The 40,973-nt window shown below is 30.5% G+C and carries 35 protein-coding genes and 1 tRNA gene; 17 read left to right on the plus strand and 19 right to left on the minus strand.

Going from position 1 to position 40,973, the window contains the following annotated elements:
- Nucleotides 1–47: 47 nt before the first annotated feature.
- A tRNA-Ser gene (locus B2217_RS11250) sits at nucleotides 48–132 on the minus strand.
- Between the two features lie 177 nt (nucleotides 133–309).
- Between B2217_RS11250 and B2217_RS11255 the strand changes: the two genes are divergently transcribed.
- The 4 genes from B2217_RS11255 to B2217_RS11270 all read left to right on the plus strand — a co-directional run bounded on the left by B2217_RS11255 (nucleotide 310) and on the right by B2217_RS11270 (nucleotide 4,480).
- Nucleotides 310–732: a GNAT family N-acetyltransferase gene (locus B2217_RS11255; protein WP_180906030.1), complete on the plus strand. Its 423-nt coding sequence runs from the start codon at nucleotides 310–312 to the stop codon at nucleotides 730–732.
- A 41-nt stretch (nucleotides 733–773) separates the two neighbouring features.
- A complete protein-coding gene (locus B2217_RS11260; RefSeq protein WP_180906031.1) occupies nucleotides 774–1,949 on the plus strand; it encodes an MFS transporter in 1,176 nt (391 codons plus the stop codon).
- 353 nt (nucleotides 1,950–2,302) lie between these two features.
- A complete protein-coding gene (locus B2217_RS11265; protein WP_244958011.1) occupies nucleotides 2,303–3,775 on the plus strand; it encodes a TrkH family potassium uptake protein in 1,473 nt (490 codons plus the stop codon).
- Between the two features lie 9 nt (nucleotides 3,776–3,784).
- Nucleotides 3,785–4,480 (plus strand): potassium channel family protein, encoded by a 696-nt coding sequence (locus B2217_RS11270; protein ID WP_135836030.1) that lies wholly within the window; start codon nucleotides 3,785–3,787, stop codon nucleotides 4,478–4,480.
- Here B2217_RS11270 and B2217_RS11275 read toward each other — a convergent pair.
- A complete protein-coding gene (locus B2217_RS11275; protein ID WP_180906033.1) occupies nucleotides 4,467–4,847 on the minus strand; it encodes a hypothetical protein in 381 nt (126 codons plus the stop codon). The two genes, B2217_RS11270 and B2217_RS11275, sit on opposite strands and share 14 nt — an antisense overlap.
- A gap of 253 nt (nucleotides 4,848–5,100) precedes the next feature.
- Here B2217_RS11275 and B2217_RS11280 point away from each other — a divergent pair, with 253 nt between their 5' ends.
- Entirely contained in the window at nucleotides 5,101–5,439 is a 339-nt protein-coding gene (locus B2217_RS11280; RefSeq protein ID WP_180906034.1) for a hypothetical protein, read from the plus strand.
- A gap of 61 nt (nucleotides 5,440–5,500) precedes the next feature.
- On the opposite strand, the gene lysA is transcribed toward B2217_RS11280, so the two are convergent.
- Entirely contained in the window at nucleotides 5,501–6,712 is a 1,212-nt protein-coding gene (gene lysA, locus B2217_RS11285; protein WP_180906035.1) for a diaminopimelate decarboxylase, read from the minus strand.
- A gap of 162 nt (nucleotides 6,713–6,874) precedes the next feature.
- Nucleotides 6,875–8,008, minus strand: coding sequence for an MBL fold metallo-hydrolase (locus B2217_RS11290; RefSeq protein ID WP_180906036.1), 1,134 nt, complete (start codon nucleotides 8,006–8,008; stop codon nucleotides 6,875–6,877).
- 128 nt (nucleotides 8,009–8,136) lie between these two features.
- Between B2217_RS11290 and B2217_RS11295 the strand changes: the two genes are divergently transcribed.
- The 7 genes from B2217_RS11295 (at nucleotide 8,137) to B2217_RS11325 (ending at nucleotide 12,958) form a co-directional block, all read left to right on the plus strand.
- On the plus strand, nucleotides 8,137–8,685 hold the full coding sequence (locus tag B2217_RS11295; RefSeq protein WP_038334022.1) for a YeeE/YedE family protein: 549 nt from the start codon (nucleotides 8,137–8,139) through the stop codon (nucleotides 8,683–8,685).
- A gap of 4 nt (nucleotides 8,686–8,689) precedes the next feature.
- The gene (locus B2217_RS11300; protein WP_135836085.1) at nucleotides 8,690–9,103 is read left to right on the plus strand and encodes a YeeE/YedE family protein; all 414 of its coding nucleotides are present in this window, start codon (nucleotides 8,690–8,692) and stop codon (nucleotides 9,101–9,103) included.
- A 2-nt stretch (nucleotides 9,104–9,105) separates the two neighbouring features.
- Nucleotides 9,106–9,735 (plus strand): Crp/Fnr family transcriptional regulator, encoded by a 630-nt coding sequence (locus tag B2217_RS11305; protein ID WP_038334031.1) that lies wholly within the window; start codon nucleotides 9,106–9,108, stop codon nucleotides 9,733–9,735.
- A 168-nt stretch (nucleotides 9,736–9,903) separates the two neighbouring features.
- Entirely contained in the window at nucleotides 9,904–10,821 is a 918-nt protein-coding gene (locus B2217_RS11310; RefSeq protein ID WP_038334035.1) for a YeiH family protein, read from the plus strand.
- Between the two features lie 114 nt (nucleotides 10,822–10,935).
- Nucleotides 10,936–12,330, plus strand: a complete 1,395-nt coding sequence (locus B2217_RS11315) for an MBL fold metallo-hydrolase (RefSeq protein WP_180906037.1) — start codon at nucleotides 10,936–10,938, stop codon at nucleotides 12,328–12,330.
- A gap of 25 nt (nucleotides 12,331–12,355) precedes the next feature.
- Nucleotides 12,356–12,625: a rhodanese-like domain-containing protein gene (locus B2217_RS11320; protein ID WP_244958012.1), complete on the plus strand. Its 270-nt coding sequence runs from the start codon at nucleotides 12,356–12,358 to the stop codon at nucleotides 12,623–12,625.
- 24 nt (nucleotides 12,626–12,649) lie between these two features.
- Nucleotides 12,650–12,958, plus strand: a complete 309-nt coding sequence (locus B2217_RS11325; protein WP_180906039.1) for a thioredoxin family protein — start codon at nucleotides 12,650–12,652, stop codon at nucleotides 12,956–12,958.
- A gap of 70 nt (nucleotides 12,959–13,028) precedes the next feature.
- Here the strand turns inward: B2217_RS11325 and B2217_RS11330 are convergent, their stop codons facing one another.
- The 6 genes from B2217_RS11330 to B2217_RS11355 all read right to left on the minus strand — a co-directional run bounded on the left by B2217_RS11330 (nucleotide 13,029) and on the right by B2217_RS11355 (nucleotide 17,000).
- The gene (locus B2217_RS11330) at nucleotides 13,029–13,256 is read right to left on the minus strand and encodes a YHS domain-containing protein (RefSeq protein WP_038334051.1); all 228 of its coding nucleotides are present in this window, start codon (nucleotides 13,254–13,256) and stop codon (nucleotides 13,029–13,031) included.
- 2 nt (nucleotides 13,257–13,258) lie between these two features.
- Nucleotides 13,259–14,224, minus strand: a complete 966-nt coding sequence (locus B2217_RS11335; RefSeq protein WP_291122603.1) for a hypothetical protein — start codon at nucleotides 14,222–14,224, stop codon at nucleotides 13,259–13,261.
- Nucleotides 14,225–14,234: 10 nt separating this feature from the next.
- On the minus strand, nucleotides 14,235–15,275 hold the full coding sequence (locus tag B2217_RS11340) for a cytochrome-c peroxidase (protein ID WP_291122605.1): 1,041 nt from the start codon (nucleotides 15,273–15,275) through the stop codon (nucleotides 14,235–14,237).
- 44 nt (nucleotides 15,276–15,319) lie between these two features.
- Complete coding sequence (locus B2217_RS11345; protein ID WP_291122607.1) at nucleotides 15,320–16,162, minus strand: MbnP family protein; 843 nt, start codon at nucleotides 16,160–16,162, stop codon at nucleotides 15,320–15,322.
- An 84-nt stretch (nucleotides 16,163–16,246) separates the two neighbouring features.
- Nucleotides 16,247–16,594, minus strand: coding sequence for a hypothetical protein (locus B2217_RS11350; protein WP_280046165.1), 348 nt, complete (start codon nucleotides 16,592–16,594; stop codon nucleotides 16,247–16,249).
- A gap of 91 nt (nucleotides 16,595–16,685) precedes the next feature.
- Nucleotides 16,686–17,000, minus strand: coding sequence for a hypothetical protein (locus tag B2217_RS11355; RefSeq protein ID WP_280046166.1), 315 nt, complete (start codon nucleotides 16,998–17,000; stop codon nucleotides 16,686–16,688).
- A 531-nt stretch (nucleotides 17,001–17,531) separates the two neighbouring features.
- Here B2217_RS11355 and B2217_RS11360 point away from each other — a divergent pair.
- The 3 genes from B2217_RS11360 to B2217_RS11370 all read left to right on the plus strand — a co-directional run bounded on the left by B2217_RS11360 (nucleotide 17,532) and on the right by B2217_RS11370 (nucleotide 23,456).
- On the plus strand, nucleotides 17,532–17,909 hold the full coding sequence (locus B2217_RS11360) for a GreA/GreB family elongation factor (RefSeq protein ID WP_038334079.1): 378 nt from the start codon (nucleotides 17,532–17,534) through the stop codon (nucleotides 17,907–17,909).
- A 406-nt stretch (nucleotides 17,910–18,315) separates the two neighbouring features.
- Complete coding sequence (locus tag B2217_RS11365; RefSeq protein WP_280046167.1) at nucleotides 18,316–21,027, plus strand: M36 family metallopeptidase; 2,712 nt, start codon at nucleotides 18,316–18,318, stop codon at nucleotides 21,025–21,027.
- Between the two features lie 17 nt (nucleotides 21,028–21,044).
- Complete coding sequence (locus tag B2217_RS11370; RefSeq protein WP_280046168.1) at nucleotides 21,045–23,456, plus strand: T9SS type A sorting domain-containing protein; 2,412 nt, start codon at nucleotides 21,045–21,047, stop codon at nucleotides 23,454–23,456.
- Between the two features lie 90 nt (nucleotides 23,457–23,546).
- On the opposite strand, the gene murI is transcribed toward B2217_RS11370, so the two are convergent.
- From murI to B2217_RS11385, 3 genes are all read right to left on the minus strand, one after another.
- A complete protein-coding gene (gene murI, locus B2217_RS11375) occupies nucleotides 23,547–24,356 on the minus strand; it encodes a glutamate racemase (RefSeq protein WP_280046169.1) in 810 nt (269 codons plus the stop codon).
- Between the two features lie 119 nt (nucleotides 24,357–24,475).
- On the minus strand, nucleotides 24,476–25,348 hold the full coding sequence (locus tag B2217_RS11380; protein ID WP_180906045.1) for a pirin family protein: 873 nt from the start codon (nucleotides 25,346–25,348) through the stop codon (nucleotides 24,476–24,478).
- 9 nt (nucleotides 25,349–25,357) lie between these two features.
- Nucleotides 25,358–26,221, minus strand: coding sequence for an NAD-dependent epimerase/dehydratase family protein (locus B2217_RS11385; RefSeq protein ID WP_180906046.1), 864 nt, complete (start codon nucleotides 26,219–26,221; stop codon nucleotides 25,358–25,360).
- Between the two features lie 157 nt (nucleotides 26,222–26,378).
- Here B2217_RS11385 and B2217_RS11390 point away from each other — a divergent pair, with 157 nt between their 5' ends.
- The gene (locus B2217_RS11390; protein WP_180906047.1) at nucleotides 26,379–26,741 is read left to right on the plus strand and encodes a winged helix-turn-helix transcriptional regulator; all 363 of its coding nucleotides are present in this window, start codon (nucleotides 26,379–26,381) and stop codon (nucleotides 26,739–26,741) included.
- A 5-nt stretch (nucleotides 26,742–26,746) separates the two neighbouring features.
- Here B2217_RS11390 and B2217_RS11395 read toward each other — a convergent pair whose 3' ends face one another.
- Nucleotides 26,747–27,850 carry a PepSY-associated TM helix domain-containing protein gene (locus B2217_RS11395; RefSeq protein ID WP_291122609.1) on the minus strand — a complete coding sequence of 368 codons (1,104 nt, stop codon included), beginning with the start codon at nucleotides 27,848–27,850 and terminating at the stop codon, nucleotides 26,747–26,749.
- Between the two features lie 68 nt (nucleotides 27,851–27,918).
- Here B2217_RS11395 and B2217_RS11400 point away from each other — a divergent pair, with 68 nt between their 5' ends.
- Nucleotides 27,919–30,141, plus strand: coding sequence for a TonB-dependent receptor (locus tag B2217_RS11400; protein WP_291122611.1), 2,223 nt, complete (start codon nucleotides 27,919–27,921; stop codon nucleotides 30,139–30,141).
- A gap of 226 nt (nucleotides 30,142–30,367) precedes the next feature.
- Here B2217_RS11400 and B2217_RS11405 read toward each other — a convergent pair whose 3' ends face one another.
- The 5 genes from B2217_RS11405 to B2217_RS11425 form a co-directional block, all read right to left on the minus strand.
- Nucleotides 30,368–30,946: a hypothetical protein gene (locus B2217_RS11405; protein ID WP_280046171.1), complete on the minus strand. Its 579-nt coding sequence runs from the start codon at nucleotides 30,944–30,946 to the stop codon at nucleotides 30,368–30,370.
- A 167-nt stretch (nucleotides 30,947–31,113) separates the two neighbouring features.
- Entirely contained in the window at nucleotides 31,114–31,428 is a 315-nt protein-coding gene (locus B2217_RS11410) for a hypothetical protein (protein WP_180906051.1), read from the minus strand.
- Between the two features lie 62 nt (nucleotides 31,429–31,490).
- Nucleotides 31,491–34,622 (minus strand): hypothetical protein, encoded by a 3,132-nt coding sequence (locus tag B2217_RS11415; RefSeq protein ID WP_291093909.1) that lies wholly within the window; start codon nucleotides 34,620–34,622, stop codon nucleotides 31,491–31,493.
- 29 nt (nucleotides 34,623–34,651) lie between these two features.
- Complete coding sequence (locus tag B2217_RS11420; protein WP_291093907.1) at nucleotides 34,652–38,299, minus strand: hypothetical protein; 3,648 nt, start codon at nucleotides 38,297–38,299, stop codon at nucleotides 34,652–34,654.
- 210 nt (nucleotides 38,300–38,509) lie between these two features.
- Nucleotides 38,510–40,825: a hypothetical protein gene (locus B2217_RS11425; protein ID WP_291093905.1), complete on the minus strand. Its 2,316-nt coding sequence runs from the start codon at nucleotides 40,823–40,825 to the stop codon at nucleotides 38,510–38,512.
- Nucleotides 40,826–40,973 lie beyond the last annotated feature (148 nt).

Genomic DNA, 40,973 nt, shown 5'->3' on the forward strand with positions numbered 1-40,973 from the left:
AATAAAAAATGGTACTCTTTGTCTTCCAAAGGTACCATTTGTCTTTGCGGAGAGTGAGGGATTCGAACCCCCGGAGGTGTGACCCTCAACAGTTTTCAAGACTGCCGCATTCGACCACTCTGCCAACTCTCCAATAACGCAGTTTATTGCGGTATTGCGAGTGCAAATATAGAACGCTTTTTCGTTTTTCCAAACTCTGAAAACAAATATTTTTAAAATATTTTTTAACAAAATGATTCTCAATAGAATATTTTTTATTCTTTTTTTTGAAAATAGTCATTTATATCTTTGTTGTAATTAATTTTAGTCATGATTAGAAGAATTGAAGAAGTAGATTTTGCGAGATTGAGAGACATTTGGGAAAGTTCGGTTAGTAACACACACCATTTTTTAGCAGAAGAAGATTTTGAATATTATAGAGAAAATTTACCTAATTATTTTCCGCATGTAGCCTTATTTGGTTACGAAATCGGAAATCAATTGGTAGGATTTGTAGGTGTTGCAGCACAAAATCTTGAAATGTTATTTATTCACAATGATTTTCGAAGAAAAGGAGTAGGGAAGGCTTTGTTGGATTTTTCTATTCAGGAATTGAATGTGAAATCGGTTGATGTGAATGAACAAAATCAGCAAGCGATTGATTTTTATTTAAGCCAAGGTTTTAAGGTTACTTCTCGTTCTGAAAAAGATAACGAGGGAAAAGCTTATCCTATTTTGCATTTGAGTTTATAATTTCGGGAGAGAAGCTTAACTTTGTCGCATATTTTTTAGCCATGCATTCATTAACAGAATTATCATCAACTCAAAAGAATCGCATTCGATTCGCTGTTTCACTCTTCTTTTTTTCGCAAGGTTTAGCTTTTTCGTCTTGGGCAAGTCGCATTCCGACGATTAAATCAGATTTAGGAATTTCAGAAGGTCAATTGGGAACATTACTTTTATTGATGCCAATTGGGCAATTGTGTACAATGGCACTTTCAGGAAAATTAGTCGCGAAATTTGGAAGTAAAAATGTCTTACGAATTGTCGTTTTAATTTATCCTTTAATACTTTGTTGTATAGGTTTGGATCAAAATTTTTATCAATTAGGTGCTGTCTTATTTTTCTTTGGAGTAATAGGAAACATGTGCAATATTTCGGTGAATACGCAAGGAGTTGAAGTCGAAAAAATATATGGAAAATCGATTATGTCCTCTTTTCATGGTGCGTGGAGTATAGCTGGTTTTACAGGTGCTTTGATTGGTTTATTGATGATGAATTTGCATGTGAATACATTTTATCATTTTGTATTTATTTATGGCTTAATTATTTTGAGCTGGTTCATTAATAAAAAATATTTAGTCGATTCTACACCAGCTCCAGCGAAGGAAAAGAAATCTATTTTTTCAAAACCAGATACTGTTTTGGTTCAACTAGGAATTATAGGTTTTTTGAGCATGGCAACAGAAGGTGCGATGTTCGATTGGAGTGGTGTTTATTTCCAAGATATCGTAAAAGCACCTCAAAATTTGGTTGTCGTTGGTTATGCTTCTTTTATGGTAATGATGGCAACAGGACGTTTCGTTGGTGATTATTTTATCAGTAAATATGGAAAACAACGCGTGATGCAAATTAGTGGAATTTTGATGTTTTCTGGTTTGATGCTTTCAGTATTTTTTCCTCAATTTATTGTGTGTACAATTGCATTTATGATGGTTGGATTGGGTGTTGCGTGTAATGTTCCGACAGTTTATAGTGTAGCGGGAAAAAACAAAAATGTAAATCCAGGCGTTGCATTGGCAATGGTTTCGAGTATCTCTTTTTTAGGATTTTTAATGGGACCACCACTGATTGGTTATATTGCTGAAGCTTTTGATTTGAGATATTCTTATGCGTTATTTGCTTGCTTTGGATTGATTATGGTTTTTATGGTTGGTAGAATGAAAATCTTTAAAAACATTAATAACTAATTTATAGCTTTTCAAAAAAAAAGTAATGATTAACTTGTAAGAAGTATACATAATTATAAATTTGCCTTTTTAATTATTATGAAACAAATATGTTTCGAATTTTAGTAAACAATAAGTTTTTTAACGTAATCCTTTCAATATCGTACACATTAGCTATTATAGCATTATTGGTAATGTTTGGATTTGGATTTCCTGTTGAGTATAAACTTTATATAAACATTTTTTTTATCATTCTACTATCTGTCGGAATTTTAAGAACAATACTTAAATATGTTTATTTTAAAGAAAAAATTATTCCGCGAGTCATCATTTTTGATATAGTAAGTATACTATTTATTCTTTATTGCATTAAAATGCAAATAACCGATTATAGTTGGTTTTTTGTCAGCAAATATTTGCAATTTGCTATTGTTTTAAAATTAGTAAGAGAAATTGCTACACCTAACCTTAATTTCAAACGTTCTGTAATTACTCCTCCCCAATTATTTATTTTCAGTTTTTTTATTTTAGTTTTTGGAGGAGCTTGTTTACTTATGTTGCCAAAAGCAACATATCATCCAATTTCTTTTCTAGACGCACTATTTACAGCGACGAGCGCAGTTTGTGTAACAGGATTAACTTCTGTTGATACTTATATAACTTATACGCCTGTTGGTCATTTTATTTTAATGTTATTAATACAAGCAGGAGGTTTAGGTATTTTGACATTTGCTGGATATATTGCTTATTTTTTCAAAGGAAATAGTTCTTATGAGAATCAAATAGCATTAGGAAGTATTGCAAACAACGATTCTTTGAGTGAAGTTTTTTCTTTTGTAAAAAGGATTATCTATTTAACTTTTGGTATCGAATTCGTAGGAGCTGTATTAATTTATATTTCAATTGCACCTTATAATATTAGTATTGTTGACAAATTATTTTTTAGTATTTTTCATTCAGTTTCGGCTTTTTGTAATGCAGGTTTTTCTACATTGCCAAATGGATTAATGAACAAAGGTTTTGTTCACAATTATGGATTTCAATCTGTTCTAATCACATTGATATTCTTAGGAGGAATAGGTTTTCCTATCTTGATTAATATTCTACGTTATACAGATTATTTAATCAGAAAATTAATTTCAAAAATTCTCCATAATAAAAATAATCGTAAGAATTGGGTTTTTACATTAAGTTCTAAAGTTAATTTAATCACCTCATTAACAATACTAATTATTTCTACAATCATATTATTCTTCGAAGAATATTATTCTACATTAGGACAACATCAAGGTTTCGGAAAGTTTATTTCAGCTTTATTTATCGCCATAACGCCTCGTACAGCAGGTTTTAATAATATAGATTTTTCTCACTTACAATTCTCTTCCATACTTTTGGTTATTTTGTTAATGTGGATTGGTGCTTCACCAGCATCAACAGGAGGAGGAATTAAAACGAGTACTTTTGCAATTGCAATTCTTAATTTTATTAATATTGCACGCGGAAAAAATAAAATCGAAATTTACAAAAGAGAATTAAGCCCTATCAATGTACAAAAAGCTTTTGCTACAATGACCTTATCTTTTTTAGTCATTGGAATAGGAATATTTTTAATAACAAAATTTGATAATCATTTACATCTTATTGATGTTGCATTCGAAGCTTTTTCAGCTTATTCTACTGTTGGTTTATCATTAAATTTAACACCTACATTATCAGATCCAAGTAAAATTGTTGTCATTACAATGATGTTTATTGGTCGTGTTTCAATGATTACAATTTTGATGGCTTTTTTTAAGAAAACTGTTTCATCTAATTATCGTTATCCATCAGATGATATTTTAATTTAAAAGAAAATTATGAAAATAATAATTATAGGTTTAGGAAATTTCGGCGCGGCGCTTGGTAAGAAAATGGTAAAGCTTGGTCACGAAATTATCGGTGTTGACAATAATATTCAACGTGTTGAAGCTTTGAAAGATAAGTTATCCTATACCATTTGTTTAGATGCAACAGATGAATTATCAATTAATAAATTACCACTAAATAATACAGATATTGTAATTGTAAGTATTGGGGAAAATGAAGGTGCCAATATTATGGCTACTGCTATTTTTAAAAATAAAAATGTAAAACGTTTGATTAGTCGTTCTATCAATTCTTTACACGAAAATGTTTTGCAAGCAATTGGAGTTACAGAAATTATTCGACCCGAAGCTGAATCTGCAGAACGTTGGACAAAAAAACTAAATGTGAAAGGAGTTGTAGATTCTTTTGAATTAAACAAAGAGTTTAGCATTATAGAGGTTGTAACACCAAATGAATTGGTTGGAAAAACATTTGATGAAATCCAATTCAAAAAGCAACATAATATTTTGGTAATGACAATTATTAAAAACAAAGAAGAAGCTAGTTTTTTAGGTCAATATAAAATTGTTCCAGAAGTACAAGGTTTTCCTACATCAAATACAGTAATTACAAAAGATGATGTATTGGTAATCTATGGAGCAAATCAAGAAATTTATAAATTCTTAAAGAAATTTAATATTCAATAATCTTATTCTTAAACTCTAATACATGTGGTTTATGGAATTTTAAGTAAAAAATAATTCCCATAAAATAACAGACAACATCTAATATATCTGCTGTATAATTCGAAGAAAATTTTGGCATAATAAATTCTAATAAAAGACTCAAAACAAAAGCAGTAATTACCAAATAACTTGTTGGATAAACATAAACTTGATTGTTGTATTTAATTTTCGAAATGATATAACTTCCTAAGTGCGTCATAGCAGGTACCGCAAAAATATCAGTTAAATAATGGTTGAGATACTCAATTTCTATGGAATAAATTCGGGTAAGTTTGATAAAAATCCAACTCAGAATATAAAAACTAAAATAAGTATCAAACAATTTCATTTTTTAGACAACAACAAGTATTATTAACACACAAAAAGCCCCAAGAATCATCAAAAATAGGAAGAAAGCATCGTCTATTAATTTTTGAGAGGCACTTCGTTTATCTTTTTTTTCTTTCATATGCTAACTTTGTGACAAAAGTATTTAATTCATCTCGAATTGCATAAGATGAATGTCATTGTAAAGTTTTTAAAATTGGATAGATTGAATCTTTAAAATATTTTCATAACTTTAAAACAGTAAATGATTGATAATGAAAATACTTTTATTCTTTCTTTTTCCAATTGCTCTTTTTGCGCAAGAAGTTGCTCAGAATGATAATCTTAAAAATAAATTGTTGATGAATTTTGCTCAACAATCTGGTTATTTTGATTTTAAGTATTCGCAAGATTTATCGCTTGAAAAGAATAATGAATTAATCTTGGATAATGTGAAGAATTATATTAATCAGCCAACAAGTATTTCTCCTTTAAAACCTGTTGTAGAAAGAATTTCTTACGAATATGATGATTCAAAAACATACGGACAAAACTTATTTAGAAGTACTGTACACGAATTGTTTTTTAGTAAACCACTGAAATTAGGTAAATAAAAAAAGCCCAATCCTTGAATTGAGCTTTAAAATACTATAAAAATATATAAAAATTCTGAGCTTAGAATTTTATATCCTCTGTTGTTGCGATTAAATCTTGAATTGTTTCGCGACGACGAATTAAATAATCTTTGTCGTCAATTAACAAGACTTCCGCAGGTTTGAAACGCGAATTGTAATTCGAAGCCATCGAGAAACAATATGCTCCTGCATTGTGGAAACACAACACATCTCCTTCGCTAATTTCATTTATTTTACGATTCGATCCAAACGTATCTGTTTCACAAATATATCCCACAACTGTGTAATAACGGCTACGACCTTCTGGATTTGAAATATTTTCAATTTCGTGATGAGCACTATAAAACATTGGACGAATTAAATGGTTGAAACCTGTATCAATTCCTGCAAAAACAGTAGAAGTTGTTTGTTTCACAACATTTACAGTTGCTAAGAAAGATCCTGCTTCAGAAACCATATATTTTCCTGGCTCGAACATTAATGTCAAAGGTTTTCCGTACGCTTTTTCGAACTCATTGAAACGAGCTGATAAACGCTCTCCTAAATATTCAATATCTGTTTCGTCTGCGCCTGGATAGTAAGGAACTTTAAATCCTGATCCAAAATCGATGTAAGATAAATTCTTGAATTCTGCTGCAACTTCAAATAAAATTTCAGCTCCTTGTAAGAAAACATCAATATCTAAAATATCAGAACCTGTATGCATGTGAACACCATCCAAATGTAAACCTGTATTTTCTACAACACGTTTGATATGTGGTAATTGGTGAATAGAAATTCCGAATTTTGAATCAATATGTCCAACCGAAATATTTGCATTTCCACCTGCCATAATATGTGGATTAATACGCACACAAACTGGATATTTAGGAAAATCTTGACCAAATGTTTCTAAAACAGAAAGGTTATCGATATTGATGCGAACACCTAAATCAATTGCTTTTTTAATTTCAGCATACGAAACACCATTTGGCGTATAAATGATTTCTTTAGGCTTGAAACCCGCCATTAATCCCAATTCTACTTCTTGAATAGAAACCGTATCCAATCCTGAACCAAGTGATTTGAAATACTTTAAAAGATTAAGATTTGTGTTCGCCTTACATGCATAATTTAACTTTAAACGTTTGACTGTAGAAAATGCATTTGTCATCTTTTCATATTGCGATCTAATTTTGTTCGCATCATATACATACAAGGGCGCACCATATTTTTGCACCAATTCCAATAGACGTTCTCTATTCAGTTCCATTTTGTTTATTTTTTTGTTTAAAGTTAAATTTCAGTTGCCAAAATTACGGAATACAAATGGTTTTCTGAAGATAATTCAGAATAAACTTATTATAAATCAATAATTTCGAATATTGTTTAAAGATTTAAAAAATATTTCGAATATTATTCGGTAATAAATGTTTTAATCCCTCCACCATTCTTTGAAGTGAAAGACAGAATCGTTCAAATTTAGTGGTTCACCAATCATAGGCGTCAAAATATCGAGCTTATTTTGCTTACCATTCTCTATAATTTTTTCCAAAGGTTCGTCCCAAGCATGTTTTGCCAAAGCAAATTTTGCAGCATGTACAGGAATAATATGTTTAGCTTTTAAATCGGTAATGATCGCAGGTAAATCTGTTGGTAAAGCATGAATGTATTTCCAAGCATCGTTGTATTGTCCATTTTCTAGAATCGCAAAATCAAACGGACCATATTTTTCTCCAATTTCTTTGAAATGCGTATCATAACCGCTATCACCACCTAAAAATATTTTTTGCGTAGGTGTTTCCAATACATAAGAAGTCCAAAGTGTTGTATTTCGTTTAAATTTTCTACCAGAAAAATGACGAGCTGGTGTAAAAGTAATTTTTAAGTTATTTTTTAATGAAACGCTTGTGTTCCATTCTTCTTCGATTAATTGTTCTGGTAGATAATTCCACTTCTCGAAATGTGCGCCAACTCCAAGCGGAAGAATCACTTTCTCCACTTTTGGACGTAATTCTTTCACTGTTTCATAATCCAAGTGATCGTAATGATCGTGTGAAATAACCAAATAATCAATCTTTGGGAAATCTTTTGCGTGATACGTATTTGCTCCTTTAAATGCTTTATTGAAAATTGGTAAAGGCGAACCGTAATCACTAAAAACAGGATCGATTAGGAAATTAACACCATCCAATTGAATATAATAAGACGAATGTCCCAACCAAATAAATACATTTTCAGATTTATCAATAGATTTGATATCCGTCTGAATATGCGGAATAGAATCTTTCGGATTGAGTTTTGGATTTTTCGCACCAAAGAAAAAATCCCACATCACTTTTTTGGTATCAAAACCTTCTGCAAATGCAGGTGTGTGATGAATATTTTGAAATTGTCCATTTTTATACAACTTCGATTGTTTCATTCGTTCCAATCGTTTTCCAGTTGCATCAGCACCAAAAGTATCCATTTGTAGAATAGCGAAGGTTGCAATTACAAGAATTACAATCAAACTTAATAGGAAGTAAAGCATTCGTTTAAAAACTTTTCGTTTATTGATTTTTTTCATTAATGATCAAATGTATAAAATTCTTGGATTGCTTTTGAAATAATATATCTTAAGTAAACTGTAACATTTGTAACTTTCATTTTAATTTTGATTTACCAACTTTGTACACGTTTTAGAAAAAATAGAAAATGGAATTTATCTTACAACCTTGGCCATGGTATATTGGCGGACCAATAATCGCAATTGTAATGCTTTTATTGATTTATTTCGGAAAAAGTTTTGGGTTTTCATCAAATTTCAGAACGATTTGTTCTGCTTTGGGAGGAGGAAAATCATGTGATTTTTTCTCGTTTGATTGGAAAGCTCAAAAATGGAATTTATTATTCTTAGTTGGCGCAGTAATCGGAGGTTTTGTTTCGGTACATTTCTTATCAGATAATCAAATTCCTGAAATTTCAGATGCTACAATTGCAAAATTGAATACAATGGGATTCGAAAGTGCAGGAAAAGCATATTCTCCGACCGAAATTTTCGAAACGATGTCTGTTAAAAATATTGCTTTATTATTTGTTGGCGGATTATTAATTGGTTTCGGAACGCGCTACGCAGGAGGTTGTACATCTGGGCATGCGATTTCGGGTTTAAGTGATTTGCAGTTGCCTTCATTAATCGCTGTTATCGGCTTTTTTATCGGTGGACTTTTGATGGTTCACGTTTTGTTTCCTTTAATTTTTTAATCTCATGAGAAGTTTAGTTTATATCATATTAGGTGTTATCTTTGGTGTGACCATGTACAAGGCAGAAACAGCCTCTTGGTTTCGTATTTTCGAAATGTTCAATTTTCAATCTTTCCACATGTACGGATTTATCGGTTCGGCTTTGGTTGTTGGTTTGATTGGAATACAATGGATGAAAAAGAAAGAAGCAAAAGATATCGATGGTGAAAAAATTGTGATTCAACCCAAAACAAAATCAATAGCTCGTTATTTGATCGGAGGAATTTTCTTCGGATTAGGTTGGGCGTTGGTTGGCGCTTGTCCTGGACCAATATTTGTGTTATTAGGCGCAGGAGTTTATCCAATTTTAATTACAATTGTAGGTGCATTAATCGGTACTTTTCTTTACGGAAAAATTAGAAACAAAATCCCACATTAAACATGATAAAAGAGAAAATAGAAGCAACTTATCCATATCAATTTGAAGATGAATTATTGAATGAAATTGATGAATTAGGATCTTTGATAGAATTTAAAGCGAATGATGTGATGATAGATTTGAACCAATTTATCAAAGGAATGCCAATTCTTTTGAGTGGTGCAATCAAGATTATGCGCGAAGATTTTGATGAAGGAGAATTGTTGTTGTATTTTCTCGAAAAAGGAGATACATGTGCCATGACGATGGCGTGTTGTTTGGGTGATAAACAAAGTAAAATACGTGCTGTAGCTGAAACTGATGGAGAATTGGTAATGATTCCGATTGTAAAAATGGACGAATGGTTGGCAAAATATCCATCGTGGAGACGTTTCATTTTTGATAGTTATAATAATAGAATGGAGGAAATGTTGGTAGCGATTGACAATTTAGCTTTCAACGATATGAACGAACGTTTGAAAAAATATCTGTTGGATGTCGCAAGTATCAATAAAGGCAAAGTAGTGGTAAAAACGCATCAAGAAATTGCTTATGAACTGAATACTTCTCGTGTTGTTATTTCTCGTTTGTTGAAAGCTTTAGAAAAAGAAGGTTTCCTTCAATTAAACCGAAACGAAATCACGATTAAGTAAGAAATTATTTAAAAAATATATACAAAGGAAGCTCAAGTAGAGAGCTTCCTTTTTTTATTTGAAACAACTTATAGTAGAAAATTTTTCTAAAAATAATATCATTTGTAACAAATGTTACAATCTATTTTGATACGGTCAATTACTTTTGTTTTGTATTTCATAAAACAAATGATTGCCCGTATAGTTTATTTTGGATTATTGCTATTTACTTTTTTTCCTTTTGTAGAGTCGTCTGTGGCGTTACTTTTAGGGATTGGTTATGGTTTAATTTTTCAGAATGAATTTGGGGAAATCTCAAAACGATATTCAAAGAAATTATTGAATATTGCAATCATTGGTTTAGGGTTAGGTTTGAATCTTCACGAGGCAGTTTCGGTAAGTAAAGATGGATTTTTTCTCACTTTTATTTCTGTGTTAAGTGTTTTTACATTAGGATTTGTATTCTACCGATTATTAAAAATCAATAAGAATACATCGCTGCTGATTACTTCGGGAACTGCTATTTGTGGAGGAAGTGCTATTGCTACAATTTCTTCGGTTTTACAACCAAAAGCGAATCAAATTACCATTGCTATGGCAGTTGTGTTTGTATTGAATGCGATTGCGTTAATGGTTTTTCCATTTATCGGACATTATTTTCAGTTATCGCAATATCAATTTGGTTTGTGGTCGGCAATTGCAATTCACGATACAAGTTCTGTTGTCGGTGCTGCTAAACAATACGGTGAGCAAGCTTTGGAAGTTGCAACAACTGTAAAATTGAGCCGAACATTATGGATTTTTCCGTTGGCTTTATTAATTGGTTATTTCAACAAAAAAGAGAACTCTTCTTACAAATTTCCTTATTTTATAATTGGTTTTATAGCAACAATGCTTATCGCTACTTATTTTCCTCAAGGCGAAAAAGTCTATCATATTTTACAAGGAATTTCGAAACAATTAATGGTCGTTGCTTTATTTATGATTGGCTCGTTGATTAACTTACAATCCATCAAACAAGCAGGTTTTAAAACCTTATCATACGGAATTTTACTTTGGATTTTTATCTCCATTTTATCTTTGGTTTTGGTTTTAAATTATTTTTAAAATCTTTATTCTCTCTATTTTAAGTCTGTAACATTGGTTACTGTCGATTGTTTTTTAGCAACTTAACTTTGCTTCAACAAATTAGAAAAGGTTAAACTATAAAAATATTATCATATGTTTTTTCAACACATTTTTGAAAAGTCATTGGCACATTCAAGTTACCTTGTAGGTTGTCAAGCAAAAGGAGAAGCAATTGTAATCGATCCAAAAAGAGATATTGATACATACTTAAAAATAGCAGAAGAAAATAAGCTGAAAATTACGCATATTGCCGAAACACATATTCATGCTGATTATCTTTCTGGTAGTCAAGAGTTGGCTTACGTAACAGGTGCGAAGATGTATTTGTCTGATGAAGGCGGAGAAGATTGGCAATACGATTTTGAACATGTCGGATTAAAAAATGGCGATAAAATAGAAGTTGGAAATCTAATTTTTGAGGTGATGCATACACCAGGTCACACGCCAGAAAGTATTAGTTTTTTGTTGACAGATACGCCTGCGACGAAAGAACCTGTTATGATTTTTACTGGAGATTTTGTTTTTGTAGGAGATATTGGTCGTCCAGATTTATTAGAAGAAGCAGCTGGATTAATTGGTACTAAAGAAGTAGGAGCGAAGCAGATGTTTGAATCCTTGAAAAAATTTCAAGCATTACCAGATTATCTACAAGTTTGGCCAGCACATGGAGCAGGTTCTGCTTGCGGAAAAGCTTTGGGTGCTGTAGCAAGTACGACGGTTGGTTATGAGAAAATCAGAAATTGGGCGTTGCAATTTGATTCGAATGAAAAAGGATTTGTTGATTATTTGTTGGCAGATCAACCCGAAGCGCCAGCTTATTTTGCAATGATGAAAAAGCTGAATAAAACAAAACGTCCTTTATTGATCGAAGTTCCGAAATGGGCTAAATTAACATACATCGAATTTGAAAAAGCGAAAGATTTTGGAATGAAAGTGATTGATGCGCGTATCAAAACAGATTTTTCTCAATTCCATTTACCAGGAACATTAAATATTCAAAACAATAAAACGTTCAATACATGGATGGGTTGGATGGTAAATTATCAAGAACCAATTGTGTTGATTGTAGAAGAGGATGAAGTAGAAGAAATGACGCGAAAATTGATGCGAATTGGTTTGGATAATGTCTATGGTTATATTACTCCAACAGATATGTTGAGTAATTTTAATTCTTTACAATCTTCTATTTTGATCGATGCAGATACAATGGAAAATTACATTGGAAATGATGAGGTTCAGATTTTAGATGTTAGAGGAGAAGCAGAATTTAAAGAAGGTCATATTGAAGGAGCGAAGCATATATTTGTTGGTTATTTACCAAAAAGATACAATGAACTAGATCCAACTAAAAAAATTGCCTTGCATTGTCAAGCTGGAGATCGAGCAACGATTGCACAAAGTTTTTTGGAATCGAAAGGTTTTGAAGTTGAAAATTATAGTGGAGGAATTGCTGACTGGAAATTGAATCAAAAACCATTAGTTAAATAATATGTTTTTTAAAAAGATTTTAAAAATGTTGACATCAAATTCGAATGTAGAAAATTATCTACAAGAAGGTGCTTTATTGTTGGATGTTCGTACAAAAGCAGAGTTTTTGGCGGGACATCATGCAGATGCGGTGAATATTCCGTTGCAAGAATTAGAAGTAAGATTAAAGGAATTACCAAGCAAAAAAATTGTAACAGTTTGTAGAAGTGGAGCTCGTAGTGCGCAAGCAGTAACAATTTTAAATAAAAATGGATTTGATGCAATAAACGGCGGTCCTTGGCAAACAATAAAATAAGTGTAATAATATCTAAATTTTAAAATGGATTTATTGGATAAAATACAAGGAAATAATTATTATTTGATTGATTTTTATGCAAATTGGTGTGCTCCATGTCAATTACAATTTCAGTTTTTAGAAAATTTGAAAGAAAAATTTCCTGATAATGTAGAAATTATAAAAATAGATGTAGATAAAGACAAAGTAAGTACTATTCAATTTGATGCAATGTATCAAGTAAATGGTGTACCAACTTTGATGCTTTTTCATCAAGGAAAGCTACTTTGGAAACATTATGGAGTAAAGTTTGAAGATGATTTACAGGAAATTGTAAAACAATTTTTGATATAAAAAAGACAGTAGTTACTTAATAATTCTTCTTAGATTCAAGTGCAACTACTGTCAAATTATTTCCTTATTCTTACTTTTTCTTCACGTATTTTTTTGGATTTTTTTTGAATTCAACTTTACAGCTTTTACTACAAAAACCATAAATTTTCTTTTGATAAATTGCGGTATCTGTTAAGAATTGTGCGGTATTCATTCCACAAATAGGATCTTTCTCGTTTACAACTTTTACTTTTAGTTTTTGTTGAGCAAAAATTGAAAAAGAGATGATGAAGAATGTTAATGTTAATATTTTTTTCATTGTTATTGATTTTTAGATTGAAATAAATTGTAATTAAAAAAGAAACCTATTCTGTTTTTTACTTCGATTTCTCCTGAATTTAAATCAGAAAGTATAGGTTGAAAATATTCTATACCAAAATTAAACTTTCGAGCAGCTGTTTCTAATCCTAATTTCGCAAATTGAGCTTTTCCCTTAGATTTTGGAATCGTCTCCCCAAATTGTTCATTTTTATAATAAAGTTCGTTTTGAAAACCGACTTTTCCAAGTAATTTTAATTCATTGTTAATGAAAAGATGTTGTAATTGAATTAATTGATTCCATTGATCTCCAAATTTGTATTTCTTTTTATTCTCTCCTTTCAAGTTATAGTCTGTTACTAATTGTAAAGTCGAATTCTTATAAGCTAATTGGTAATTTATTGCAAACTGAGTATCCCAACTTCCTGTACCTAATTGAAAACTTGGATTGGTTGTTTCAGCATTTGCTTGATTAAATTTTGCGATTGGAATTTTTAAACCTATTGCAGCACTTAATCCATGTTTTAGCTCGTTAGAATTTGTATTTGATTTAATAACTTTAACTATTCCCATCATATTTAAATCTCCAATACCAGAAATAGAAGAAGAGTTTTTACCTTCTTTATTATGAAAATGGTAAGGAATGCTAGCATTGATGTCAATTCTATTATTTATTGGAATTCTTGCCCATAATTGAATGGTATTGAATTGTTGCTTTTGTGTTCTTTTATTAGAAAAAGCATCTTCTTTAGCTTTATAAGATTGATGTAGATAACGAATACCAACGAAATTTGAATTTATAAGATTTTCAATTCCATTTGAGGTTGAAGTTGCAGAACAACCGCAAGCATCACAATCTAATTCTAAATCATATAAATGAGAGATTACAATAGAATCATTATCTGTATGTGCAAATAATGAAATGGGTGTAAATAATATAACGAAAAATAAATTGATATATAATTTCATTTGGATAGATTTAAAATTCTGCATAAGCAGGGTTATTAATAAATGAGTAATCAGTTAATGTATTTAGAAAAGAGATAATTGCCTTTTTTTCTTCTTCTGTCATAGGAATTCCAATTCGATTATTTTGTTTGAGTTGAGAATCCAAATTTTTATCATTTTGTACACCTTCTGAATAAAAATTCAAAACAGCTTCTAAACTATAGAATCGACCATCGTGCATATAAGGTTTGGTCATTTCAATATTTCTTAAACTTGGAACTCTAAACTTCATAAAGTCAGTCGAATCTAATGTGACACGATATAAACCTCCATCTTTGTATTGTTTATTATAATACATTCCTGTATTTCGAAAAGACTCATCTGTAAAAAGTGTTCCTTTATGACAACTTGAACATTTCTGTTGAAAAAGTTGTAAACCTTTTTTTTCGGTTTCGGTTAAATTTGTCTCTTTCCTTAAATATTGATCATATTTAGAATCTTTTGATACAACTGAAACCATAAACTGTCCTAATGCACTGAGAATACGATTTGCATCGATTTTATCATCTCCAAAAGCATTTTTAAACATTTTTCGATAAGAAGAATTTGATGATAATTTCTTAATGATTTCGGGAAAAGTTGTATCCATTTCTTCTTCAGCTGTAATAGGAGAAATTGGTTGTTGAGCTAAATCATGAATAACGCCATCCCACATAAATCGATTTAGAAAAGCCAAATTTTGAATAGGAGGAGCATTTCGAATTCCTAATCGATCATCAATTCCATGACTAACAGGATGTCCGTGGTGAGTAAAGGCATTTTCTTGAATATGGCAAAAAGCACATGAAATAGTATTATTTCTAGATAATCGACCTTCATAAAATAGTTTTTTTCCTAGCTCAACACCATTCTTAGTTAACGGATATTTATCTGTATCAAATGTTATTTTAGGAAAATAAGAAGGAATTTCTAATTGATAAGGTTCATCAACGATTTGTCCATAATCAATATCATCATCGTTACAACTTAACAAGATGTATAAACTGAATATAATTGTTATTATTTTATTCATTGTTTGTAGAATTATGCGGTGTTTTATAAACACCGCTATAAACTTTATTGATTTTTTTCGTCGTTATGTACATGATCAACTCGAAACATATTTTGTATGTTTTCTGTTACCAATTGAGCAAAATTGGAAGATCCCATAATATTATTGTTCGACTCATCTAATATCAATTTATGATCACCACTTAAATAAGTATTCAAATTTGCCATAATATGAATAGATGGCTTAATCTTAGAAGTTACTCGTGCAGATGTAGGTAAATCTAATGTTACTTCTCTATATAAATCTTGAACATTATTTTTGTTAATATCTCCCATATTTCCAGTATGAGTTAAGAAGAAAGTGTCTGTAGTAGTTTTGCCATAAAAACCTTCTATTTTAAAGAGAACATAACCAGCAGCCCAAGACCAAGTCATTCCATTTTTCTTTGCTTTTTCCCAAAAAGTAGCTTGTCCAGTCTGGCCTAATAAATAAGCTTTCTGAGAAACACCAAGTCCGAAACGTACTTTTGTATATTTATTTTGAGGAATATTATCCAAATTTAAATAAACGACATTAGCTATTGCAGAATCTTGATTAATAACAAAAGCGCCTTTGTCTGGATCGTTTTTATGATAATCAAATTCATTTCCTTTTTCATCAATTAATGTGATGTTAGAAATGATATATTTTAATGTTGTTAATTTATGTTTTTGTCCGTTTGATGAGGTTTGCGTTGTTTGATCTAAAACAATTCCTCCCAAATTATCAAATCCATTTTCAAACTTTAATTGAATTTTACCTGTTTCAGTTGATTTAATTTCAGAGAAATCATCATCGTTGTTGCAGGAAGTAAATAAAGTAAGTAATGCGATAAATGATAAGTTTAAAAAATATTTGATTGTTTTCATTGTAATAATTGTTTAATTTTTTTGAATAAAAATGCTGTTGGAAAACAATTATTGTTCTCCAATACTGGATATTTGTTCTATTAATTAAACAATTGGAGGTTTTAGATATTTAAAAACCCAATCGATAGAATAGGATGATTGCCAAAAGAATCGATGTTTTATTTTTACAATAAAATCTTGAATAAATGGAATATCTAAGTATTCGAAATGTATATAAATTTCTGCAAATCGAATATTCTTTACTAAAACCGAATCAGATTCTTGTTCTGTTTCTTTTAGTTGCTTCGATAAATAACACTTTCCATTACATTGCATTTCTGGTCGCTCTTTATTGATACAATATTTATCAATAATCTTCTCCTGAGTACTAATGAATACAGTAAAAGGAATTAATGATCGAAAACCAATTAAAAGCACGAACAATGCAATCAATAAACAATTGAAACTTTTGACAAATCTTATATGAAATGTCAACTTGATTAAATGTTAATGAGATAATAATTTGATAAATATGGGCTATTTATCAAATAGGAGGCTGAAGTTGTTGATCTAATTGATATTGAGTCTCGAAAGCTAATTCGAAAGTCGATATTTTTTCAATAGATTTTGTAAAGTTAGATGTATTAATTTCGAAGGTAGGTTGATAGATAAAATAATCAATTGTGCGTAAAGAAACTTGAATTTTATTATCATCATTTTGTTCATCACTAACAGTCTTGGAAATCTGTTCTTTCAGATAACAAACGCCATTACACAATAATTCTGGACGTTCTATATTAACACAATATTCTTTAGAAATCTTATCATAATTCACTAAATAGTCAATAACTGGTAGCAATGGTCTACAAGTTATTAGAACAACAGTTAGTATGAAAAGGTAAGATTTCAATTCCTTAAAATTTTTATAAAATTAGACAGTTTTTATTTATTTTGAAAATGAAGATTATCAGTTTTTTCAGAAATTAAATTTAAGTTACTTTTTATTGAAATGACATTAATGAAATAATCTTAAAAGGTTTATATTTTTTAGATTGAGAAAGATATCGTAACTTTGAATTAATCATTTTAGGATCAATTTATGGCAAATTTTATCGACATCTATAGAAGAAACAACCAATCGTGGTTGTTTTTGTCGTTGGCATATTTGCATGATGATACTTTCTTAAGAAGCTCGAAAGAGTTTATCAACTAATCCCTGTTACGACTCGAGACAGGGAACCTTCTATTTTTTTTCAATTATCAATTATTTTCAATTTTCTGTAAGGAGATTTGTATCAAATTTTAGCGAATTTTATTTTCGGTCATTTGATATTTGAGTCTTAGGAAATCCTCTTAGAATGATTGAAAGTTTAACTAAGAATTTATCAAAATGACAACAAATATTATTTTAACAACAGGATTATACGATTTAATTAAAGACCATTTAAGAAGAAAAAAAGTAACAGCAGAACAAGAAAATATCTTGACAAAAGAATTGCGTCATGCAGAACAAATTTTGAGAAGAGATTTGGCAGATAATATTGTAACTGTAGGAAAAAAAGTAACAATAAAAGAATTAAATTCTAATCAAGAATATCAATTAAATTTTGTTAGCCCAGAAAAGGCAAAACCGAAAAAGAATCGTCATTCTATTTTAATGGACGAAGGTTTAGCAACAATTGGTTATAAAATTGGAGATGTAATTGAATGGCCAGCAAATGATGGTACAAAAAAATATGAAATTCTGAATGTAGAAGCAGTATCATAATTTGTACAAAAAGCATAATAAAAAAACCGAGCATTAGCTCGGTTTTTTTATTTTGAATATTTTATGAATAGATTCTACATTGGTAGACAATCGTTACAATTTTATTTTCTATGATATTTATTATGTTTTTTAAAGAAATATTGATTTATCACTATCATATTTGTTTCATTTTTTCCGAAAATATAACTGATTGAATGTCTACAATAAGTCTATGTAATTATTGATGAGTATTTTAATATTTTTACGCAACTGATTGTTATTTAAGTTTTTAATTATTTAATTCTTGTCTACAATTTGTCACTTTTTGTAGACAAGAATTAAAAGGAGTTAAATTGATGTAAGTATAATGTTAATTTTAGATAAATCAAATGTTATCAATTTGATGAAGTCTAAAAATATTATAAACATGAGAAAAAATTACTTTTTACTCCTTCTTCTTAGTTTATCATCAGCTTCCGTTTTTGCTCAATCGCCGGTGCAAGTTGTTGATGATTTTTTGAATCAAACACAAAGAAAAGGTACAATTAACTCACAGTTTGATTATACTGTAGTTACTGAAAATGTTGTTGGAAATAATGTAGGAGACTATGTGAAGATTCAACAAACAATTAATGGAATTCCCGTTTATGGGACTAGCGGTACTTTTCACGTTCAACAAGGAAAAGTTATTAATCATAATGAAAATTTTGTTAATGCTATAGTTGATAATACTTTAACAGTAACTCCGAAATTAACAATTGATCAAGCAGTATTAGGTTTAGCAAAATCTTTAGGGAAGCAGTACATTGAAATTGATCCTAAAAATATAACTGCTGAATTTAAAAAATCAGCTAAAACTTATGAAGATAAAGAATATGTAGCTTTTCTTAAAGATTCTCCAAGTTTTTTAAATTATTACAATGATAATGGAACAATAAAATTAGCTTGGGTTACATTAGCTGAAATCAAAAATAATGATCATATAGATAAACTTGAACGTGTTTACGAAACCATTATTGATGCAAACACTGGTCAACTTTTAGCTAAAAAATCTATTATTAATAGTTGTAATTTTGACGCTACGGCTTCAAAACAAAATGTTTATCACAACAATCCAGAGGATTTTAAATGGATAGAAAAAGCATATGCAACTTATTCACCATCAGAAGAGTCTAGTTTATTGGCAGATGCACCCTTAAATGCTACTTACCGCGTAATCCCTGCTACACAGCAAAGTCCTTTGAAATCAGATTTTAAGTTACTAACAAATACTTATGATCCAGTAGCTTCTAAAGAAGGTTGGCACAAATTAATTCCAGAGGCAGCAGCAAGAAATTCAAGCCTAACAAAATATCATACTGTAGGAAATAATATGCAGGTTGGCTATGATAAAGATGGAGAATTCAGTGATATTGTTTTTGGAATTTTTCAACTTTTAATAGCAGCAGGAGATCAATTTGTAAAAAATGAAGCATATGGAGGGGAAAAACTTTTGTTTGATTTTCCTATACCTGGTAATTCAATGAGTTATGATCCGTTAAATTATACAGAAGCAGCTTCAACACAAATGTTTTATTCAATGAATTCTATTCACGATATTTTACATTATCACGGGTTTAATCCGAAAGCAGGGAGTTTTCAAATGAATGATGGCGACAAGAGTAGAGTTATCGGTTTTTCTACTTCTGGATTAGGAAAAACAAATACCATAACAAATAATGCTGTAATGGCTTATTCATCACTCTTAGGAAAAAATCCTGTTACCATGTTTTTTACATTTGATACATTGGCTGAAGGTGCAGGTATTTTAGAAATAAAAGATGGTGATTTGAAAGGTATTTATAAAGGTGCTACTGGTAATAACGCAGGTTTTGTTTTTGGAAAATCTACTCCTGTTAGTGCTGAGATGGTTTTAATTAATGATAATACAGGTACTGATTCTCAAGACGGCTGTGAATCTGTTGTTAATGGAGATCAACTGAACGGAAAATTTGCTTTAGTAAATAGAGGTTCATGTTCTTTTGGTGTAAAAGTAGACAATATTAAAACATATAATCCTGCAGGAATAATAGTGATTAATAATACCGTAGGAGATTTTGCAGGATCTATGGATATAACAAATCCTGATTTGACAATTCCAGTAGGCGGAATTTCAAAAGATTTGGGAGATAAGATAAAAACTGCAATCTCTAAAAATGAAAAAATTGTAGGTACTATGCCTTCATCAAATTTCAAATACCGAGTAAGGGATAGTGATTTTGATAGTCAAGTTTTGTTACACGAATATACACACGCTGTTAGTAATCGTTTAAGTGCTGGATTGATTAGTGGTGAAGAAGGTATGGGTGAAGGATGGAGTGATTATGTCGCTTTAAATTTAACGCAACAAGCCTATCATACAGCTAAAGATTTAATCAATATGGGCGAATATGCCTTTGATGGAGCAGGACTTCGAGAATTGCCTTATACAACAGACATGAAAGCAAATCCACATACTTACGATAAACTAAAAGAAATTGGTGCAGGAGAGAATAAACAACATCCAACAGGATATGTATGGGCGTTAATGCTTTGGGAAATGCACTGGAAATTGATTGCTAAATATGGATTTAATCCAGATTTCAAATCAAATACAGGTGGTAATAATATGGCTCTTGACTTGGTTTTAGAAGGAATTAAAATGCAAAAAGCAAATCCAGGATTTGTAGATGGACGTGATGGTATTTTAATGGCAGATGTTGTATTGAATAAAGGAGAAAATCAATGTTTAATATGGGAAGCTTTTGCTAAAAGAGGATTGGGTTATAGCGCAGATCAAGGAGATCCATTATTAAGAAGTGACGGGAAAGAAGCCTTTGATTTACCACCAACATGTGCAAGATTAGGAACGGATGATTTAGAAGCGAATACGGTGAGTATATATCCTAATCCCGTAAAAGATTTAGTATATATCAATTCGAAAGATAATGTAGAGAAATATGAAATTATAGATGTTACTGGACGTGTAATAAATTCTGGATCTGTAAAAAAAGATGGTCAAGTAAGTAGTGTATCTACTGATAGTTTATCTGCTGGTTTATATATCTTAAAATTATATACTGATAAAGAAGTCGTAACGAAAAAAATCATCAAGAAATAATGACTAAATCTAATAATATGAAAAAACATCTAAATATTCTTTTTTTATCTCTTTTAGGAGGAAGTATGTTTGGTCAACAATTATCATCTAAAGCATTAGAAAGTTGGTTAGATCAAGCAACTAAACCTATCAAGATAGAGAGTCCTATTGTTCAAAAAGCATTATCTCAATCCTTTCAAAATAAATTAAACTTAACATATTGTACACCAGCTGAGATTTCATCTCCAGAAGAGATTACAAGGGTTAGTATTAAGACTTCAATCAATACATTATTAGATCATGTAAGTGCAAACAATACAGCTATTGGTTATGAAGATTTTACAACTGTTAAACCAGCTGAGCTGGGACTAACATCAAAATATACATTAAGTTTTCAAGGTGATACAAAAGGAGCTTACTACAGTTCTTTTACTATCATGATTGATTATAATAAGGATGGAATTTTTGGAAGGATTTCAAATGATGATCAAATTAATAGTAGAGAAATTATTAATGTGGATGAGTTATTATTTAATTCGAATGGTGTAGATGGTAAATCTGTTTCGCAAACGATAACTATTCCTCAAGATGCTACTTTAGGAGAAACAAGAATGCGTATTTTGAAAAGACAAACTGATTATAAGTCGGCGCTTCATCCTAAAACAGCATGTGATTTAGGATCTGTATACGGTCAAGTAGAAGATTATACGATTAGTTTAGTTCCGCCTAAAGTTTGTACAAATACTCCAAATGGGGCTGCATATCAAGGTACATTTATTCCTACTAATAATGTTCAAGATACTTTTCTGAAAAATGTTAGCTTAGGAAGTTATGTTGATATTTTTGTTTACGAAGGAAACGATTATACTTTTGAACCATCTGTTAAGAATGCTTATCTTTCTTTGAAAGATTTAAAAACGAACACAAATCTTACATCTATAGAAGGGGCATTTAATTGGAAAAGTACGTTAACTGGTACTGTTAGATTATACTTGCATGGAAATGAAAATTGCGATGCGTCAACTGATAAAACAGATGTCACAATTTTTGTAATGAATATGAACAAGAACCCAATTAACGAACCTTGTAATTTGGGCATACCTTCGGTAGACTTTAATTTGACGAAAGAATTAAACGGAACGAAAAATCAAGAAATAGCATTTGATATTAATGCTTACGGAGGAAGATCTTCTAAAATTACTGGATTGAAAATTAATTTACAAGGAGATGCAAGTAAGGTTGATTTCGAGTTGTTAGAAGATACGAACGGTTTGCCTTCTACATTAGTTTCAAAAATTGTCGGAAAAATTATTTCCAAAACATCTCTTGGAACAATAAATGGTAAGCCAAGTTACCAATATGATATTGATTTTGATAAACCGATTGATTTAAATGCACTAGAAACTACAACTTCAATTAAAAAATGGTTGAAATTAGTAACTGATGCTCAAACACTAGAAGTGAATTCAAATTTTGCAGTAGCAACGAAATTAGCCAGTAAAAATTCAACAGATAATCAAGGAAAATGGACGATTTCTACTAATTTAGAAGCAGTATACCAGTTAAAAGCTGAATGTCTTAACAATGCATGTAATCAAGTCATTCCAGAAACACCAAAAATAGCTGATATGTCATTGCCTACTATTGAAGGTATGGCAACATCAGAAACAGCAATAGATATTGTAGCGGAAAAAGGAAAAAAACTAACTGTTTCTGGAATTGAAATAGATGGTTGGTTTATGGGATTGTCAATGGATGGAACAATTCCTAAAGATGAATTACCAACAATGAAGTTGAATTTATTATCAGCGAATTTAGATGCAGATCAACCAATAAATAAAGATGAAGATAAAAATGTGTTGCCAATAGGAATTGAAAAATTAGATACAGTAAATCTTCAAACAGTCTATATTCCTTCTGATCAGCTTTCGATATTGTTGATAAAGAAAAAGATCTCTATCACTTTTGACAAACCTGTAACAATAGATGGAGATATAGCGAGTAAATATTGGTTATCATTTAGTGAAGTACAGAATTTAGGTTTTTGGGATGTAAATCCTAATGTAGATGTGACGATAGGGAGTTTCCCTAAGGCTTTTGTAATGAAGGCAATACCGCCTGTTATACCAAATGATATGTGGAGTTCATATAATTCTGAGATAGTTTATAAGTTAATTTCTACATGTAGTAGTTTAGCTACAAATGATCAAGAAAAGTTAACAAAAACAAGAATATCTCCAAATCCGTTTACAAACCAAGTAACGATAGAATCAGTTAATTTGATAAAATCTGTAGAGGTATTTAACATGGCAGGATTAAAAGTGAATTCTCAAGATGTTAATTTGAAAAAGACAAATTTAAATTTAGGACACTTGAATACCGGCGTTTATTTAATTAGAATTTTAGACGAAAAAGGTAATGTAGAAACTCAAAAACTTATCAAAAAATAGAAATAAGTTTCTTGTTGTTAAGAATATTGTTAATTGATAAAACCGAGCAAATGCTCGGTTTTATTATTTGTATTTTTCTGAAAAAATATTTTAGACATCTAAATGTGAAGCAGTAATTTTCTGACCATAAAAAATTGTCGTATTTGCTTCAAAACTTTTCGCATCATCTGTCGTATAAAATGTAAGATTTCCATTTTTTGAACATTGTGTTTCTACTTCGGGATGGCGATGTAAATAGTCAGTTAATTTATTCGCTACCAATTCTCCTTGCGAAAGAATTGTTACATTTTCTGGTACATATTGCGAAATCACAGGAAGAAGAAGCGGATAATGTGTGCAAGCCAATACAATTGTATCGATTTCGGATGATTGATCAAATAAGCGTTGAATATCTTTTTCTACAATATCGTGCGCAGCTTTGCTATCAATTTCATTATTCTCAACCAAAGGAACCCAAAGTGGACAAGCTAATTGAAAAACATCAATTGTTGGATGAAATTTGTTCATCTCAATTTTATACGATTCGGACAAAACAGTTCCTTGCGTAGCTAAAATTCCGACTTTGTTATTCTTAGTGTATTCATTTATCGATTCTGTTGTTGGGCGAATAACACCCAAAACTCTTTTACCTTCGGGTAAATCGTTTTGCTGAATTGTTCGTAAAGCCTTTGCAGAGGCTGTATTGCAAGCAAGTATAACCAAATTGCATCCTAAATCAAACAATTTAAAAACGCATTCTTTGGTATATTCATAAACCGTCTCAAACGAACGAATTCCATAAGGGCAACGAGCATTATCACCTAAATAGATATAATCGTATTGCGGAAGTTTTTTCTGTATTTCTTTGAAAACGGTTAATCCACCATAACCAGAGTCAAAAACACCAATTGGTCCTTGCATTTTACCTTCTTATTTAATGAACAAAATTACAAAATGAATTGACATCAAATAGAAATTATTGACACAAAAAAAGCTAATCTTCGCGATTAGCCTTTCTATATTTCTATTCAAAACATTTCTTACAACATCCCAAATTTTCCTGCTTTAAAATCTTCAAAAGCTTGCTGTAATTGCTCTTGTGTATTCATGACAAATGGTCCATAATGCGCAATTGGTTCGTTAAGCGGTTCGCCACTCATTACCAAAACAATCGTATTATCACTTGTTGAAGTGATAGAAAAATCTTCGCCATTGTTATTCTCAAACATAGCAAAAGTGTCTTTTTTCAAAATTTCTGTATTATTCACTTTTACACTTCCTGCAATCACCAAAATCGCTGTGTTGTAGTTGTTTGGAAAGTTAAAATCCGCTTTTATACCATTTTGTAAATACACATTGTACATATTGATCGGCGAATATGTCGTTGCAATTCCTTTTTCGCCTTTGTATTCTCCTGCAATTACGTTTACAAAACTCGTTTCGCCATCTAATGGAATTCGCGTCATTTTATCAAACAACAAATCCTGATAATGTGGAGCCGTTTCGCGGTCTTTCGCTGGTAAATTCATCCAAATCTGCACCATTTGAAACGTTCCGCCTTGTTTTGCCCACTCTTCTTCATGGTATTCTTGATGTAAAATTCCCGAACCAGCCGTCATCCATTGTACATCGCCTTCTCCAATCACACCGTGATTTCCGCGACTGTCTTTGTGCGCAATTTTTCCTTGGTATGCCAAAGTCACGGTTTCAAAACCTTTGTGCGGATGTGCGCCAACGCCACGAGGAAATTCTTCTGCATCGAAATGAATATCCGCATTGTAGCCCAAAGCAAAAAACGGATCCATTCGTCGTCTCGAAATGCTTTTACCAATAAAAGAAGTCGTATAAAAAGCATCGCCAACCCAATTGAACGTGCCGGGATGTAGTATTTTTTCTATGTTTCTTATTGCCATTTCAACTGATTATTTTTCTTGATAAATAGCGTGAATCGCTTCTTGAATTGTAGGAAATTTAAATTGATAACCCTCTTTTTGAATTTTATGTGCCACCAAATGTTGTCCATGAAAAGGTGTAATTTCTTGAGTAGTATTCAAATGCAATTCGTTTGAAATTTCTTTGTAAATATCTTGTTGTGAAGCTGGATTTGGAGCCACCGAATTGTATACACCATCTAATTTTTTCTGAACTGCAAACGCAAAAATTCCCGCCATATCATCGACATGATTCCAAGGAACAGCACCATTATTTTGTTGAGAAACGATACTTGGATTATTTTTTACCAACGATTCGTACATCGGGAAAATCCCCGCTTCTTTCCCTAAAACTAAGGAAACTCGTATTTTTGAAACGTGATTCGCAACCGAATCTTCTTTGAAACGATCTGCTGCTTTTTCCCAATCTTCGGTTAAATCCGCAGAAAAACCAACACCTCGTTGTCCATTTTCATCAATTTCCAAGGTATTATCTTGGTAACCATAATAACCAATTGCTGATGCCGACACGAAAGCCGTTAACTTTTGTTGACGTTTTTTTAATTCAGCTCTCAAAAAATCCGAAGCACCAATCCTACTTTCGTAAATCAATGCTTTACGTTCATCGGTTAAAGGCGTTCCGTCATTCAATTTAGAACCCGCCAAATGCACAATATAATTGACATCATCTAAGGCTTTTGGATCGATTGTTTTTTCATGAACATTCCAAGCAAACTCGTTTTCAGCTTTTGGCGATCGCGTTAATAATTTAATAGTATAATCTTTTTCAAGAATCGGAATTAAATGTTTTGCGATAAAACTATTGGCACCAGTGATTAAGACTATTTCTTTCATATGTATTTATTTTGTTTTTAATAGTTATATGGAATACTCATGAGTAGTATTTCATTTGTTATTAGATTTTTAATTTATATTCAAATTTACACCCGAATAAACTTATCTTTACTATCAGTTTACTTGAGGTAACTACTAATTTAAAATTAAGTGATTTATGAAAAAACCGTTATCAGATCCGCCACTTTGTACAGAAAATTTACTTGCAATGAATGATACACTTGATATTTTAGGTGGAAAATGGAAGCTTCTTGTTTTACATTATTTGATTATACGTGAAAGAGATACGAATACGTTTAAGAAGATGGAACGTGATATTGAGGGAATTTCGGCGAAAATGTTATCGAAAGAATTGAAAGACTTGGAAGTCAATAAAATGGTGTATCGTGAAGTTCAAAATACCAAACCTGTAACCGTTGCGTATTCAATTACGGATTATGGTAAAACGACTAAAGAAATCATAGATGTTTTGGTTGATTGGGGTAAAAATCATCGGATGAAAATGATTAATGAATTTTAAAATCTTTATGAACGAATAGTTTTTTTCTGCTTTCGTTTTTTATTCCGCCAAATAATAAAACCTGTAATGGGTAAACTTGCCACAATTATTGAAGAAGTAAAGGCTAATATTTTACCAAATAAACCTAATATTTGTCCTGTATGGATGTCGTACATTGAGTTTGCAAACTTTTTACCATTTGATAAATTCTCATTCATTAATTTAGAAACTTGAAATTGTTTCGAATCAAATTGGTATTCGTCAACCGCATAATAACGCAAACTTTTATGATATGCTCTTACGGCTAAAGGATTTTTATCAGGAACAGGTAAATAAATCCAATACATAGAAGCTGTTGGACTATTTTTTAAACTATAAGCATATGCCGAATCAACAATAGTGTAATTGTCTTCTAACATTTTTTTAGGCTGATAGACATATCCTTTTTCTTCATTTGGAAATGATTTTCCAAGATTAACAATTTGTGTATATGAATTGCGAACAGGTTTGAAACTAAATGCAATACCTGATAAAGCGACAATAAAAGCAATGCTAAAAGCATAAAATCCTAATACATTATGCAAATCATAATTGATGCGTTTCCATTTTGCTTTGTATTTTATCGTTAATCCATTTTTAGCTTGTTTTCTCTTTTTGGGCCACCAAAGTATTAATCCACTTATCATAATCATGATAAAAATAACAGTCGAAAAACCAATTATATTTTTTCCGATATCACCCAATAAAAGATTCATATGAATGTATTGTATCACCAAGAAAAAATCTTGTTTCATATTTTCTTGATGTAAGATTTTCCCTGAATATGGATTGACATATACAAAGTAAGATTCTTTTTTATCATCCATCGTCATCACAACAGTTGATCGATCTTTATCCATATACATCACTCGAAGAACAACATGTTTAGGATTTTTGTCTTGTACTTTAAGAATAATTTCACTTGGTTTTATGAATGGTTGATGAACAATTTCAACTTTTCTATAATCAAACAGTGCATCTTTTATTTCATCTTGAAAACAAAAGATAGCTCCTGTTATTGCTACAATACAAATAATAATACCTGTAAATAATCCAAGCCATTTGTGAAGAAAAAGAAAATATTTTTTCATTAATAAAATTAATTTAGAATAAATAAAAATTATATTTGCAGCAAATATAAATTATTTAAAAACACACTATGAAAAAAAATATCATCTGTTTAACAATTTTATTTGGGAGTGCCTCGCTGTCATATGCCCAAACGAATGATAGTATATCCACAGATTTGAATGATGTTGTGGTAGTTGCTTCAAGAAAACCTACAAAAATATCTGATTTGGCAGGAACTGTTTGGGTGATCAATCAAGAACAAATTGCGCAACAAGCTAAAAATGGTGTTCCATTAAAAGAAGCTTTAGCGATTATGATTCCAGGGATGGATGTTGGTTCGCAAGGAAGATCAAATTATGGTCAGAATATGCGTGGACGTTCGATGTTAGTGATGATAGACGGTGTTTCCTTAAACAGTATCCGTAACATAAGTCGTCAATTGGATGCGATAGATCCATTTAATATTGAAAGAATTGAGGTTTTATCTGGTGCAAGCGCAATTTATGGCGGAAATGCGACAGGTGGTATTGTCAATATTGTAACGAAAAAAGCACTAAAAAATGGAATTAGTGGCGAAACAGAATTTGGTTTACGTACAGGTTTTTCAGGTAGTGATGATCATGATTGGCGCGCTGCTCAATCTATTGGTTACAAAGATGATAAATTTACGGGACGTTTGGCTGTTGCTTTTCAACAAAATGGTGGAGCTTATGATGCAGATGGAGATCAAATATTTGCAGATATTTCGCAATTAGATTTACAATATAATCAATCTATTGATGTGTTGGCAACAGCAGGTTATAAATTCAATCCGAATCATCAAATCAATGGATCTGTGCAATATTATCGTTCCAAATATAGTGGAGATCGTAGTTTATATTTAGGTGAAAACATTAGTGTTTTAACCAAAGGAGATGCTTCTGTTTTGGAGATGCGTGATGGTTTTGATACGGATAAAAATCCAGGAACAGAGCGTGTAATGGGAACATTGAGTTATAATGGAACGAATATTTTAGGAGGGCAAGATGTGTATGTTCAATTTGCTTCTCGTGTTGAAAAATTAGGATTTTATCCATTCCCAGGTAATTTAACGTTGCCTTCTGGGACAAGTCCTTATATGTCGGCTTCTCAACAGGATACGTATTATTCGGGTCTAAAAGCTGTTTTGGTCAAAGATTGGGGAAAATTGAAATTAACATACGGTGCAGATGTTGATTTTGAAAAGTTTGAAGGTCAACAAAATGTATTTGATTCTCAGAAGTCATTATCAAGTGGAGGAATGATTAATCACACTGTTTTAACGATTGATCGTTATCCAACTAATCATTCTACAAGTTTTGCTGGATATGCGCAAGCTGAGTATGATATTTTACCCCAATTGAAAGTTTCGGGAGGAATTCGTTACCAAGATATTTCAATTAAGTTGGATGATTTTATTGGTTCTACTCAACAATTGCAAATCGCTAATGGTTATGGAAACAGTGCCGATTATATTCCAGGTGGAAAAAGTAGCTATAATATGACGATGCTAAATGCTGGTTTGTTATATAAAATTAATGAATTGAACCAAATTTGGACAACTTATTCACAAGGAGTTTCATTAGCTGATCCATCAAAATTTTATGGATATGGAAATTATAAATTTAATTCTGCAACCAATAATTGGGATTTAAGTTCGAGTGTGAATGTAAAAGATTCTCCTCTTTCTGGTGTGAAAACAGGACAATTTGAACTTGGTTATCGTTTCAGAACAAATAATGGATTTAAAGGACAAATCTCTGGATTTATCAGTAATTCCGACAAAAATATTGCTTTAAAACGTGATGGATTAAATCTTTGGGTAGAAGTAGTTGATCAGAAATTAAGAAATATGGGCGTAGAAACAGAGGTTTCTTATACAAATGGAGGATTTTATGTTGGAGCAAATACATTGTTAATCAAATCTGAAGTGGAGAAAAATGGTGATTGGCAAAAACAAGATGTTTCAACTTCTGGACCTTCTAAATTTACAGCTTACGCAGGTTATGGATTTGATAATTGGAATTTTAGATTTCAAACTTTGCAAAGCTTCAAATACACTGATGGATTGGAGAATGTGATTGATTCATACAATACATCAGATTTAATGATTGCTTACAAATTACCTTTCGGTAAAATTAATTTAGGTGTTCAAAATATTTTTAATACAGATTATCAAACAATTTGGAGTGCAAAATCACAAGTTTTGTATAGTGCATATAAAGTTCCAGAATTGTTTTATTACGCTGGACGAGGAAGAACTTTTAATCTAAGTTTTACATACAATTTTTAATTTATGATAAGCGAATCTTTTGATTCGCTTTTTTATTTTAAGGGAATTAAACATCGAATTAAAAAATAAGATTAATAATTGCAGGAATAATTCTGAAACTAATAAAGTAAAAAAAATCGTAGAGTAGGATAGGTAAGAGAGAACAAATATATAGGCTGTTTCTTAATTTTTAAAGAATAGTTTTTTGAATTTATTTTCTATAGAGAGGTTCTATAATTTCTACCAATTACCAATTATTAATTTTATTCGATTTATCTAAAATCTCTTGAATTAATTTATTAAAATGATTCTCCAAACCAGTTACTGCGTCAGGATAATCGACCTCATTCTTTTTATTATAGATAGAATTTTTGTTTTTGCTTGTTGGATTCAATAGAAGATAATAATAATCTCCTATGCTCGAATTCCACTTTCTTGCTTCAAAAGAAGGTCGATTAATTCGAATTTTATCATCTTTAAAGAGAATTGTAATCGAATAAGATAAGTCATATTCCATCTTTGATTTTCCTATTTGCATATAACTCATTTTTTGTTTTACGGCTAACGCTTCCTGCTCATACCCGTTAATTGTTATACTTTCATTTTCGGCTAAACTCAATACTTCCTTTGGATCTTTGTACATACTCGATAAGGCTGACAACACATTTCTGTATAACTCATTTTTTTTGGTATTTGGTTTATCAATTACGATATAATCAGTTTTATCTTTAGATGAAACAAATCCATTTGATGTTAAAGTAAAATATTGCGCATAGCTAAATTGCGATAAGCAAATAATTGTAAATAAAGTATATAAGGCTTTCATATTTCATTCGTTTAAATACTAATTTAAGAAAAATGTCTCAATTTGAGAATGAATACTTAAAAATCAATGTGTTAAAGTTTATAGATGAAGGAAAAGGAATATTGTTTTGTATTTATATATTTTAAAGGTATTTGTATGTTAGGTATTATAAAAAATACGTTTAATTATTAAATCCTCCTATTATATAAATTTGAATTAAACATTGTTTCACACTTTGTATAAATTAAATCACTTTCTAAAAATGAAAAAGTATTTAATGGTTGTCCATTATTTAGATTCATAATTATTAGATTAAGATAAGATTCGTTATTAAATCTTGAAAAATTATCTCCAACTAATACTACTAGATGTCTTACATATCTTTCTCTAGTAATTAACTGTTTATCTAAATATCCTGTCAATAACTTTTCATCCACATTATAATTAGCTATTAATTCTGTCTTTGTAACATTTTTTTTAGTAGTTGGAGTATCTCCTTTCAAAATCATATATGTTGGTATAAAGCCACTCGAAAGTGGCTATTCTTTTTGGTTCTGAAATTTTTTTATTTTTCGATAAAAGCATTCGCAGTTACAGTACCATTTACAGTGCCTCCATCTAAAGATAGGAAGTATTGATTGATCCAAATTTTTAACCAATCTAAATCTAAATTTACATTGCCATATTCATCTATTTTAGTACCTATTCCTGCAGAAATTATATTATCCATCTTAATCCATTTAGTTCCATTTGAAATAAATGTAACTTTTAATCCAGGCTCAATAGTTCCTAATAAAACACTTCCATCTGAATATATCTCAATTGAAGAATATTCTTCTGTTTTAGATGTTGAATTTACTATAGTTACTTTTTTACCTTTACTATTAGTGAATAACGGAATATTTACAGCAGGATTATCAGATTGTCCTCTAATATTGGCTTCAATAATTAATTCTCTTGAATTAAAATTTTCTACCAAATAATTATCAGTAACATCTTTAAAAGTAATTTGTTTTTCAATAGATTTATCTACATATGATTTTTGAACAAAAGATAAATTATTAAAACTAGATTTTGTAGATAAATCTATATTAGAAGAAAACTCATCAACTGATTGTTTAAATGAAGTAAAGTCTATAATATCACCTGCTTTTCTAGTATAAATTTTTTCATTACCTGCTCCTGAAGAATAGTCTGAAATAGTGTATGAACCTAAATTAAGATTACCTTGGTTATAATCGAAAATTAATTTTGTAGCTAATTCATTTTCTTTAAAAGAGATACTACTTTTTCCGCTTTTAAAAATAGGAATGGAATTATCAGATGCTACTTCAATAGAACCTGTAAGATTTTTACCTGATTCAGTTCCTGTAAGTGGAATATAATTACCGCTAGGAATTGGTAAATTATTTATTTTATCTGTAAGATAATCTTTAGTTACGATAGTAGTACCTTTTGAAGACGCTTCAATTAATTCTTTTGTTGAAGTTGGTAAGTAAGCTAAACCAGATTTATCTACAATTAATGCATCTTTTCTCTCTGTAACTGAACCTGTGGTCTCACTTAAAGTCCCCATACCAACTTTAAGTACATTATCATTTGAAGTATATTTAACATCTGTAGCAGCGGTTCCTAGAATTATTTCTGAATCATTAGAAGCTGTATTATTATCACCTAATATTTTAGCTTTCTGAAAATCAGTTTTATTTTGAACGCCTATTATAATATTATCACCTTTAGTTCCTATATTTGTTGAAGTTCCTCCTATAATAGTATTATTTGAACTACCAATGCCTGTAGTAATTCCTGAACCTCCAACAATTACGTTATTATTACCACCGCTATTTACAGTAACTCTATCTGCTCCAAATAAAGTATTTTTATTACCCGTTACAGTTACATGTTCATCGTTCGTATGTATAAAATTCCCTTGACCTGTAACTCTACTTCCATAACCTAAAACATAGTTATTATCGCCTCCGCTAATATTATTATTATTACCAATAGCTAAAGATGATGATGATGAAATATTGTTACTATCTCCTCCGATTGAAACACTAGCAATTCCGCTTACTGTAACACCTCTACCTCCAAAAATCATAGAACGTTCGCCCGTATTTTTTGAAGAATCATAACCGAAATTAATAGAATTTAATCCTGTATTACCATTATCCTTATAAGGTTTTAAACTCCATCCATTTCCACTTTTAACAAATTCAGTTTTATTATCTATTAAATTATCTGTTTCAGTTCTATTGTAATAGTTAGATAAATCTATAGTTGATAAACTACTAATTCTATTATCAATATATTCTTTAGTTACTAATGATTTATTATTAGAATTAATTAAAGAAATAGAAGATGTAGGTGCTGTAACAAGACCATTCCAAAAAACGGATAAACCATCTTGTCTTTTTTGAATTACATCTTGATTATAACCTTTCCAATACCCGATACCAACATTAAACATTCTAGCTGTAGGTACATAATCACGATTAGAAATAGTTTTATCTTGAATAGTACTATAAACACCAACAATAGTCTCTCCCATTGTAACAGCTTCATTATATGCACCTGAAATAAGTTGATAAAATCCTTGACCTTTATTTTTTCTACCACCAACTATAGCACACGCTCTAATAACTGCATTTGTATTAGATGGGTCAACATCAAGAGTATTTTCATATCCACCAACTATTACATTATCGTGAGAATAATTATTAACAAATTTAGGTTCTCTAATACCAATTATACTATTATTCCACCCTCCAAGAGTAGCACTTCCATAATTATCCTTAATAATATTTTCACCACCACCAAATATACCATTGGTATTTTTTTCACCCTCTTCAGCAAAACCACTAGTTTCTATAATTTTACTTCCAAAAGAAATTATATGATTATAATCACCTGAAGATTTGTTTGATTCTCCTGATACAAATGAAGATTTACCCATAGCAGAAGAATTAAGACCCATTGCTACAGAGTATTTTCCAATTGAGCCAAATTTATAATCTTCTTCTGTATTTTCGTTATTTGTAAATGATAAGTTTATTGAATATTCTCCTTGTTCACCATAAAATAAAGGATTATCTTTTGCATATTTATATGACCATCCATTACCATTTTTTACAAATTCTTCTTCTATTTTTATATTACCATTTTCATCTGGTTCTTGGTTGTTCACAGTTTTTATTTTACCAAAATCCTCTAAATCTCTTTTAGCAGAATTCCCTTCATTATCCACAACTACAACATAAGGGTGTTCTTGATCTGTTCCTGTCGTAATAGGTTTATCTAAATACTCATCCATTTTAAACAAGCTATAAGCATCTCCATCGGAATGTCCAATTACCATATCTTTTGTTTGATGATTGAAGTAGATTTTATCACGAATCCCATTATCCCAAATTTCTTGTAACTCTTCTTCTGAATTATAGATTTGGACATAGTCATTTACATCAATATTTCCTTGTTCGTCAGGAACTTCATTATTAACTGTTTTTACTTTACTAAAATCATTCTCAGCTAAAGACTTATCTAAAGTTGGAGTTTTGATATCTCCATTCTCATCTACCGCATAGTCGATATAAGTAGCAGTCTCTGGGACTGCTACTTGATAAATGACATTTGTTAAACGCTCTCCTTTTGGAGGTAAACTATTTACACGAATTATTTTTCCTATATTTTTTGACATTTTATCTATTTTTTTAAGTTAGCTAAATATTAATCTACAGATGTTGTATCTGTCCAATCACCAGAAATAACTTCTTCTATTTCATTATTTGCATTAGAGGAAGAACCTCCATTTAACAGAGCATTTTCATTTTTAAATGGAAATTTTTCAGAATCAATAATCAAATCTGGATTTTCACAATTTGTCTTTTCCTCTATTGTATATGGTAAAGCTTGCTCTACTTTCAATCCGATACTCTCTGCTTGTAAAATATTCAATGAAGTTGGAATTCTAGTCATCCAGAATTTTCCTACTTTTTCACCTGTTGGTTCGCGCATTTCATCTACAATAGATAAATACATTGGATCTCCAATAACAGGAACTTCACCTCCGCTCCAAATTTTACCAGTCGACATATAGAATTGTACAGCATCTTCGAAGCCTGGTTTTACTGTAACTACCACTCGAGCCATTCCACTTTGCAAGAACGAACGAAATAAAGGATCGATGCTTTCAGATTGATATAATTCTCCCCAATCTTTTTTAGCACCCCAGAAATATGGATAGAAATTGTACGACATAATGTCCCACTCAAAAGCTTGTTCCATAAATTTAACTAGAGAAGTGTATTCATCAAGACTTTTATTTAATTTGACTTGGATATCATTTAATCTGTCTCCATTTAAAATTAAATCTGTTCCTAAGGCATTAGGATCAACCAAATAAGCCATACAGTTATGTTTTAGAACATCACTTTCTATTTGACGGTAGAAATTTGCATTTGTTTCTTTTATATTTGTAGCAATTTCTCCAGCTTCTTTTACTTTTTGTTCATAAGTTGTTAATGCTTCTTCGTATGCTTCAATAATTTTATTGAACAATAATCGACGACCATATTCTGTTAATTCACATTTAACTTCAATGTTAACATTACCTGTATGAAGCCCCATCTGAGAAATAGAGATAGGAATTGATCCTGTAAATGGAGAAATATTTAATTGGATTTGATCCACATCAGTAATAGGTCTATCATTTTCTGGAGCTACATTAAAATTAGGTCTATAAAACACTCTATTTCCTACAGATACTGAAATTTTGTTATAAGAATCTCCAGAAGGGAAACTAATTGAAGCCCTAGCTTTTTTTGTAATATACCCTTCAGGAATTTCAATAAAATCATCTTTAGCAAAAATTTCATCCCAATTGTCTTTTCCATTTCCTGCTTCTGTACTGACAAATGAAAAAGCTTTACCTATGTAAATTTCATCAGTATAATTAGGTAATTCTACATTATATACACCTGCCCAATACTTTAACGCATTAAATTGTGTTATTTTTTCAATTCCTGTTGCTGTTACAAAAGCATTTAAGTCAAAATGCCAATCTTCCGCTTTTCTTGGATCAATAGGCTTTTCAATTACTTCTGTAGGGTTCATATTCACCATTGCTAAACGATGAATCTTAGATGGTTGAGGAATCATAAATTCAAACATCATTCGTTTTCCGTAATTGAAGATTTGATTTTTCATAATTTTATCTACCCAACGGTATACACCAACAACATGCTGATCTCCTTGTCTATTATCAAAGCCATGCATATTGTTTTCTTCAAACTCTTCTACGGCTTTACGCACGCGCTCCTCTTTTACTTTAGATACAATACGATCCAAAGCTCTCGCAGTAATATCTTGTGCCTGGGTAGTTGCTGCACGAGAACTTTCTTCTTTTGATCGATTGTTTGCAAAAGACGCTCCCATCTCAATACCCCATTTTTTTCCATTAGCGTAGGTAGCAATATCAGTTGTTTCTGACATAATTTTTGCAATCTCTGTCTGCATTTCAAAACGCGTTGTTGTGGTTGTGTCTGTTAACTGTTCACGTTCTGTTTCTGATGATGAAGTTGTTGTGTCTTCTGTTCGAGATAAACGACGAGTCGATTTTTCTCGGTATTCACGTGCCATAATATTCTCAATATGCGCGACTTCTCCAGGAACATAAGCATGCGTACTTTGCTCTACTTTCAAATAATCTACAATTCCTAATCGACGAACACCAAAACCTGATGGAATGAAATTATTTTCGGATGAATTATATGTATTATTATTTGTACCTCCCGAACCGTTAGTGTCATTATAAATTATATTTAAAACCCCTTCTGTTCCAGTACGGTTATCATATTCTACTTTATAAGCAACAAATTCACCTTTAGCTCCGTTAGAGAAAAATACTTCAAATTTTAATTCTGATATTAAGCTATAGGCTGTTGAATCTATATTACCTCCTAATAAAGATTGAAAACTTACAGTATTACCACTCTGATTATCATAGTCTTTCTCAAATGTTTCATATCCATTAGCATTTTTAATTGTTAATTTACCATTAACCACACTCCAGCCATCAGGAATAACTAAATCTATATTAAAATTTCTTAATAACTCCCTATTGTTATATACTCGAACTAATATTAATTTATAAGTACTCGTTTCATTAATCTTACTCGATATAGGTAACAATACTCCACCAACATTTACAAATTGTTGTTTTTCGATTTCAGTATTAGCAATAATTAATTGATCTTGTAAAGCAATTTTTTCGTCAATTGTTTTTAGAACATCGTTAAAAGACTCAAATTCATCTTGATCAAAATTAATTAAACCTGAAGGTCGTTCAGCTTCTTGATTTTCTTCTAAATCAATATTAATCGTTTTTTTAGAAAGGACATTATCTAACATTGTAAGAGAGTCTGACGATAATTTTTCTTCTAAAAATGTTGTATCTAATTCTTCTCTAAATGTAAAATTAAACGTATCGTAATCTGGTTTTACTACATTTGCCAAAGCTAATTTTCGTTGGGCTTCTGTTACATCTGCTGCTAAATTTGCTTCGGCTTGAAGTAATCTCAATTCATAAGCTTCTCTTTCAACACGAATAGATTCTTCATAAGTAGCTTGCTCTTGTTTCAAAGCTTTAGCGTAGTTTTTCTGATAAATAGTTTGTGCTTTAGAAAACTCTGTCTTTAGTTCAATCAATTTTTCTCTTTCAGCTTTAGCTTGTGTTAAAGTCTGTAATTTTTCATTTTTTTGTTGTAATTGTGTAAGAATAGAGTGAGAAATTTGGAGCTTTGGTCTTTGTTTTACACCATCTACAAATAACTCATCAGGCATAACAATTTTTGCATTTTTTACCTTATCATAATCTTCTTTAGTTGCTTGGTTTTCTGCTTTATTATAGATAAAAGTAAAATAATTACGTTTACGTAAAATTTCGAAAATCTTTTCTTTTAGATAAAAATTTTCTTCTGTAAGTACCTGATAAATTAAATTATCCCAAAGGACTTTAACTTGCTCTGTTGTAAGAGTAATATTTTCTGTTACTTGTTGCGCATTTTTATTTTGAAAAATTTCTGTAATCTCTGCAATTAATTGAGGGAATTTGAGATTATATAGATAATTATATTTTGATTTTAAAATATCTTCTGTTGAAATATAATGATTTTGACTTTTAAACTCTTTCGCACGAGATGTTAAATAAGTTAGTTTTGTTTGATTTTGATCTGTTTTATCTTTTAAAATATCATCAAAGAAACCTCCAACATAATTCTCTCTTGTAATAAACCTTGGATTATCTTTTGTAGTCGCTAATTCAGGGTTACGTAAACTTGTAAATCTGAATAATGTTTGTGATGCATTTGTACTCATTTTTTGTTTTTAATTTTTATGGTTTGATAAAAAGTATTTATAACTTTCTTTGCTCGGTTATAGATTTCTATTTACTTGCAAGTCCGATAAAAAAAGTATAGGTTATACATGTCCAAAAAGGCTTCGCTTTTTAGATATATTTTTTGTATTCTATTTTATTATAGTGACAAATTTAGATGGCAGATACGCCAAAAGTCGTCGTAAGGAATTTTATTTTAAACTATTTATAACTTCTTCTACATAAGTATCGTTACCTAAGAATATTATTTTCTTTTTTACTTCATCAGAAAGATTAGGGAAATATACAGTAAATGGTTTTTCTTTATTTATATCTTCATTATATTTCGATTTAAAATCTACAAGTGTTAGAGGTTCTATTGAATCATCAACCATATAAGCTTTTGAAACTTCTCGATCTACATAATAAGTTTGAGCTAAAACCGTTCCTGACATTCCTGGAGATGATGTATCAGAGAAATATGTACTTGCATATAAAGTACCATTTGATGGATCTCCTAAATCAAAAAATATACTAGCATTATTATAACCTTGACCATCATTTATAATTATACCAGCTCCAGATAAATTAGAAGATTTAATTGCTACATTTGGTGCTAATTCTATATGTCCAGTTATTGGTTTATTAGGTTCAGTTCCTGTAAGTGGAATAAACTCTTCTGGAGTAATATCCAAAAGAAATAGCTCTTCTTTGTTATTTATACCTAGTATTTTGTTATCTCCTATAGGTGATATCTTTCTAGGTGTATTAGGAGCTACATTATTAGCTGGGGTGAAATATATATTCTCACCGTCTGTACACATAAAAGATACATATTTTGCATATAAAGCTGAGTCCCCTCGATAAGCTAATTGTATATCAAGTTCTCCATCCTCTAATTTAAATTTATATATGTTAGGAAACCAACCATCTTCACTTGTAGAAACATATACATTATTGTTCTTATCTATAATTGGTCTACTAAGCCTATTAGCTGGTTGCGGTAATGTACCAAGTTTTCTTGCTGGTTTTGTTAATGAAGGATATACTTCCCAGATATCTCCTGTAAGACAACTTACAGCTAAAGCAGTTCCTGCAGATGTAAGAGTATGCACTATAAAAGAACCAGATGTTGCATTTATTTTTGTCATCTGATATCTATAGGGATCATTATATGTAGTTACAAATATACAATATTGGCTATTTGTAACGAATACACCATCTTTAGTAAAACTTACATTATCGTCGTAAGCTGTCGAATATACTATATTAAACAAAAGATTTGGTAGTATTTTTATGTCTTCAAAATTACTTACGTCAAAATCATACGAACTCCATATTTGAGTTGCAGGGTTTGTTGGACTACTTTCTCTATGTAGATAAGTGAAAGTATTTGTATATTTATTATAACGTATACTTCTAAAATCACTACCTGCACTTTTAGCTAGAATCTCTGTACTTCCAGGTATTTCTTTCATAGCGTCTGTAGTAAAATCATAAACATATATAGCCTTGTAAGAATTTGCTAAACTTGCAGATACAAAATAGATTCTCAAGTTTTCTTTATCTATATCCGCCATGACATTTATAATCTCATCATTAGGTCTATTCAAATATGTTTTTATGGGTACACTTCTTACAAGTTCCATAGTTTTAGTACTATAAAAATCAATTTTGCCTTCTACTCCATACTTGAAAAAACATGTAGTGATAACCATTTCTTTAGCATACCATACTCTTGTACCATACATATTCTCGTTTCGTAACCCTGGACCATTTCTAAATTCTGTATAACCTCCTAATTTATATATGTTTGGTATTTTTAAACTACTTGTCGTTTGTTCAATACCACTACCTACTATATTATTAGATGTATATCTACGAGTTTCTATTTGAGCTTTTGTAGAACCATCTCCTAACAAAACTCTATTAAGCTCTCTCTCTGGTGGTATTGCTACTTTTGTATACACTCCTAAATATATTTCACCATTTTCATCAGGTTCTTTACGATCAACTGTTTTTACATTACCTGCAACCTTGGATAAAGGAATATAATAAGATTTATCTTCGTCTTCAGAATATAAAACTACTTTTTTATCTTCATCAGAAGTCTCATTAACTGGTTTTTCCAAATATTCATTCATTTCAAATTTACTGTAACCATCTCCATCAGAATGTCCGAAAACTAGTGATTTTGTGTCATGATTAAAATAAATATTATCTCGTATTCCTTTATCTAAAATATCTTGTAATTCTTCTTCAGAATGATAAATTTGCACATAATCATCTACTTTAATATTTCCATTCTCATTAGGCTCTTGTCCATTAACCGTTTTTACTTTACCAAAATTATTTTCTGTTAATGTTGTATCTAAAGTTGGGGTTTTTATATCTCCATTTTCATCTATAGCATAATCTATATAAGTTGGAGAACCAGTTACAGATACTTGATAAATGACATTTGTAAAACGATCCATTTTTGGAGGTAGACTATCTACTCTAATTATTTTTCCTGTATTTTTTTTCATAATAATTTTAATTTGGGTCTTGATAAAAAGTATTTATAACTTTCTTTGCTCGGTTATAGATTTCTATTTACTTGCAAGTCCGATAAAAAAAGTATAGGTTATACATGTCCAAAAAGGCTTCGCTTTTTAGATATATTTTTTGTATTCT

This window comes from Empedobacter sp. UBA7620, from assembly GCF_002484185.1.
In the GTDB taxonomy this organism is placed as follows: domain Bacteria; phylum Bacteroidota; class Bacteroidia; order Flavobacteriales; family Weeksellaceae; genus Empedobacter; species Empedobacter falsenii_C.

Coding starts and splice junctions, on each gene's coding strand:
- B2217_RS11255 (WP_180906030.1), top strand. CDS start 310: ATGATTAGAAGAATTGAAGAAGTAGATTTTGCGAGATTGAGAGACATT.
- B2217_RS11260 (WP_180906031.1), top strand. CDS start 774: ATGCATTCATTAACAGAATTATCATCAACTCAAAAGAATCGCATTCGA.
- B2217_RS11265 (WP_244958011.1), top strand. CDS start 2,303: ATGCAAATAACCGATTATAGTTGGTTTTTTGTCAGCAAATATTTGCAA.
- B2217_RS11270 (WP_135836030.1), top strand. CDS start 3,785: ATGAAAATAATAATTATAGGTTTAGGAAATTTCGGCGCGGCGCTTGGT.
- B2217_RS11275 (WP_180906033.1), bottom strand. CDS start 4,847: ATGAAATTGTTTGATACTTATTTTAGTTTTTATATTCTGAGTTGGATT.
- B2217_RS11280 (WP_180906034.1), top strand. CDS start 5,101: ATGAAAATACTTTTATTCTTTCTTTTTCCAATTGCTCTTTTTGCGCAA.
- lysA (WP_180906035.1), bottom strand. CDS start 6,712: ATGGAACTGAATAGAGAACGTCTATTGGAATTGGTGCAAAAATATGGT.
- B2217_RS11290 (WP_180906036.1), bottom strand. CDS start 8,008: ATGAAAAAAATCAATAAACGAAAAGTTTTTAAACGAATGCTTTACTTC.
- B2217_RS11295 (WP_038334022.1), top strand. CDS start 8,137: ATGGAATTTATCTTACAACCTTGGCCATGGTATATTGGCGGACCAATA.
- B2217_RS11300 (WP_135836085.1), top strand. CDS start 8,690: ATGAGAAGTTTAGTTTATATCATATTAGGTGTTATCTTTGGTGTGACC.
- B2217_RS11305 (WP_038334031.1), top strand. CDS start 9,106: ATGATAAAAGAGAAAATAGAAGCAACTTATCCATATCAATTTGAAGAT.
- B2217_RS11310 (WP_038334035.1), top strand. CDS start 9,904: ATGATTGCCCGTATAGTTTATTTTGGATTATTGCTATTTACTTTTTTT.
- B2217_RS11315 (WP_180906037.1), top strand. CDS start 10,936: ATGTTTTTTCAACACATTTTTGAAAAGTCATTGGCACATTCAAGTTAC.
- B2217_RS11320 (WP_244958012.1), top strand. CDS start 12,356: ATGTTGACATCAAATTCGAATGTAGAAAATTATCTACAAGAAGGTGCT.
- B2217_RS11325 (WP_180906039.1), top strand. CDS start 12,650: ATGGATTTATTGGATAAAATACAAGGAAATAATTATTATTTGATTGAT.
- B2217_RS11330 (WP_038334051.1), bottom strand. CDS start 13,256: ATGAAAAAAATATTAACATTAACATTCTTCATCATCTCTTTTTCAATT.
- B2217_RS11335 (WP_291122603.1), bottom strand. CDS start 14,224: ATGAAATTATATATCAATTTATTTTTCGTTATATTATTTACACCCATT.
- B2217_RS11340 (WP_291122605.1), bottom strand. CDS start 15,275: ATGAATAAAATAATAACAATTATATTCAGTTTATACATCTTGTTAAGT.
- B2217_RS11345 (WP_291122607.1), bottom strand. CDS start 16,162: ATGAAAACAATCAAATATTTTTTAAACTTATCATTTATCGCATTACTT.
- B2217_RS11360 (WP_038334079.1), top strand. CDS start 17,532: ATGACAACAAATATTATTTTAACAACAGGATTATACGATTTAATTAAA.
- B2217_RS11365 (WP_280046167.1), top strand. CDS start 18,316: ATGAGAAAAAATTACTTTTTACTCCTTCTTCTTAGTTTATCATCAGCT.
- B2217_RS11370 (WP_280046168.1), top strand. CDS start 21,045: ATGAAAAAACATCTAAATATTCTTTTTTTATCTCTTTTAGGAGGAAGT.
- murI (WP_280046169.1), bottom strand. CDS start 24,356: ATGCAAGGACCAATTGGTGTTTTTGACTCTGGTTATGGTGGATTAACC.
- B2217_RS11380 (WP_180906045.1), bottom strand. CDS start 25,348: ATGGCAATAAGAAACATAGAAAAAATACTACATCCCGGCACGTTCAAT.
- B2217_RS11385 (WP_180906046.1), bottom strand. CDS start 26,221: ATGAAAGAAATAGTCTTAATCACTGGTGCCAATAGTTTTATCGCAAAA.
- B2217_RS11390 (WP_180906047.1), top strand. CDS start 26,379: ATGAAAAAACCGTTATCAGATCCGCCACTTTGTACAGAAAATTTACTT.
- B2217_RS11395 (WP_291122609.1), bottom strand. CDS start 27,850: ATGAAAAAATATTTTCTTTTTCTTCACAAATGGCTTGGATTATTTACA.
- B2217_RS11400 (WP_291122611.1), top strand. CDS start 27,919: ATGAAAAAAAATATCATCTGTTTAACAATTTTATTTGGGAGTGCCTCG.
- B2217_RS11405 (WP_280046171.1), bottom strand. CDS start 30,946: ATGAAAGCCTTATATACTTTATTTACAATTATTTGCTTATCGCAATTT.
- B2217_RS11415 (WP_291093909.1), bottom strand. CDS start 34,622: ATGTCAAAAAATATAGGAAAAATAATTCGTGTAAATAGTTTACCTCCA.
- B2217_RS11420 (WP_291093907.1), bottom strand. CDS start 38,299: ATGAGTACAAATGCATCACAAACATTATTCAGATTTACAAGTTTACGT.
- B2217_RS11425 (WP_291093905.1), bottom strand. CDS start 40,825: ATGAAAAAAAATACAGGAAAAATAATTAGAGTAGATAGTCTACCTCCA.